This window comes from Candidatus Sodalis pierantonius str. SOPE, assembly GCF_000517405.1.
In the GTDB taxonomy this organism is placed as follows: domain Bacteria; phylum Pseudomonadota; class Gammaproteobacteria; order Enterobacterales; family Enterobacteriaceae; genus Sodalis_C; species Sodalis_C pierantonii.
Genome location: NZ_CP006568.1, coordinates 4,375,108 through 4,432,778 on the forward strand (window position 1 = coordinate 4,375,108; position 57,671 = coordinate 4,432,778).

Sequence of the window (57,671 nt, forward strand, 5' to 3'; positions counted from 1 at the left end):
ACAGCACGCGGCGACCCAATTGGCCCGCCTGGGCGACGCAAAACATGCCCGCCGCGCCGGCGCCGATGACCACCACTTCAAACTGTTCTGCCATTATCTCGCTCTGCTTATACTCTTAATGGGCGACCTGACCCGCGGGCGCCAAGACTGCGGCCCGATTGTAATGGGCCCGGCGGCATATTGCTATGGTAACAAAATGCTAGCTTGGATAAAAAAGCGTATCTTGCTGAATTTGAAAGTTTATAGGGGGTAGTACATGCTTGTCGGCGGCAAGTTTATTAAAAAAAGGTTATATTTTCCTTTTCCCCTGGCCCTCTTGTCGCAGATAATGCGGCCCGTTCATGTCCAAACAATGGCGTAACTCTCTATGCTACATCTATTCACCGGCCTGGAATTCCATACCAGTCTAATGTTGGTGCTCGCATTAATCTTTGTTCTGGTTTATGAGGCCATCAATGGCTTTCATGATACGGCCAATGCCGTAGCCACCGTTATCTACACCCGCGCGCTGCGCTCTCAGCTGGCGGTCGCCATGTCCGGGGTGTTTAATTTCCTCGGGGTCCTGATGGGCGGGTTGAGTGTGGCCTATGCTATCGTTCATTTCTTGCCGACCGATCTCTTGCTTAACGTCAGTTCTGCCCACGGTCTGGCAATGATGTTCTCCATGCTACTGGCGGCTATTTTGTGGAATCTCGGCACCTGGTATTTCGGCCTGCCGGCCTCCAGCTCGCACACCCTTATCGGCGCAATTATTGGCATCGGTCTGACCAACGCTCTGGTGAGCGATAGCTCGGTGGTGCAGGCGCTGAATATCCCCAAACTGATTGAGATCTTCCTTTCGCTCATTATCTCTCCACTGGTGGGGTTGGTGCTGGCGGGCGCGATGGTTTTCGTTCTGCGCCGCTACTGGAGCAGCACCAAAAAACGCCGCCGGATCCATCTGACCCCGGCGGAGCGGGAGAAAAAGGACGGTAAGCGTAAGCCGCCGTTCTGGACCCGTATCGCCTTGATCTTCTCCGCCGCCGGGGTGAGTTTTTCCCACGGCGCCAATGACGGCCAGAAAGGCATCGGGCTTATCATGCTGGTGCTGATAGGGGTTGCGCCGGCGGGTTTTGTGGTCAATGTGAACGCCAGCGGCTACGACATCAGCCGCACCCGCGATGCGGTTAATCATTTGCAGCAGTATTATACGCAGCACCCCAGCGCGTTCACCCACGTCGTCGGCCCCGCCGTTCCCCCCGCTGCCAGCGGCGCGCCAATGGCGAATGGTCAAATGCTGGATCCAAGCATCGCCCCCCAAACGCAGGAATTTCATTGCGACCTGTCGCGGGCGTTGTTCGCCATTAATCGCGCCTCGCTACTGCTGGGCAATCTGGACAGCTACGAAACGCTCAATGCGGATCAGCGCTTCCACGTACGGCGCCTGCTGATGTGCATCGCCGATACCACCGATAAAGTGGCGAAGCTGCCGGAAACTTCCGCCGCGGATAAACGTTTCCTGTCAAACCTGCGTCAGGATCTGCTGTATACCGTGGAATACGCGCCGATATGGATCATTATCGCCGTGGCGCTGGCGTTATCGTTGGGCACCATGGTTGGCTGGCGCCGGGTCGCTACGACCATTGGCGAGAAAATTGGTAAAAAAGGCATGACCTATGCCCAGGGGCTATCGGCGCAAATGACCGCGGCGGTGTCCATCGGCGTCGCCAGCTATACCGGCATGCCGGTGTCGACCACCCACGTGCTGTCGTCCGCGGTGACCGGCACCATGGTGGTGGATGGCGGCGGCGTGCAGGGCAAGACCGTGAAAAACATCCTATTGGCCTGGGTGCTGACGCTACCGGTGGCGATCATTCTGGCCGGCAGCCTCTACTGGCTGGCGTTAAAGCTGATTTAACCGCCGCCACATAGGGCAGGACGGCCAATCGGCCGTCTTTTTTTTGCCTGCGATTCAGTGCCAGATTGCCAGGGCGATGAGGCTGACCACAATGGGACCGCACAATGCGCTGGTCAACATAAACTGCCCCCGCACGCGCTCACAGCGGCGAATGAATTCCGGGTCGTGGTGATCCAGATAGTGCTGGGCGAAAATGTAGCGCACCAGACGCAACTGCTTGCTGGGCTGTCCATGAGCGGTAAAAAAACCACTGCCGTCGACATACTGATACAGCAGCGGATCGCAGCCGCGCAGCACTACCAGCAACGCACGCAACGAAGAATAATATCGAGTCATATTAATAATGCATACGACACATAAAGCCCAGAACAGCGCAACAGTGTTCATTATGATCCTCCCGGCAACATCCAAAACCGCCGCGAAGCCCGCCTACCGCGGGGTGGACAGCGGTTATAACCGATATAATGTAAGCTTACGACTGACAGACCATCTGAAGTTTGTTGCTATGCGCAGGGGAGCGGCGCAGATGAGAACTGTGAGATGGCATATTGTTCAGTGTAGAAAAATTTTGACAAAAGCCGCCAACCGAAGCGATAGAAATTATGCATTTTCGCAAAAAAAGTTTTACCGTGGCATCAGCTGAGGGCCGCCGGCCTCATCGGGGGGGAGATATCGCGACCCCTCTCGCAGTTGCGTGGGTTAGCCGCTTCGTTACCCGGTCGAGTGCGGCTATACTGAAAGAGGGACATAAAGACTGGAGATAGTGCGTCCGCTGTCGCCGGGGTCGCGAATTGCGACGAGAATAGACGAGTGACATTTTGCAAGGAGTCTGATTATGGCTTACAAACACATCCTAATAGCCGTCGACCTTTCACCGGAAAGTAACGTGCTGGTCGAAAAAGCCGTATCGATGGCTAGACCATATAATGCTAAAGTTTCCCTGATTCACGTTGACGTCAACTGCTCCGACCTGTACACCGGTCTTACCGATGTCAATCTCGGCGATATGCAAAAGCGCATCTCCGAAGAAACGCAGCACGCCATGACCCAGCTGTCGCAAAACGCCGGCTATCCGATTACCGAAACACTGAGCGGCAGCGGCGATTTGGGGCAGGTGCTGGTGGACGCCATCAATAAATACGACGTGGACCTGGTCCTGTGCGGACATCACCAGGATTTCTGGAGTAAATTGATGTCCTCGGCGCGCCAGCTTATTAACACGGTCCATGTGGACCTGTTAATCGTGCCGCTCAGCGATGACGGCGACGATGAAGAAGATATGGATGATATCGCCTGATAGGCGCGCAACGGCACCCCACGCCGGCCTCGTGACGCGCTGAAGGCAGAGGGTGGAATGCGTAATGCCGCGCGCGGCGCTACCTTAAGGCCGCGCGAAGCGCAGGCCCGCGAAGCTCCGGCTAAAGGCCGTGGTCTCGGTCAGCGTCTTGGCCGAAGGTCTTACTGTGTGCCAGCGCCTTAAAGGCGTCATGACCTTACCATTATGGACTATGGCCTTAGGTTGTGTGAGTCATGAGTTTGCCTATATAAATCATGGCCATAAATGGTATGCGTCATGGCCTTGCCTGTACGAATTATGGCCTTGCGGCTATACATCATGGCGTTGCGTAGTGTGAGCACTTCGCGCTGTTTCAGCGCTCCGCTCCGGGTCTGCGCATTGCCCTCGATGACGTCGACGTCATCTTCAGTGGACCGGGCATAAGTGGACACCGGGCACATTTTTTCTAAATTGCCACAGCCACACCCCAGACCGTTTGATCGATGCAGCGCTAGCCAGTTAATCATGCCCTCCCTCAAACGCCGTTCAAGCCAATTCGCTGCCCACTATGTTCGTCGTGGAAAAACCTGTTGCGGCCGTGGGGAGAGAGGGGAGAGTCGGCACGCGGACGCATGAGCCCGTACCGGATTCTGTGTAAATGCCTTTTCTCAGAAGTGACCGTCCAGGCGGTCACCGAACTCGATAATAAAGCGGCTCATTGCCATGCGCCAGTCCCTCAAAGGCATTGTCCATTTCTGTGAGGCCGCCTGTATCGCCAGCCACACCACCTTTTTCACTGCGTCGTCGGTCGGGAACACCTTGCGCTTTTTGATGGCATGCCGGATCACGCTGTTTAACGACTCGGTGGCGTTGGTCGTGTAGATCACCTTGCGGATGTCCGTTGGGTAGGCAAAGAACGTGGCCAGATTGGCCCAGTTTGCCTGCCAGCTTCGACTTATTTGCGGGTAGCGGATGTCCCAGGCACTGGAGAACGCTTCCAGCGCCTGCAAGCCGGCTTCTTCCGTAGGGGCCTGATAGATAGCTTTCAGGTCGCGGGTGACGGCCTTGTAGTCCTTTCAGGTGACGAACCGCAGGCTGTTGCGCACCATATGCACGATACACAGCTGGAGCCGCGCCTCCGGATACACCGCGTTAATAGCGTCAGGGAAACCTTTCAGCCCGTCTACGCAGGCGATAAGGATATCGTTCAGGCCGCGGTTTTTCAGCTCTGTCAGCACGTTCAGCCAGAACTTTGCGCCTTCATTTTCGGCCAGCCACATACCTAGCAACTCTTTCTGGCCTTCGATGTTGATGCCCAGCGCCAGGAACACAGATTTGTTGATGATGCGGCTGTCCTGCCGGACTTTTAGAACGATACAGTCAAGATAAACAATGGGATAGACTGCATCCAGAGGCCGGTTTTGCCATTCGACAACCTGCTCCATGACCGCATCGGTGACCTTTGAGACCAGCGCAGGCGAGACATCGGCGTCATACAGCTCTTTGAACGCGGCGGCGATCTCGCGGGTGGTCATCCCTTTGGCGTACAACGATAAAATCTGGTTATCCATCCCGGTAATCCGGGTCTAGTTCTTCTTCACCAGTTGCGGTTCAAAGGAACCGTCACGATCGCGCGGAGTACGCAGCGCCAGCGGGCCATCGCCAGTGGTAACGGTTTTTGTGGAATAGCCGTTGCGGGCGTTGATCCCCGGTTTAGGCTGATTTTTATCGTAGCCGAGGTGATGGGTCATTTCGGCATTGAGAGCTGCTTCGACGCTGATTTTTTTCAGCATCCGATCGAAGTGACTGAGATCTTCAGGGGTTTTGAGATTTTTGGCCAGTTCGTTAGCCAGAGCCTGCAACTGTTTTTCGTCCATAAATTAACCTGTTTTTGATGTTGGATTGAACATATCAAAATCAGGCAAATACACAAATTTCTAAACAGGCTCGGACGCATTGCTACTCTCTTTGACATTATCATTGCTGGATATGCCTGGCCCTTTGCTGTAGGGAACATTCGCCACAGGGATCGCTTACTAAAAGGAATTACTCTATGTTCATTCGACAACTTCACTATTTGATAGCGCTGGCGGAGCACCGCCATTTTGCCCAAGCCGCCGAGCATTGTTGTGTTTCACAGCTCTCTTTATCCACCGCGATTCGCCAGTTGGAACAGAAACTGGGTATCACAATCATTCAGCGCGCCCACCACTTCCAGGGGTTTACGCCTGAGGGCGGACGCGTGCTGGCTTGGGCAAAACAAACGCTCGCGTCTTTAGATGGCCTGAGGCAGAAAGCCGCGCTGGCACAAACGGTGGCGGGCGGCGTTCTGGCGATAGGCGCCATACCTTCGGCAATGCGCGTAGTATCCCTGTTAATCAACGAATACCGCCGCGAAATTCCGCGGCTGAGCCTGAAAGTGTTTGCGTTGAGCACCCGTGACATACTGGGCCGGCTAAAAAAGCATGAACTCCACGTCGGTATCGCTTATACGGAGCAGTGTCCGGCCGATCTCTATGAAGCCCTGCCGCTTTTCTCCGAGCGCTTTGTGCTTCTGCCGGCGTCGGCGTGACGCTGCCCGACAACAAGGTTTTGAGCTGGGCGGAGGTCGGTCAATTCCCTTTGTGCCTCTTCAATCACGAAATGCACAATCACCGGATCATCGAATACGCCTTCCAGCAGGCGGGCGTGAGTCCCACGGTCACGGTTGTCGTTGAAACCAACGCGCTCGACGTGCTTTATGAGATGGTAAGCCGCGGCCGGGTTTACAGCATTGCCCCTATTAGCGCGGTACCCGCCTGTTTTTTCACCCATGGCATAGGGATTCATCCCAGCATGCCGCAACCCGCGCCGGAGATAAGCCTGTTGCACTTGCGTCAGGAAAATTAGTCGGCGCTCCTTTGCAGCATTTGGGCTATGACCCCGCAATTTAATCTTCAGCATGCGCTCGACCAGGCGATAACCCGCCACGCCAGATAGGGGGTAGCTATCACGGGATGGTAGCAAACGATTAGACGATTTCGTCGCCATGGATCAGAGTAGATAGCGCGATAGCAACGCAATTCAAGCGCTTTCATTAGTCTAAGGATGGACTATGTCGAAGATTTTATGTGTGCTTTACCCCGATCCGGTGACCGGCTATCCCCCCGTCTACGCCCGTGACGCTATTCCGGCTATCCACGCCTATCCGAGCAGTCAGTCCACACCAACGCCATAGGGGCCGCTGGGTTTCATACCCGGGGCATTACCGGGGCATTAATAGGAAGTGTCTCTGGAGAATTGGGTCTGCGACGTTACTTGGAAAGCCACAGTCATGAGCTGGTCGTCACCAGCGATAAAGAGGGGGCGGACTCCGTTTTTGATCGCCACCTCCCCGACGCCGATGTCGTGATTTCACAACCGTTCTGGCCCGCTTATCTCACCGCCGAGCGCATTGCCAAAGCCCGCAAGCTCAAACTGGCCCTGACCGCCGGCATCGGCTCGGACCATGTCGATCTTAAGGCCGCGGCCAGCCGGGGTATTACCGTGGCCGAGGTCACCTTTTCAAACTCCATCAGTGTGGCGGAGCATGTGGTGATGACTATTCTGGCGCTGGTCCGAAACTATCTTCCCGCGCACCTGATGGCAAAAAACGGTGGTTGGAACATCGCCGACTGCGTGGCCCGCAGCTACGATATCGAAGGTATGCACTTTGGCACATTGGGTGCCGGGCGCATCGGCCAAGCGGTTCTCCGTCGGCTCAAACCTTTCGATATGACGTTACACTACTACGATCCCCACCGCTTGCCGGATGAACTGGAGAAACAACTCGGCCTGACTTACCATGAAACGCCCGCATCCCTGGTCAAGGTCTGCGACGTCGTCAACCTACAGACACCGCTCTATCCCTCTACTCAGGGTTTTGTCAATGACGCCTTTTTGGCCAAGTTCAAGCGAGGGGCTTATTTGGTGAATACCGCGCGGGGCGCACTATGCGATCGCGACGCCATCGCCCGGGCATTAACCTCGGGGCAACTGGCCGGCTACGGCGGCGATGTATGGTTTCCCCAACCGGCGCCGGTTGATCACTCCTGGCGCAGCATGCCGAATCACGGCATGACGCCACATATCTCCGGTACCTCGCTATCAGCACAAGCGCGTTACGCAGCGGGAACATTGGAGATTCTGCAAAACTTCTTTGACGGTAAACCTATCCGTAAGGCGTATTTGATTGTTGACGGCGGACGCCTGGTCGGGGCCGGTGCAAACGCCTATAAGCTTACTTAGACCCCTAAGCTTACCTGAAGCGACGGCGACCTAGTTTGACGCAGGTGGGTGTGCCTATTACAGGGGCGCTTAGATGTCCCTGAAGGGCAGCGTCGCGTATTGTTGGCCGTTAGCCCTTCACCGGGGGGTACCGTCCTGCGGCAGGTACAGATCAAAACGATGGTTCTTGGTGGTGATGGACGCCTGCGCGGCCACCCCCGCCAGCGGCGGCGCGTAATCAGGCCGTTTCACCACCACCCGGCGCACCGCCAGCGCGTTCAGGCTGGAGCCGTGATGCAGCGTCAGACGCTCCTCCAGCCAGGGACCCAATTCCGGATCGGCATACGCGCGGCACAGGCCGTCGTCCAACAGCGCCGCCGCCACCGGATGACGCTCAAACATTCGCACCCGGAAGCCCAGACAGGCAAGCACAAAAGCATCGCGCCCCAGTCCAGCGGTGGCGTCGACCACATCCGGCAACCATTGGCCTTTGACGCCCACCGCTTCGCCGCGCCCGCCACCGTAGCGACGCCGGTACGCCATGGCGCCGGTAACGAAGTCCACGGCAATCGCGCCCAGTTTCGGCTCGTCCCGCTTGCGCAGTTCCAGCCATTCAGACGTCATCACCAGCGCCATAACGGCCTAAGGATCGCTTATCAACCCCCAGCGCGCGGCCAGCGTCTGCAAACACAAGGGATCGACGCCGACCTCGCTTTGCAAAACAACCGAGCTCAAGCCCCCTATTCCCGGATGCCGTAATGACGCAGCATGGCATCCAGTTGCGGCTCGCGGCCGCGGAAACGGGCGAAGAGTACCATCGGCTCCTCGGAACCGCCGCGCGACAGTATGGTATCAAGGAAGGATTCGCCGGTGTCCCGGTTGAATATACCTTCCTCCTCGAAACGCGACCAGGCATCCGCCGCCAGGACATCCGCCCATAGGTAACTGTAATACCCCGCCGCATAGCCGCCGGCAAAGATGTGGCTGAAGGCATGGGGGAAACGTCCCCATGCCACCGTCGGTACTACCGCCACATGTTTTTTCACTTCCGCCAGGGTCTCCAGCACGCGCGCGCCCTGCTCCGGTTGGTATTGATAATGCATGCGGAAATCGAAGAGGCCGAATTCAAGCTGACGCAGAATAAACAGCGCCGCCTGATAATTTTTTGCTTCCAGCAGCTTGTTCAACAATTCATCGGGCAGCGGCTCACCGGTTTCATAATGGCCGGAGATAAACGCCAGTGCCTCGGGCTGCCAGCAATAATTTTCCATAAACTGGCTCGGCAACTCCACCGCATCCCAGGGTACGCCGCTGATACCGGCTACTCCCGGGGTATCGATACGGGTCAGCATATGGTGCAGCCCGTGACCGAATTCATGAAATAGCGTGGTGACCTCATTGTGGGTAAACAGCGCCGGTTTGCCGCTTATCGGGCGGTTGAAGTTACACGTGAGATAAGCCACCGGCTTTTGCAGCTCGCCGTCGGCTTTGCGCATCATGCCTACGCAATCGTCCATCCAGGCGCCGCCCCGTTTGTTGTCGCGGGCGTACAAATCGAGATAAAAACTGCCGCGCAGCTCTCCATGCTCATCAAACAGATCGAAGAAACGGACATCCGGGTGCCAGGTGTCCACATCGGTACGCTCTTTGGCCGTGATGCCGTAAATGCGTTTAACCACCTCAAACAGACCGCTGACGACCCGCGGCTCAGGAAAATAGGGGCGCAACTGCTCGTCGTTAATGGAGAACAGGTGCTGTTTTTGTTTTTCACCATAATAGGCGATATCCCACGGCTCTAGCCGATCGCGGCCGAAGTGGCTGTGCGCAAAGGCGCGCAGCTGCGCCAATTCCTGCTCGCCCTGGGGACGCGCGCGCCTGGCCAGATCGGTCAGAAAATCCAGCACCTGCTGGGGATCCTGCGCCATTTTGGTGGCCAGCGATTTATCGGCATAGTTCTCGAATCCCAGCAATTGCGCCAGCTCATGGCGCAGCGCCAGAATTTCACTCATCAGGGGGCCATTGTCCCATTTGCCGGCATCCGGCCCCTGATCGGAGGCTCGGGTGTTATAGGCGCGATAGAGTTCTTCCCGCAGCGCGGCGTTGTCGCAATAGGTCAGTACCGGCAGATAGCTGGGGATGTCCAGCGTTAGCAGCCAGCCTTCCTGCTCGCGGGCCTGCGCCTGGGCGCGAGCGACGGCAAGCGAGCTTTCGGGCATGCCGGCCAGCGCCTGTTCATCGATTATCAACTTGCTCCAGCCCATGGTCGCGTCCAGCACATTATTGCTGTAGGCCGAACCCAGCTCCGAAAGACGGGCGACGATCTGCCCGTAGCGCTGCTGTTTTTCCGCCGGCAGTCCGATACCGGACAATTCAAAATCGCGCAGCGCGTTATCCACCGCTTTTTTCTGCGCTACGCTCAGCTGTACATAATGCTGGCCGTCGCGCAGATTCCGATAGGTTTGATACAGACCCTTATGTTGCCCCACCCAAGTGCTGTATTCAGACAGCAGCGGCAGGCTTTGTTCATAGGCTTCGCGCAGTTCCTGACTGTTCTTCACCGCGTTCAAATGGCCCACCGGCGACCAAATCCGGCTCAAACGGTCATCCGCATCCGCCAGCGGCTGGCAGAGATTTTCCCACGTGAATGGGCCGGGCTGGGCCACGACTTCCTCAACGGTGTGGCGGCAGTGCTCAAGCGCGGCTTTCACCGCCGGCACGACGTGCTCAGGACGAATAGCGGCAAAAGGGGGCAATAAAAACGAGGTCAGTAACGGATTAGTCATAGCGCAGTCCTGATGTTCGTGAAGAGCCAATAGGATTAACATGAGGCTAACTATAGCGAAAATCAATGGTGAGCGAAGCGTATCGGCCGCCGCGCGGCGCGACTGGTCATTTTCCCTCCGCCGGGTACCGACCCCGGCGTGATTGAGCGGCGGTTTCCAGCATTTGTCGCGGATTAGCGATTAATTGCTTGATCTGATGCAGGTAAATGTTCAGTAATTAGGATATGAATAGTTATTATTAACACATAAATACGCATCTCGCGTTATCTGAGGACGGGTATCACCATGCTAACTGCCTTTAACCGAATGTTGGACAAGCCGGATCTGGGGAAATTGCTGCTACGGTTTACCTTTGGCGCCATGATGTTGCTTCACGGCATACACAAGCTGTTATTCGGCATTACTGGCATCATCGGGATGGTTCAGGCCCACGGGATGCCCGCCATCGTCGCCTATGGTGTATTCCTGGGGGAAATCATTGTGCCATTGATGTTTATTTTCGGCATTCTGGTGCGACCCGCCGTGCTGATTTTCGCCTTCACCATGCTGTTTGCATGGCTGATTACCGAACCCAGCATCATTTTCACCCTAACAAATGTGGGTGCCTGGGGGCTGGAAAATATCGCTGTTTATCTTTTTGCCGGACTGGCCATCGCACTGTTGGGCTGCGGCCGCTATAGCGTGATGCGAAATCCCGCCTGGCGATAAGGATCGGCGCTCGTGAACCTGGCGCCGTAAGGGCGTGGGGCGGACAGACCGCAAGGCGCGGGACGGGTCCGCCGGCGAGGCCGGATGGACGAGGGGGTGGCGCCAGATAGACGGCATGGCGCGTCAAGGGAAAGCGAGGCGCCGCTCCGATTTACCGCGCCGCGACTCCGCTCGCGGCAAAACAGAATAAATGTCGCCGGGACGCGGCTTCGCAGGCGTTAACGCTGCCCGGTAATTGACGTCCCGGTCAGGTAGACGAAGCCGGATGCAGCGCACCCAGCTCATGGAAATAACGCTCTCCCCGATCACGCTCGTCGTCGCTGCCAGCATCGGCGAACAGCGTGATAACGCGCTGCGCCGGCGTCATCTCCTGCGCCAGTCGATAGGCGCTGCGCCAATTGGCCACGGCGGAAGCGCCAATACGGATCCCGGTCAAACGATAAAATTCATACATCGTGCTCAGCGATTCCTGCCAATTAATGTGATCAAACGGCACAGTGTCCAGCCCCGCATGGGCGATAAAGGGTTGCCGAAAACCGAACCCCATGCCGCCCGCGCCGCCCGCGCCGCCGAATTTATCCCTATCATTGGGGGGATCATAGGTTCCAAACGGCAATTCGCTGGGGGTAGTCCCGCGCACCACAAGCGACGGGTTATCCTGAATAAGCGCTTTATAAACGCCGCTTAAGGTACCGCCGGTGCCCACCGCCGCCACCCAGCCGTCCGCTTGCTCATTTGCCAGCTGGCGGCGGATCTCCTGCCCGGTCTGGTATTGATGCACCGCCACATTCACCAGATTCAGGTGCTGTGATAGCAATGTCCAGCCGGGATCGCGCAACCCTATTGCCTGAGCGCGGCTGATAAGACCCAGCAGAAAATAACGGCTTTCCACGGTGCTTAGTTCAGCGCCGGCCTCGCGCAGGAAGCCCACTAGCGGCGGCGGCGAACTATCGGGAATGATCAAATGTATCGGTATGCCGCACAGCTGGCCCAGTTTCGCCAGGGCTTTGCCCATGTTGCCGCCGGAGGCGTCCAGCAGCTTTAGCGGTCCGCGGCTAAAATCATGAAGATTTATCGCCTCACAGAACATACCGAACGCCGCACGATCTTTTACCGAACCGAACGGATTGACGAATTCATATTTCGCCAAAATTTGAGCACCTCCCGCGGGGCTGGGAACCGGTTGCAAGGGCGTATTGCCCAACGCCTGATAAAAGGGGATTAATGTCGGGAACAGGCTCAGCGCGCGGGCGGGATCCGGCGCGCCTTTGAGAGAATTGAACAATTCAAAATTCATGTGCTTTCCTTGGTTGCGGGCTAGGGGAAAATGACTGAATCATTCTTATTATTAGAACTGGCAATTTAACAGTTGGCTAGGGTGGGTCAACGCCTGTAAAATTAATGACTTATTGCTTTATGGTCGTCGGTTTTGGCGGCGAGGCGGTCAGCAAAACAGTCAGGAGACAGCGTGTATGTTTGAACTTTTCAAAGCAATCGGCCTGGGCCTGATGGTGCCGCTGCCGCTGGTGAACCCGCTCACCACCGTGGCGCTGTTCCTTAGCCTCAGTAAAAACATGACCGTGGAGGAGCACAATCAGCAGGCGCGGCTGGCGTCGGTCTATGTATTCGTATTCGCCATTATGATGGTCGCCTTTTATGCCGGTACGCTGGTGATGAATACCTTCGGGATTTCCATTCCGGGGCTGCGGATTGCGGGTGGGCTTATCGTCTCCTTTGTCGGTTTTCGCATGTTGTTTCCCGCACAGACCGATGATGATTCCGGTATCGCCGAAAGTAAGGCGCGCGAAATGCATAAGCATAAAACCACCAATATCGCCTTTGTGCCGCTGGCGATGCCGAGTACGGCAGGGCCGGGTACTATCGCCATGATCATCAGTTGGGTGTCTACCGTTAACGAGGATGTCTATTTCGCCCCCTGGATCACCGCCCTGGCGCCGGTGCTGGTATTTCTGACCATCAGCGTGATTGTCTGGATCGCGCTGCACAGTTCAGGCGCCATTATGCATGTGGTCGGCGCCAGCGGTATCGAGGCGATTTCACGGCTGATGGGTTTTTTGCTGGTGTGTATGGGCGTTCAGTTTGTTATTAATGGCGTACTGGAGATCATTGCCGATTATCATGCCTGATGGCGGTAGCGGCGAACGGCGCAGGATCCTGCGCTCGATGAGCGCCCAACAGCTCAGAGCGACGTTGCTGCCCGCGGCATCAGCCATGGCGAGTGCCGCAACCGCCGCACCGCTCATGCATCTCCCCACCCGCCGGTGATTACGCATCAGACCGACATCGCGTCGCTAATTTCTGTTTCACTTCCGCCAGCAGCCAATAAAACAGGCCGGCCGCCAACAGCGAATTCAGCGACGGGATCCCCACATGAAAAGCGAAACCCACCATACTGCCACTCAGCCAGGCCACGATACCCGACCAGCCGATCACAGGCGTCGACGCCGCATCTGGCAGCGTGTGGCGCGCGCGCGTGGCATCCAGCAGCGTGCGGTGGGTGCGCAGCACGTAATAATCTACCAGCATGATGCCGGCGATCGGCGGGAACAGCACGCCGAGAAAAATGAGAAAGTCGATAAAATGACCAATGATGCCCAGAACCGAAAGCATCGTGCCGGTCAGCCCCAACAGCAGCGTCAGCCAGCGGTAGCGCCATTTGCGACGGCTCAGTCCGTCCAGCGCCGTCGCCAGACCAAGGCTTGCGGAGTACAGGTTGACGTCATTCACTTTGATGGCGGAAAGGATCACGGTAACTAAACCAATCCAGCCGGCGCTATGGGACATGATAGTGACCACATCCGCCGTTCCGAGCGCGTGGGCGACGATGATGGACATGCAATTTATAATTATCTCACCAACAACAATAGATGAAGTAATCATAAACAAAACGTGGTTCTTATTTTTACAATAGCGGCTGATATCGGGAGAAATTAACGCGCCGACAATGCATCCACCTGCCACCATGGTGGCCCCCTGACTTAATGACATCGCCGGGCCATTCGGCTGGCCATCAAAAAAATTAATCACATCGGGGCCACTGACAATATCGTATAAGATATACAGCACCACCAAGAAAAATAATGGGACGGAGATTTTCGCCGTCCAACTGAGTGCGGAAAAACCGTATAAAACTAACAGCGTGATGATCAATCCGGACACAACGGCGGCGGCAGGATAATTGAGCATGCCCTGAGAAGCATGCAGCAATCCATCGGCCAGCACCGAATTCTGCACACCAAACCAGCCTATTAGGCTTAGGGCAATAAATATGCCAATGATCACCGAGCCGATGCGCCCGAACCCGCACCAGCGGGCCAGCAGGCTGGTGCATAATCCCTCTTTCATCCCGACCAGCCCCATTCCCAGGCTGACGATTTCCAATATCAGGCTGCCGAGTACCGTCGCGAGCATAGCCTGCCCGAAAGTCATGCTGTGGCCTAACGTTGCGCCAACCATAAATTGCGATAAGGACGTCATCATCCCCATCCGCACCAGCGTGGCATTTAACAGACTCGCCCGGGAACTTGCCGGCACCCGATTATAGGCATGGTCATTTTTATTAATATCTGCTCCCTGCATTATACTCCTCCCTATTATTAAATACCGCCTAGTATCCTGAAGCGGTCTGGCATCACATGCACTAAATAATATGAATATTAAATGATTTGATATTTGAAGCGACGACGGGATCATAATGAAACACATTAATGAGTATTTCAACTCCTGAACACGACTCAGTTAGCCGCGACGTAATGATATTTATATTAAAATAGATAATACCATAATAAACGAACACGACATTTAACGATCGGCGTAACCAGGGCGTGTGCCTCCCCCCTATCAAGCCACCGGCGTCACGTTGTCGCAAGCGATTCTCACATTTGGCGCAAAAAGAGGGTAACGCGCAAGCCTTAAGCCGTTTTATCCCGTTGCTTCCCGCTTGGGGCTGGCGCCCGGCCATCGCTGCCTGATGCCTGATGACAAATGCTTAATGCCTGATAGCTGATGACAAATGACCGATTGCCACCCCAGCCACCGAGGGGCGAGGCGGGCACGCCTTTCTGGCATCAGAGTTCACAATAATGTGTGTCGTTTAATGTTATCATAATCCCTCCAAGATAAGGGAATACCGCCATTAACCCTCGCAAACCTCCCTTTTTCACGCATCTGCACGCCCTGTATTAGCGCGCTTTTGCGCCCCGCGCGGCGATGACGGCTGAAAACCTTCGCGCCCAGCGCGGGATCATGATGAGGGCGGGTGCGCCTTTCTGCGCTTCATGCTATAAGCGCCGAGGCGTAGGGAAGCTTCTAACCCCTTTCACACTCATCCTGATATAATCGTCCCTCTGGCCCGGTGTTTCGATGCTGTTCGTTCTTTGGTGATGTGCGCCGCGGGTCCTTGAAACATACCGGGGCCGGCAGGAGCGAACGACAGCATCGGCATTAATAAAAGACTCATTCAATCTTAAGTAGATATCAAACCTATGCTCAGCTATCGCCACAGCTTTCACGCCGGCAACCACGCCGACGTGCTCAAACATACCGTGCTCAGCCTCATCCTGAGCGCGATGAAGGAAAAGCCCTTCCTTTATCTTGACAGCCATGCCGGCGCGGGCCGGTATTTGCTTTCCAGCGAACAGGCCGAGCGCACCGGTGAATATCTGGAAGGCATCGCCCGGATCTGGCAACGTGACGATGCCCCGGCTTTGTTGGCCCCTTATCTGGAGGTGGTCCGTCATTTCAACCGCGCCGGCCAGTTGCGTTATTATCCTGGTTCGCCCCTGCTGGCCCGCCAACTGCTGCGCGGCGAAGATGAGTTACATTTGACCGAGCTGCACGTCAGTGACTATCCGCTGTTGCGCAGCGAGTTTCACAAAGATCCCCGGGCCTCGGTGCTGCGGGCTGACGGTTATCAACAATTGAAGTCCCAACTGCCGCCGGCCTCCCGTCGCGGCGTGGTGCTGATCGATCCGCCTTATGAGTTGAAAACCGACTATCAGGACGGGGTCAGCGCGATTCAGGAAGGCTATAAACGTTTCGCGACCGGCGTCTATGCGCTGTGGTATCCGGTGGTGCTGCGCCAGCAGGTAAAGCGCACCTTGTCGGCGCTGGAGCAAAGCGGTATCCGCCGTATTCTGCAAATTGAACTGGCGGTCCGTCCCGATAGCGACAGGCGCGGCATGATTGTCATCAATCCCCCCTGGAAACTGGAACAACAGATGAACGCGTTGCTGCCGTGGCTGCACCAGACGCTGGTGCCTTCTGGCCAGGGTCACGCTTTTGCGCGCTGGCTGATGCCGGAGTAAATAAGGCGGCCTATCAAAGGGATTGATGCAATCTTTGCGACAACGCGCGTTTGCACGTTACACTTGTGCCAACGATTTTGCTGAAGGAAACGCCCGAATGACCCGACATTACGATTACCTCACCATTGGCGGCGGCGGCAGCGGCATTGCGTCAATCAACCGCGCCGCCCAATACGGCCATAAATGCGCGCTGATTGAAGCCAAATACCTCGGCGGCACCTGTGTCAATGTGGGCTGTGTCCCGAAGAAAGTGATGTGGCACGCCGCGCAAATCGCCGAAGCGGTGAGGTTGTATGCCCCCGATTATGGGTTTAGCACGACTGTGGAAAAATTCGACTGGCGTACCCTGGTCGAGAGCCGCAGCGCCTATATCGATCGCATCCATCAATCCTACGACCGGGTGCTGGGCAATAATCACGTGGACGTCATCCACGGCTTTGCCCGTTTCGTCGATGCCCATACCGTGGAGGTCAACGGCGAACGCATCACCGCCGCTCACATTTTAATCGCCACCGGTGGCCGTCCCAGTAAAGTCGCCATCCCCGGGGCGGAATACGGCATTGATTCCGATATGTTTTTCGCGCTGGACGCCATGCCGGAGCGCGTAGCGGTGGTGGGCGCCGGCTATATCGCGGTGGAGATCGCCGGTGTGCTAAACGGGCTGGAGGCCCAGACCCATTTGTTTGTCCGCAAACACGCGCCGCTGCGTACCTTTGATCCGCTGATTGTCGAAACGTTGGTCGAGGTCATGCAGGCGGAAGGGCCGACGTTACATACCGGCTCGGTGCCGCGCTCGGTGACGAAAAACCAGGACGGCAGCCTGACTCTGACGCTGCACAATGACCAGCAATTCACCGTCGATGCCTTGATATGGGCCATTGGCCGCGAACCGGCCACGGATAATCTTAATCTGGCGGCGGCGGGGGTCGAAACCGACAGCACGGGCCATATCCAGGTGGATAAATACCAAAATACCAACGTGCCGGGTATTTACGCCGTCGGCGATAATACCGGCGCGGTGGAGCTTACGCCGGTGGCGGTTGCCGCCGGTCGCCGACTGTCGGAGCGGCTGTTTAACAATAAGCCGGAAGAGCATCTGGACTATACGCTCATACCGACGGTGGCATTCAGCCATCCCCCCATCGGCGCCATTGGCCTGACCGAGCCGGAAGCCATTGAAAAATATGGTGAGAAGGAGGTCAAGGTCTATAAGACCTCCTTCACTTCCATGTATACGGCGGTCACCCAGCATCGTCAACCATGTCGAATGAAGCTGGTTTGTGCCGGTCCGCAAGAGAAGATTGTGGGCCTGCACGGTATCGGTTTCGGCATGGATGAAATACTACAGGGTTTTGCGGTCGCCATTAAAATGGGCGCCACCAAACAGGACTTCGACAATACCGTAGCGATTCACCCGACCGCGGCGGAAGAACTGGTGACGATGCGTTAAACCTTTTATCGCTCCCGCACGGGCCAGCCTAGCTGGCCGTGTTCCGCCTTACCCCCTCTCTTCCTGCCAGATTGCTGTGGCGTGAAGGGGTCGACCCCCTACACTACGGCCGGGATAGTGGCCTTGCGCGAAAGACGTCGGCGGCATGCCGGCCCCTCAGTTGAGATCATTGGCTATAATTATTTTCACTACGACAATAACTTATGGGCTGACGTTGAGAGGGATTATGGCCGAAAAAAAACCGCATGCCGCCACCGCCCGTGAACCGGAAATTACCACGCCGCTGACCACGCTACATACCGGCCATGAGTCGATTGATAAGGTTGCACACCGCTTCGGACGGCTTATCGAAAAGATCAGCGCTTATCCGGTGGTGGCGCATATGATTCGCGCCGCGGAACGGTTTAGCGATCGGATGGGCAGCCAATTCGGCGCGGCAATCACCTATTTTTCGTTCCTTTCCCTGATCCCCATACTGATGGTGTCGTTTGCCGGTGTCGGTTTTTTCTGGCGTCCAATCCGGATATCCTCACCGATTTGAATAATAAAATCGCCGACAGCATCAGCGAGCAAACGCTGGCGAGCACGCTGAAGGACACGGTCCGAACCGCCGTGCAACAGCGCACGACGGTGGGGGTAACCGGTTTACTGGTGGCGCTTTATTCGGGTCTGAACTGGATGGGAAACCTGCGCGAAGCCATCCGCGCCCAGCTGCGTGACGAATGGGAGCGCAATCCCCAGGAGCAGGAGAAATTTTACCTGAAATACCTGCGCGACCTGGTTTCACTGATAGGGTTGGTGGTAGCGCTCATCGTCACGCTGTCGCTGACGTCTGTTTTCGCCGGAACACAGGATGCCATTATTCGGGCGATGGGGCTGGACACCGTCACCTGGCTGCGGCCGGTGATGGTAGTGACGGGCATGACGCTTTCGATGCTGGCTAATTTCCTGTTATTTCTGTGGATATTCTGGGTCATTCCGCGGCTCGCTGCTGGCGGGAATATGCCTTCCGGCCGGCTGAGGGGTGCCGCTGGAGTTTAGGACGTTCGCCGCCGAGGGAAAGAAGGCCCGGCGCGTCGAAATCACCCCGCATGCGGGCCAAACCGAGTTCTTGTGGTCAAGAATAGGGGCCGTCGAGCCGCCCGGACCATAGCGAATATGTCGACATTCACGACCATAACAATATAATGCGCTGCTTTTACGCACAATAAGCAGCTCATTACACCAACTTTTACATTTTAACAACCATAAACCAGCATTTATATCTGGTTGATAACTTTTCTTGCGGGTTTTTACAGAAATTAACTCTGTTGCAAACGCTTTCCTACGTGGTTTTCCCTGTCAGAACAGCAGGGCGAAAGATAATCTGCTACTGGCCGCCGGAAATGACTATTTGGTCAAAATTCAGCCATTGAAATGCCTTATTTCTCTGTCTAAGATGCCTATCTTTCCGTAGTTGACCAAATAAGAAACAATTATGCAAGTCTCAGCAGCACCGACTCTGGATTCCGACGCAGCAGCGCCCCCCGTCAATTCGCGGGGCAAAGTGATTGTTGCTTCGTTGATCGGCACCGCCATCGAATTCTTCGATTTCTATATCTACGCGACCGCCGCGACGCTACAATCGCTGGCCACCTTCGCCATCGCGTTTATCGCCCGGCCGATTGGCTCGGCGCTGTTCGGCCATTTTGGCGATCGCGCCGGCCGCAAAGTCACTCTGGTGGCCTCACTGCTCACCATGGGCATCTCCACGGTGGTGATCGGTCTCCTGCCGGGGTATGAAACCATTGGCGTGCTGGCCCCGCTGCTGCTGGCGCTGGCCCGTTTCGGCCAGGGTCTTGGCCTGGGAGGCGAATGGGGCGGCGCGGCGCTGCTGGCGACGGAAAACACGCGCTGTATGGCTCCTTCCCGCAGTTGGGCGCCCCTATTGGTTTCTTTTTCGCCAACGGCATGTTCCTACTGCTTTTCTGGCTGCTGACCGATGAACAGTTCATGAGCTGGGGCTGGCGTGTGCCGTTCCTGCTGTCGGCCGTATTGGTACTGATTGGGCTTTATGTGCGCGTCTCGCTGCACGAAACGCCGGTTTTCGTCAAAATCGCCAAGGCGCAGGTGCGCATGCCCATCGGCACCCTGCTGAAACAGCATCTGAAAGTAACCGTTATCGCTACGTTTATCATGGTCGCCACCTACACCTGTTCTATATCATGACGGTGTTTTCCATGACCCATGGAACGGCTCCCCTGCCGTGCGGTCTGGGTTTCTCGCGCAACGACTTTCTGTTGATGCTGATGATTGGCGTCATCGGTTTCGGCCTGATGGTTTCCCGTCGCCGGTCAATTGGCGGATAAATTCGGCCGCCGGCACACCATGATAACCATTACGGTATTGATTATGGCCGTTGCGCTGGTGTTCCCGTCGCTCTTGGGTTCCGGCAATATCTGGGTAGTCATGGTGTTTTTGTTGATAGGATTTATGGTGATGGGCCTCACGTTCGGCCCCATGGGCGCGCTATTGCCGGAGTTATTCCCTACCGAAGTTCGCTATACCGGCGCCTCTTTTTCCTATAATGTGGCCTCAATCATCGGCGCATCGGTCGCCCCGTATATTGCCGCCTGGCTCACCGCCAATTACGGGTTATTCTACGTGGGTATCTACCTGGCGACGATGGCCTGCCTGACATTACTGGCGCTGCTGGCGGCGCATGAAACACGGCACTGGGCGCTGTAAATTGCGCGGCTAAGCGGCCTGCCGGTAAAATAACGGTAATGACGGGCTGTCATCCCAGCGGATGCGGCCCGTTTTTTAATGCGGCGTAGAGAACACTAAGAGGGTGACCCATGACGTGGCAACAGATCAAATATGCGCTGCTGCTGGTGATTGTTATTCTGGTTGCGGCGCTCGGCGCCTGGCAATATTACGATACCTCCTCGCCAAAACATCCCGACGCGCTGTGGCGGATAGTGAGCGAAGAGTGCGTGCCGCACCAATTGCAGCGCGGGGATCCTTCGCCGTGCAGCGAAGTGAATACCGCCGCCGGCTATGTGTGGTGCTTAAGGATTTGGTGGGGCCGCTGCAGTTCTTACTGATGCCCACCGAAAAAATCAGCGGTATCGAAAGCCCGTGCTTGTTGTCCACCTCGACGCCCAATTTCTTTTATCTTGCCTGGCAGGCCAGACATTTTTTATCCGACAGGCGTGGTCAGGCGATCGGCGATCGTTTTCTGTCGCTGGCGATCAATTCCGCCTACGGGCGGACGCAAAATCAGCTGCATATTCATATCTCCTGCCTGCGGCCCGATATTCGCGAACGGCTGGATAACGATGCCGCCAGCATCAGCACCGATTGGCAGCCGCTGGCGCAGCCGGTGCTTGGCCATGAATATCTGGCCAAGCGCATTTCCGCGGCGGGGCTGGCGGCGCAAAGCCCGTTTTTGCGGCTGGCGCGCGAAGTGCCGGAGGCGTCGGAGGAAATGGGGGAATTCGGTATGGCGCTGACGCCGTTGCCCGATGGCTCGCTGGTACTTCTGGCCAGCCAGCGCAGCTTACTGCACCGAAATACCGGCTCAATTGAAGAGATCCAGGACCATAGCTGCATCATTCTCAAGGGTCATTGACCGATCCGGCGGCGGTATTGCCCCCGCCGCCGGTCATCGGTTACTTTTTGATATTCATGGCCCGCACTGATTATCATCGCCGCCGCTCGGTGAAATAAGTGCCAGAAGCGCCGCGGGCGATAAGCGGCCCCGGTTTCACACCGGCGGAAGGATTTTTAAACGTGCCGCGCACGTACAGCGGCGATCGCAGCGTAACGATGCGCGCGCCTTTACTGTCGGGATTGATCGACAAATCCAGTCGTTCGGTGCCAAAATTGGTGGTACCATCGACATGTATCACCGCATTTTCAGTGTCAAACAGGAACAGCCGCGGCTGCGCCAGGCCGTCATTCACATTGACGTCCGCCGCGGCGCAGTTGATTTTCACCTGATCGTCGCCAAACAGCTTGCCGACCACGTAATTGCCGACATTAAGACCGGCGATTTCCATTAAATTGCGGCTGATAATGCCATCGTTCATCAGCAGGCGCAGATTGCCGTTGCTGCTGCCCAACAGCGCCGCCACGGAGTTACCGGTGCCGTTGAATTGCGCATCGCCATTGAGCTGGCCCATACTGCTGCGCATCGCCTCGACGTTTGGAAATAGCGCCTTCAATTGCAGGCCGCGAGCATGAAGATCCGCGCGGCCGCGCATCGGCGTACGCTGCCCTTCAAGGCGAATGGTGGAGTTAAGCGTCCCGCGCGCCATGCCGAAGCGCAGCGGATCGAGCAACAGTTCGCCATTATCCAACTTCAGATGGGTATAGAGATCGCTTAACGGCAGCGCATCGCCATGCTCGATATCCTTACCGGTAAACTTGACGTCCGCATCCATCTTGGACCAGTTGGCGGTATCGAATTTATCATACGGCAGCACCTTATCAGACGGCTGTATCGACTTGGTTTTGGCCGCCTGTTTGCCGGATGCGGTACCGGAATCAGCGCCGATGAGCGGCCCCAAATCGGCAAAGCGCAGCCGATTGGACACCAGTTCGCCGGTTAACGACGGCCGCGGTTTGCCCTGGCGGTATTCCAGCGTGCCGTGGATATCGCTCTGGCCAATTTTGCCGTTGAACTTCTCATAACGATACCGACCCGCGTTTTTGCCTTTGAAGGAAGCAACCAGATGGCCGTCGGTGTTATAGGGCGGTGAATCCGGCAGTACCACCCCCGTCAAGCCTTGCAGATCTCCGAGATTCTCTCCGGCGAGCCGCAGGCGCAAATCCAGACCGCCGAAATTGAGCGGATCCTCCAGCGTACCGGTAAACGCTACGCGGGTTCTCCCCGATCGTACGTCCGCCTGTAGCGGGAACGGAGCGCCAGCATGCCGCCAATTTTGCCCGAGCCGCTAAGGGGTTCATTGTTGTAGGTTCCCTCCGCTTTCCAGCCGAAAATGTAATTGTCGGCAGTTTTCGCCGCCGCCTGTTTATCGTCGCCGCTGCCGGTCAGTTCGGCGAAGGCCACCGGTTTACCGAGCGGGTTTACCGTCAAATGGATATCCGCCTTGGCGATGGCGTTTTGATAATCGATCTTACCCCGATCGAAAACGATATCATCCACCTGGAAGGACCACGGCGAAACGGGTTTTTGGCTATCTTTATCGTCGCTGTTGGCCAGATTAAAGGTCCTGTTATTCTTACCGTTCGCCAATCGTTTTAACGACGCGTCCGGGCTAACCAGCGTGATTCGCGGCAGATACACTTCGCGGTGCAGCAGTGCTAAAGTGGCGATACTGGCTTCAATACGTTTCAGCCGGGCGGTGTAGTCGCCCGGTACGTCCTGGGGGTTGCCCAGCGAGATATCTTCCGCATGAATATGCGGCCACGGCACCCAACTGCGCCAGCCGCGCTCTTCGCGATGCCGGGACCATTGCACTCCCAAGTCGCCATTAATCGCAAAGGGGCGCTGAAGTTCAGTGGAGACTTTTTCATTGATGGTCGGTTTGAGGCGGTTCCAGTCAAAAGTGGCGATAAAAATCACGATCGCCACGATGAGCAGCAGCAGAAACAGCACGATCCCACCTATCACTTTCTTGGTCCGTGTCATGAATGTCGATATCCTCGTTAAGCTTCCCCGATGCATTAATCATAGTTGAGGATTACACGCCTGCCAGACTCAGCGGCGGGAAGGGGCGGTATTGCGCGCACAAAAGTAACGTGTCGCCAGTGGGTTACACCGGAGCGGCAACGGCGCGGTGTTTTGGGCTGGCCATGGCGCCGCTGAGGCTGAAGATGCGCTCGCGCGCGATAAAACGGGCCCGCCGGGTGAAGCGCGCGGCAGAAAACGCAACGGCGCCGGCGGGGATCTCGCGTTCATTAGGCGATTGCGCTAAGACGCCGTCTCACCCACCTGATGGACAATCGCCGGGAAAATGGCCGCAGTTACGATCCAGGTCATGATAAAGTAAAACAACGTTTCAGCGGCTATTGACTGCATCGGCCATTCTGTTGAGACTAGGTGCCTATATCAGCTTTCTCTTTTTCAATGGCGGGCAACCAAGCAATGACAACCAAAAACATCGCCGTTATCGGCGAATGCATGATCGAATTGTCGCAAAAGGGCAGCGACGTTAAGCGCGGATTCGGCGGCGATACCTTAAATACCTCTGTGTATCTCTCGCGTCTGGTTCCTGCGGCCCAGCTCAAGGTGCATTACATTACCGCGCTGGGCACCGACAGCTTCAGTGACGACATGCTGCAATCCTGGCAACAAGAAGGGGTGGATACCTCCCTCATCCAGCGCTTGGAAAACCGGCTGCCCGGCCTGTATTACATTGAAACCGATGCCCACGGCGCGCGAATCTTCTATTACTGGCGCAACGAGGCGGCCGCCCGTTATTGGCTGGAAAGCGCGTCATCGGATCAGATTTGCCAAACGCTGGCGGGCTTTGATTATCTCTATCTGAGCGGTATTAGTATCGCCATCCTATCGCCGCAGAGCCGCGAGCGGCTGCTGGCTTTGCTGCGGGCCTGCCGCGCCAACGGCGGCAAAGTCATTTTTGACAACAATTACCGCCCGCGCCTGTGGCAAAGCCGGGAAGAGACCCAGGCGGCCTATCGCGACATCCTCGCCTATACCGATATCGCCTTCCTGACCTTGGACGACGAGGATATGCTGTGGGGAAAACAACCGGTAGACGCGGTACTGGATCGCACCCGCGCGCTGGGTGTTGGTGAAATTGTCATCAAACGCGGCGCCGATGCCTGCCTGGTGTCGGAAGCCAGTAGGGAGTTACAGGAAGTGCCCGCGGTGAAATTGCCGAAAGAGAAGGTGGTCGACACTACCGCCGCCGGCGACTCTTTCAGCGCCGGCTATCTGGCGGCAGCGGCGGCGCCGCAGCCGAGAGCGGGCATCGTACCGCCAGTACGGTTATCCAGTACCGCGGCGCCATTATCCCACGCGACGTAATGCCGGCCCGCGCGGGCTAACGGTTTACGGATAGCCTGGTGCGCCGAAGGATGGCCCGTCAGGGCTAATACACCGCAGACGCGGGGCGCATCACTGATGCGCCGAATAACGGCCCGGTAGGACTTCTGCTCCGCCGGATCTGGAGCGCGACACGGCATTATTCGTTCCTGCCGGCGTCAGGAAGCCGGCGGAATATCGGTCACTTCCGGCTTGCTCTCGTCTATCGTCGCTGGCAGCGGGCCGGGGTCCATAATATGCTCGTAACTCTCCTGCAGCGCCTTCATGTTCACCTCCGGCTCGCCGTTTGGCTGCATCAGCACCAGCGTGGCGTTTTCGCCAGCTGAGCGCGCAATTCCTGATTAAGCATCTGTAGCGACAGCCCCCCGAGAAACGCGCGGCGCAGCTTCTGATACTGTTCCGGCGCGATATCCACCACCTCGTTTTGCTGTGAGCGCAGACGCTGGCTCATTGCTGGTACGGGCGTAAGTGGCGAACAAGGTACTCAGCTCAGCGGTTTTACGCGCCATCAGCGCGTAAAACTCCGATTGATTCAGGCCATTGTTGCGCACGTTGGCCAGCTCATGGGCGACGAAGGTCAGCGACGGCGTCAAATTGTCCGCCTGTGTATCAATGTGAATCGCGCACTGCGCGCGCAGATAATTCACATTGCAGTCAAAGCGCAGATTGGTTTGCTTCAGGTCACTTTCCTTTAGCGCCTGCTGCAAATGCATATGCAGCGCCTCGCGCGCTAAATCCCCGCACCAATAACGATTCAATGACTGTGAATCGCGGATAGGCTGCCACGGATTGTCCCAAACGAGTTTAAGACTGTCGTAATCGCCTTCGTCGCTGAACAGACTGACGGGCTGATGAGGCAGCGGCGACATTGTCGGCACGGTAGCCGGCGTATCGCGTTTGCCCTGCAGCGCGGAGAAGGTTTTGACAATCTGTTCGTTGAGGGCGCGACCATCAACGTTACCCACCACATACAGCGTCATGGCGTCGGGGGTATACCAGCGTTGATAGAAATGTTGCACCTGCTCGGCATCCACCGGCGATTTCGCCGCCGCATCCGGCCCGTGCGCCAGCAGTTGCGACCCTTTCAGGCGGTAATGCCACCAGCTGTTGCGCGGTTTATCCGGCACCGTAGCTACCGGATCCGCGGCCGCCAGCGCCTGCTGCACCGCCGCTGGGGTAATAGGGGTCTTCCCCTGTTGTGGTGGCTCAATCGACAGTTCTGCATTTTTACTTTACTTATTCTTTTGGCTGGAACTTGGACTTCTATATGGATGTCAAACGTATTTACGTTTAAAGGAATAACGTTCATGTCATGCTTAAAAAAATATGCATATGCCCCATTTATCTTACTGCTTCATGGTGTTGCAGCATCGGCCTCACCAAATATGATGTATAACACTGATAAGAAAGACTATTCACTGTCACCAGAGGTAACGCCAAAATTATCTTGGGAGAAAAGTGAGTCTCAAGTTGATAAAACTCAATATTGTCTTACCCCTAGCGATCCGGGATGCAGCAATATGTGGCAAAAGGAAAAAGAAAAGGAGAATGACGAGCGAATACAACATCACCAACAAAAAAAATTTTATAACTCCCTTAAATGATTGCTCAAAAATTCATATTTAGTTTCCCATAGTGGAACATTACGCCCAGCTTGAAACGTTCTTTGTTCCTGAAGCCCCGTGACTTGATCCTGAGCAGCCGTATTTTGCTGTTCAGGGACTCCGCATTCCCATTTGATACCCGGTTTTTCATTGCATTCAGAATGCCGTAAAGGCGTTTTGCCACCATGCGGGCAATGCTGGCCATGAGCGGTATGCCGGTGTCTTTAGCCATCGCCATCCATTCCTGCCACAGCTTACGGCTATGATTGTCATAGCGGCGGTGCCACAGATCGCGAGCAAGCTCTTTCATTACCCAGCACTGGCTCGTTTGGGGTAACACCAGCCGGGCAACTTCTAACCTCTCTGCCCGGCACCCGAGGCGATTTTGTTTGCTGTAAAACCATAGATAGCGTGAGCGGTGGGCGTCTTTCCTGTCTGATGACGGGATCTGTTTCATCTCAGCCTGACGGGTTTTATCAACGACGGCGCACAACATTTTTGCCACATGGAAATGATCGAAAGCGATTTTATCGACGGCATTGGGGAGATGGATGCGGGCTGCACTGATATAGGTCATGTTCATGTCCATAGACAGCGTTTTTATCTCATCAAGCTGGTGATCTCTCAGGCTGCGCAGATAACTGGCAAGGCTTTCTACACCGCGGTCGTCGGTCAGTTGCAAAGCGCGTCCCTGCCTGTCAGGAGCCTGTTTAGAAATTTGTGTATTTGCCTGATTTTGATATGTTCAATCCAACATCAAAAACAGGTTAATTTATGGACGAAAAACAGTTGCAGGCTCTGGCTAACGAACTGGCCAAAAATCTCAAAACCCCTGAAGATCTCAGTCACTTCGATCGGCTGCTGAAAAAAATCAGCGTCGAAGCAGCTCTCAATGCCGAAACGACCCATCACCTCGGCTACGATAAAAATCAGCCTAAACCGGGGACCAACGCCCGCAACGGCTATTCCACAAAAACCGTTACCACTGGCGATGGCCCGCTGGCGCTGCGTACTCCGCGCGATCGTGACGGTTCCTTTGAACCGCAACTGGTGAAGAAGAACCAGACCCGGATTACCGGGATGGATAACCAGATTTTATCGTTGTACGCCAAAGGGATGACCACCCGCGAGATCGCCACCGCGTTCAAAGAGCTGTATGACGCCGATGTCTCGCCGGCGCTGGTCTCAAAGGTCACCGATGCGGTCATGGAGCAGGTTGTTGAATGGCAAAACCGGCCTCTGGATGCAGTCTATCCCATTGTTTATCTTGACTGTATCGTTCTAAAAGTCCGGCAGGACAGCCGCATCATCAACAAATCTGTGTTCCTGGCGCTGGGCATCAACATCGAAGGCCAGAAAGAGTTGCTAGGTATGTGGCTGGCCGAAAATGAAGGCGCAAAGTTCTGGCTGAACGTGCTGACAGAGCTGAAAAACCGCGGCCTGAACGATATCCTTATCGCCTGCGTAGACGGGCTGAAAGGTTTCCCTGACGCTATTAACGCGGTGTATCCGGAGGCGCGGCTCCAGCTGTGTATCGTGCATATGGTGCGCAACAGCCTGCGGTTCGTCTCCTGGAAGGACTACAAGGCCGTCACCCGCGACCTGAAAGCTATCTATCAGGCCCCTACGGAAGAAGCCGGCTTGCAGGCGCTGGAAGCGTTCTTCAGTGCCTGGGACATCCGCTACCCACAAATAAGTCGAAGCTGGCAGGCAAACTGGGCCAATCTGGCCACGTTCTTTGCCTACCCAACGGACATCCGCAAGGTGATCTACACGACCAACGCCATCGAGTCGTTAAACAGCGTGATCCGGCATGCCATCAAAAAGCGCAAGGTGTTCCCGACCGACGACGCAGTGAAAAAGGTGGTGTGGCTGGCGATACAGGCAGCCTCACAGAAATGGACAATGCCTTTGAGGGACTGGCGCATGGCAATGAGCCGCTTTATTATCGAGTTCGGTGACCGCCTGGACGGTCACTTCTGAGAAAAGGCATTTACACAGAATCGTGTACAGGGTCACATCCGATCAGTTATTCCGATATTTTCCGATCACCCATTCCAGTGATATTCGTTCACGTGTTCGCTCATCTTCTGACTCGAGTTTAGTCTATTTTTCCTGTGCTGGCTACTCCTTGCTCTTTGCGTAGTGATTCGCCTTTAAGTTCCAGTCTATAGCTGGGGTGTACTAACCGATCGAGTAACGCGTCAGCTGTCGTGGGGTTTTCTATCAGTCCATACCATTTTTTCACCGGCAGTTGACTGATCAGGATGCTGCTGCTTTTGTCGTAGCGATCTTCCATCACCTCCAACAGCATCGTTGCCTGCATCGGACTTATTGATTCTAGGCCCACGTCGTCCAAGATCAGTAACTCTATTTTTTCTAACTGCTTAAGCTGTTTTAGATAGGTCCCGTCTACCTGACACTGGTGAAGATGGGCCAGCAACCGACCCACTCGCCAGTAACGCACGCTATATTGCTGCCGGCATGCCTGCTGCTCACCAAGCGCACAACTGAGCCAGATTTTGCCCGTACCTGTTGGCCCCGTGATGAGTATGCTTTTCTGATATTTCAGATATTGTCCCCCTAGCAGATCTCGCATCTGTTCCGGTGTCACTCCTCGGCTAGGGATATAGCGGATATCTTCCGGTTTTGCCTGCAAGCGCATTTGCGATTGCCGTCGCATACGGCATATGTTGTTATTTTTTCTATGTAAATTTTCCACTTCTACCATCAGCGACAACCGCTCCTCGAACCCCAGCTCCCCATAACTCCCCGAGAGTTCGCGTTGCGTCTCCAACGCCTGGACCATTGCCGACAACTTCAGCTCTCGCAGAGCCATTAACAGTGTATCCATATTTATTCTCCTTAGTGATAACTGTCCGGACCTCGGAGGTTTTCGTGAACCAGCATTGATACGCCGGCTCCGTCCTGGGTGACCTCACTTTCACGACCGTGTTTCAATACGTTGGCTATGAAAGAGTGGTTAATGCACCCTTTCTCCAACGCTAGCGCGCAGGCCTTCTCCAGTCGCGTCGTCTCATAGCGCCGTTGCAGATTGAGTAGCCCCAGCACGGAGCGGTAAGCCTGCTCCGGATGGGCTTTGCTCTTTTGGATGGACTCGACCACTTTCAGTGTGCACACACCCACCGACAGCGCCCAACTGCACAGCCTTTCCGGCGTCCACTGACTCTGCCCCTTATGGTTAGCCGGCATGTGCGCCGCCTGAATCGTGTGCCTATAGGCGTTATCGCTGCGAGGGTGCGTAGCCACGCAGACGCCCTTATGGTGGATTTGCACCAGCCGTTGGGTGGCGATGACGTCAACGCGCTCGCCAACCAGCGGATGCGGCACCGAGTACCAGTTTTTGCCGTAGTCTATGTGGTAATCAGGTCCCACTCGGGCAACGAGATACTCACTGTATTCCCATTGTATGGGCGGTAGAGGCCCAAGAGCCGGTTTGTCCAGCTGCTCGAAGCGTTCAAGGCGACTTTGTCCGCCGTAATGACGCATCGGGCGCAAATTCAACTCATGATTGAGTTCTCGTATCACCTGGTTGAGTTCGGCCAGCGAGTAGAACCTACGTTTACGCAACCGGACCAAAACCCAGCGTTCTACCAGCTGCACAGTTGATTCTGCCTTCGCCTTGTCTTTCGGTTTTCTCGGGCGCGCCGGTAGCACCACTGTCTCATAGTGATTTGCCAGCGCCTGGTAGCTCTGGTTTATGACCGGCTCATAGCGGTCAGGGGTGCTGACAGCGCTGCGCAGATTATCAGGTATCATCAGCTCCGGAACCCCACCCATGAAGTGCAGGCAGCGGCTATTGGCGTTGAGCCACGATGCCATGTCCTGGCCTTCTCAGGCTTCGATATACGCATAGCCTGACACGCCCATGGCAGCGACGAAGATAGCGACCTGGCGTACGCTACCTGTCGCAGGGTTGACGATAGGTACGGTGGGGCCACAGAAGTCGATGAAGAGCTTTTCGCCAGCCTTGTGCTCCATGCGCATGGAACGCCGCTGCTTCTTTTTCCAGTCACGGAACAGTGCACAAAACTGTGAGTAACCGAGGGCATCACCGCCCACGGCGGACTGATATTCCATCCAGAGCAGCTGCTTGGTCATGCCCTTGCGGCTTAACTCGGTATCGATATCAAGCCAGCTGGGTAAGGTATTGATAACTTTTCCGGATTTGCCGGGATAGAGCAGACGGTCGAGGTCGACGGGGGACAGTTCCGCCGGCAATGGCCAGACCAGATTAGCTACCGTGAATCGGCCGAGGATATCGTGCACGGTAGTACAGCCTATGCCGAGCGCTGCTGCGATAGTGCGATTCGAGCGACGCTGCTCGAATTTCATACGTAAGACATTAATATAGATGCACATTTCCGTTCTCGCTTTCTTCTTTTTACGTGCCATGCCATGCCCTCGGAAGCTAAAAGTCTCCAGAGTATGGCGGAACAGAAGATGAGCGATCGGACAGAATCGGAATCGCTGATCGGGCGACCGGAATCAGTGATCGGATGAAATCAGAATTAGTGATCGGGTGAAATCGGAATCAGTGATCGGATGTGACCGGAACCAGCAACGGGCGGATAAGGGTTGTTTTATCCGGGCCAAGCCTCGTTTGACTGCGCGCATCATGATGCCGTCAACGGCATTCCAACTGAGTTTGAGCTGCTTTCTGACAGCATCCACAGTGCTGACTTTCAGCCATGAAAGAACAAAGGCTTCGAACAACAAGGTGTTGCGGCTGCCTGACCCTGCCCAGGGAACAGGCAATGTCTGGCAACCGTGCTCGGGGCAGTCAACACGGGGAACATCAGCCTCAACCAGCGTGGTGAACTGACAGGTATCGAGGTGACGCCATTTACGACGCCGGTGATCATGTATGGAGCAGGATTTACCGCAGGTTGGGCAGGCCAGTTGTGTGTGCTCGGCAATGCCGACAATTACCGTCACTGATCCAGATTTTTCATCAAGAGAAAGGGATTGTACCTGCCACGGTGCGGACAGGTTAAGGATATGGGCATAGAGGGACTTTTCGTCCATGGCAGACTCCTCAAAAATCAAGACTGCCATCATAATGCCCTTAGCCACCACAACAGGAGAAGACCCGGTAATAGACAGGTGGCCGGCGGTATTCACCATCCACTTAAGCGCTTCTTTCAATAAATCCGGCCGACCGTTCGGCAAACTGAGGCTGTACAGCGTCGTATCATAGGAAACGCGCGCCGGCGGCTGCGGCCGTTGTTCATTCGCGCCCTGCTGCCATAAGGAAGTCAGCTGTGCGGTAGTAAAGTTTTCGCCGTGCGTCAGCGCCAGGCGGGCAATAAGGCGCGCAAAACCGGTCTGCTGGGAGTTTTCCGCCAATGAGCCGGTATTGACCATCAGCCGCAATTCAATACGATCGTTGGGTCGTTGCGGCGTGGTCAGGACCTGCCAGGCAAAGCCGTTGCCGAGTTTTCCCTGCTGCCAGGCGGCATCGGGTTGTAATGCTTCGGCCCGTGCCCACCCGCCTGACGTCACCAGTAATACACCACATATGAAAAGACGAATTCCGGTGCCCTGCATGTAAACCCCTACTCAATCAATACCAATGAAAAACGTAAGTCTCACTTTGACGGTTGACTGTGCTTTGCATCGTTTTTACTTTTCCGCCGAAAAAGTGTGGCGCAAAGTGTACCATGTTGTTTAGACAGCGGACCTTTGCAGATGTCACCCTGTAGCAGAAAATATTACCTTCGGCGGGCGCGGCAGGGCAAAAAATGGACGCCGGCGGCGGACCTGGCGTAAGCGACAGGGAATTAGGAGCAGGATCGATTGAAGAAGCGGTGTTCAAACGCCTGCTAAGTTAGCGGTTCGGCGAAGAGATACCCCTGGCCGAGATGAATGTGGTGCGCCAGCAGACAATCACGCTGAGCGGCGTTTTCACCCCTTCAGTGATAACCGGCAGGTCAAGCACGTCGGCGATGGCGCTCACTACCCGCAGCATGATGGCGTCCTCGGGCAAAGTGGCAATAAAACTGCGGTCGATTTTCACCATATCAATGGGCAGATGCCGCAGGCGATCAAGGCAATATAGGCTGGAATAACCCATGCCGAAATCGTCCAGCGCAATGACGATGCCGAGGTCGTGCAGCTCGCGCAGCACCTGGAACGAGGAGGCGAATTCGTTAATGCGGGCGGTCTCGGTGATTTCCAATACCAATTGCGAGCATCCGACCTGAAAACGCGCCAGGCTCTGTTTTAGCGACGACACCAGGTCGTTTTCCTGCAATTGTAGCGCGGACAGGTTCACCGCCAGCGGCACGGCGATACCGCGCCCCTGCCATTCGCCGAGTACCCGGCACGCCTCTTCCAGCACCCAATTGCCCAGCGGCACCATGACGCCCGCCGCCGCCTCCTGGCAAATGAAATCCTCCGGCAGGCTCCAACTGCCGTCGTCCTGACGCCAGCGTAGTAGGGCTTCGGCACTCAAAAGCCGCTGGTCGCGCATATCGACCTGCGGCTGGAAGAACAGCGCGCAACGGCCCTGCGCGATCCCCTCCAGAAGACAATGGGCAAACGTCAACCGCCGGGTCGCCGCGACCGCCAGTGCAGGCTCGAAAAACAGAATCTGGTTTCGACCCCGCGCCGCCGCAGAGGATGCGGCCAGCGCGGCGTGGTTCAGGACATTCTCGGCGTTTTTGTCCTCAAGCGCCCCAAAAGCGACGCCGATACCGGCGGCGGGGCGCAAGGCCAGATTGCCGATGGTCAGCAGCCCGTTAATAATGGATAACACGCGCTGCGCCAGCGCCATGGCCTGAAACGGCGGTTCCGTGGCCCAATGGCACAGCGCGAATTCATGCGGGTTCAACTGTGCCAGCAGGCTGGTGGCGCCACAATCCCGTCCTAGCCGGTTTGCCAGGCTGGTGTACAGCAGGTCACGCTGCGATTCGGTTAAAACGCCCGTCGCCTCCGGCAACGTTGTGACCGCAATCACCAACAGGCAATACGACCCGGTTTCAACATGCGTCGCCAGAGGGGCGTCCAGCATCGCGAGGAACCGCGCCCGGGTCGGCAAACCGGTTGCAGCGAGGGGTGTCGCCCGCTGCTCGAGATCCTGCCGGCCGCGGCTGATGACATGCTGATTGCGGTTGTAGCTGCGCACCAGCACCCCCAATTCATCGTCCCGGTGCATATTCGGCAGGGTAAGCTGGTGGGAAGCCATGTCCTCCGGCGCCAGGTTTTCCAGCTCGCGGGCAATCGCGCGCAGCGGATGGACCATCAGCCGATTGATGCACCAGGTGATGGCGACCGTCATGATAAGCGCCAACAGCAAATACGTGGTTATCATCGTAGCAATCGCGCTGACGATAAATTGATACAGACGATATGAGTCGGCCTGTAGTACCAAATAAGCCAGCGCCTGCGGATGAGAAGGTCGCGGCAGGGAATAAAGCGGCACCTGCACCTCAACCGGCAGGCGGAACAGGCGGCTTATCAGCGCCGGTACCGGCCGCTCGGGCGGAAAATCGCCGTGCAAAACCTGAACATTATTCGGCAGCACCACATCATCCGCGCGGCTCAGTATGCCGCCGCGTTTTAGGGTGACCAGAATCTGTTCCGCCTGAGGAATATCGGCTTTGAGCACCGCGCGGGACAGCGGCTGGCGGACCGACATGGCGATATTTTGCAATTGCTGGGTGTAGTCTTCACGGCGCTGCGAAACAAAATGGAAAATCTGGATCACGATGAATAGACAAATAGTCACCAATGCCACGCCGGACACCGTTGCCATTTGTTTGATCGTTAAGGAACGTCTGATCCGCAAACTTTTCTCCATTTCTTGCTGACGGAGGCAAACGCGGGCGCCGCCCTCGCTGGCCACTTACCCGAAAACGCCATCTGGGTAACGCGGCACGGCCCACCGTCCGGCCGCGTCGATTATCCTGCCTAATATAACCGATTTGGCAGCGCGTTTTATGCCTCAAAACAGGCGATTCAACCAAATCTTATGCGATAGCGACGCCCTAGTGAAATGGCTTTCATTATGCCTAACTTTGGTTTTCGCCGAAATGATCAATTTTTGTAAAGTAATCGTTAAGGCCATTGCGCTAACTTTACCTATACCCAGGGGCAATGACTTCACTATAAAGTGTTCACCCGGTCGTAGAAAATAGGCCGTTTTTTCAAAAAAGCGGGGGTTTTGACTATTATTAACACGCGGTTAATAGGCTTTTATTTAAAAAGCAGCAGCAAACGGCATTTGGTACAGGATTCCCCGGCGAAAATTATCCGGTATTTCCAATAATATGGTCTATGTTTAAAGTCGCGCGCGAGCAGGTCGCCAAAGGGTGGAATCTCGCAGGCGCGATGACGACTTATCGCTATTATCGCGGCGCGTGCGCCGATTAAGATTGGTAAATAAATGCGACTTGTATTAGCCTATCTTATAGATTTCGTCATTTTTTTTCATACACGCCCAAAGCTTATTTTGCCCTATAGCGCCGTTTCGCTTGCCTCCTAGCGACAACGCGCCGGTACGGTTCTGCAACACGCCATTCCTAAGGTGAGCCATGAATAATTATGATGACATTAAGCGATTCAAAGAAAAGCTGAATATGGAACCTATTGATTATAAAGAAATCGCTGAGAATAATCTTAATAGTTCCGCTTCCAGCTGGACAATCATCAAGCACATCGTTAATGCCGATAAGCCGTTCCATCCCCTAGAGCAAGGGCATTCGACCCTACCGTCGCCGGCGCCGATATCGCAACAAGAGTTTAGCGCCCGTCCGGCGGCGCCGAATGCGTCGCATACCCCAGCGCCGTTCGCCCAAGGGCGGCGTGGGCAAAACCACTGTAAGCGCCAATTTAGCCTATGCCCTGGCCCGCAGCGGCAGCAAAGTGCTGGTTATTGATTTCGATGTACAAAACGCCCTACGGCTGCATTTCGGCGTGCCGATTTCCGACACCCGCGGCTATCTCGTACAGGCCACCACGGTCATGGACTGGAGCCAATTTATTTTGAAGGCGGACGCCAATCTCTTTGTCCTGCCCTATGGCGAAGCGGATGAGGAGCAACGGCTGGCGTTTGAAAATGCCATCAGCCACGACCCGCACTTTCTGCAGCGCGGTCTGAATATGGTGTTGAATTATGGGTCTTCCCCTGTTGTGGTGGCTAAGGGCATTATGATGGCAGTCTTGATTTTTGAGGAGTCTGCCATGGACGAAAAGTCCCTCTATGCCCATATCCTTAACCTGTCCGCACCGTGGCAGGTACAATCCCTTTCTCTTGATGAAAAATCTGGATCAGTGACGGTAATTGTCGGCATTGCCGAGCACACACAACTGGCCTGCCCAACCTGCGGTAAATCCTGCTCCATACATGATCACCGGCGTCGTAAATGGCGTCACCTCGATACCTGTCAGTTCACCACGCTGGTTGAGGCTGATGTCCCCCGCGTTGACTGCCCTGAGCACGGTTGCCAGACACTGCCTGGTTCCCTGGGCAGGGTCAGGCAGCCGCTACACCTTGTTGTTCGAAGCCTTTGTTCTTTCATGGCTGAAAGTCAGCACCGTGGATGCTGTCAGAAAGCAGCTCAAACTCAGTTGGAATGCCGTTGACGGCATCATGATGCGCGCAGTCAAACGAGGCTTGGCCCGGATAAAACAACCCTCATCCGCGCGTCACCTCTGCGTGGATGAAGTCGGGTTCAAAAAAGGACACCAGTACGTCACCGTTATCTCTGACAGGCAGGGACGCACTTTGCAACTGACCGACGACCGCGGTGTAGAAAGCCTTGCCAGTTATCTGCGCAGCCTGAAAGATCACCAGCTTGATGAGATAAAAACGCTGTCTATGGACATGAACATGGCCTATATCAGTGCAGCCCGCATCCATCTCCCCAATGCCGTCGATAAAATCGCTTTCGATCACTTCCATGTGGCAAAAATGTTGTGCGCCGTCGTTGATAAAACCCGTCAGGCTGAGATGAAACAGATCCCTTCGTCAGACAGGAAAGACGCCCACCGCTCACTCTATCTATGGTTTTACAGCAAACAAAATCGCCTCGGGTGCCGGGCAGAGAGGTTAGAAGTTGCCCGGCTGGTGTTACCCCAAACGAGCCAGTGCTGGGTAATGAAAGAGCTTGCTCGCGATCTGTGGCACCGCCGCTATGACAATCATAGCCGTAAGCTGTGGCAGGAATGGATGGCGATAGCTAAAGACACCGGCATACCGCTCATGGCCAGCATTGCCCGCATGGTGGCAAAACGCCTTTACGGCATTTTGAATGCAATGAAAAACCGGGTATCAAATGGGAATGCGGAGTCCCTGAACAGCAAAATACGGCTGCTCAGGATCAAGTCACGGGGCTTCAGGAACAAAGAACGTTTCAAGCTAGGCGTAATGTTCCACTATAGGAAACTAAATATGAATTTTTGAGCAATCATTTAAGGGAGTTATAAAATTTTTTTTGCTGGTGATGTTGTATTCGCTCGTCATTCTCCTTTTCTTTTTCCTTTTGCCACATATTGCTGCATCCCGGATCGCTAGGGGTAAGACAATATTGAGTTTTATCAACTTGAGACTCACTTTTCTCCCAAGATAATTTTGGCGTTACCTCTGGTGACAGTGAATAGTCTTTCTTATCAGTGTCATACATCATATTTGGTGAGGCCGATGCTGCAACACCATGAAGCAGTAAGATAAATGGGGCATATGCATATTTTTTTAAGCATGACATGAACGTTATTCCTTTAAACGTAAATACGTTTGACATCCATATAGAAGTCCAAGTTCCAGCCAAAAGAATAAGTAAAGTAAAAATGCAGAACTGTCGATTGAGCCACCACAACAGGGGAAGACCTGCTTTGTTGAATAAATCCGAAATTTGTGACGACTTCCTCCCTATCAGGGCGATTGTTACATGATGCGGACGCTGTTTGGCATTCCTAACAGTGTGATCCGGTTAAGTGCTTTAACCATTGCCATTGCCTCACCTACCTGCGCGTCATAGTCATGCAGACTCAGATGACCACCCAGAAGTGTTTTAAACCGGAACATGGCCGTTTCAGCCAGTGAACGCCGGTGATAACCTACTTTCTTTTTCCAGGTATCGTTATTGCCGCTCAGATGCTGATTTGCCACCGCATGGTTACGCTCATAGTATCGAGCTGGCCAATATTGCGCACCACTTCGCGGTGGGATAAGCGGCTTTATTTTTTTCCTCAGCAGAGCATCATGACAGTAACGCGTATCGTAAGCACTGTCAGCCGACGCTTCCCTGATTTTCCGGTGGGTTTGGTTAATCAGCCCGGGCAGCGCCTGCGCATCTGTCGTACCGCTTAGCGATAAATCGGCACAGATAATTTCATGTGTCACGCTATCTACTGCCAGATGAAGCTTGCGCCATACTCTGCGCCTCTCAGCCCCATGCTGCCTGACTTTCCATGCGCCTTCGCCGAAGACTTTCAGGCCGGTGCCATCGATGACCAGGTGTGAGATTTCGCCGCGGGTTGGCGTTTTTATGCTGATGTCGACGGTTTTTGCTCGCCGGCTGACCAGAGAGTAATCTGGGCAGCGCAGCGACAGCCCCATCAGTTTAAAAATCGAGTCAACGAAACCCTGTAACGCCCGGAGCGAAAGGTTAAACACGCGTTTTATCATCAGAACCGTGGTAATGGCCATATCGGTGTAGTGAAGCGGCCGGCCACGATGTTCAGGTGGTGTACTCTCAGTCCATGCAGCAATGGCTGACTCATCAAGCCATACTGTCAGGTCCCCCCGCTGCCTGAGCGCATTGTTGTATGCGGGCCAGTTGGTGATTTTAAACTTTTGCTTTGCCATGGGGACCTGATGCTGAAACGAATGTAGTGATCAGAGCCGCCAGTCACCTAAAAGTTCGATTTATTCAACAAAGCCGTACACCACCTGAACATCGTGGCCGGCCGCTTCACTACACCGATATGGCCATTACCACGGTTCTGATGATAAAACGCGTGTTTAACCTTTCGCTCCGGGCGTTACAGGGTTTCGTTGACTCGATTTTTAAACTGATGGGGCTGTCGCTGCGCTGCCCAGATTACTCTCTGGTCAGCCGGCGAGCAAAAACCGTCGACATCAGCATAAAAACGCCAACCCGCGGCGAAATCTCACACCTGGTCATCGATGGCACAGGCCTGAAAGTCTTCGGCGAAGGCGAATGGAAAGTCAGGCAGCATGGGGCTGAGAGGCGCAGAGTATGGCGCAAGCTTCATCTGGCAGTAAATAGCGCGACACATGAAATTATCTGTGCCGATTTATCGCTAAGCGGTACGACAGATGCGCAGGCGCTGCCCGGGCTGATTAACCAAACCCACCGGAAAATCAGGGAAGCGTCGGCTGACAGTGCTTACGATACGCGTTACTGTCATGATGCTCTGCTGAGGAAAAAAATAAAGCCGCTTATCCCACCGCGAAGTGGTGCGCAATATTGGCCAGCTCGATACCATGAGCGTAACCATGCGGTGGCAAATCAGCATCTGAGCGGCAATAACGATACCTGGAAAAAGAAAGTAGGTTATCACCGGTGTTCACTGGCTGAAACGGCCATGTTCCGGTTTAAAACACTTCTGGGTGGTCATCTAAGTCTGCATGACTATGACGCGCAGGTAGGTGAGGCTATGGCAATGGTCAAAGCACTTAACCGGATCACACTGTTAGGAATGCCAAACAGCGTCCGCATCATGTAACAATCGCCCTGATAGGGAGGAAGTCGTCACAAATTTCGGATTTATTCAACAAAGCGGGGAAGACCCTGAATTATCCAGGTTTGGTGGTCATCGCCGATTTTCCGCCGGGGCCGGTACCGGCGCTGAAGGCCGTACAAAGCTTCGCCGATCTGCATATCGTCATGATGCTGGCGGACACCGCTTCGCTGTCGCTGCTGCCGCAGATCGAAAATCATAAATTTCTTGGCGCGCCGCTTAACCAGCGCCTGGGGGAATACTACGTCGTTAATCAGAGTGATATGCGCCGAAATCTCAGCCGGGACGTCTCGCATTTTTTTGAGCAGCGGCTAGGGGACAAATTGCTGGGCACGCATTCATCGCGATGAATGCGTGCCGGAAGCCAACGCGTCCCAGCGTTCTATTATCGAATTCAGCCCGGTGTCCGCGGCGGCCTTCGATATCGAACTGATCAGTAAAAAAGTCGCCGCTATAGTCGGGGTCAAAGTGGGCGATGGAAAATTCTACGCCATGCCCAATCCGGGCATTTGACATTATCGCAGGTCAGAATATGAATAAACCGCTGTTTTATCTGCTGTTACTTTTAATGCTCCCCACCGCCACAATCGTAGTGATTACGCCGATGGACAGCGATAAACAGTATTTTTTCGGTCTGGTCAGCCTGGGACTGATGCTCGTGCTCGGCATCAGTAAAAGCCCTTATGTGAATGTCGTGCTGGTGGTAATGTCATGCCTGATGTCAACGCGCTATATCTACTGGCGCGCCAGCGAAACGCTGCACTTTTACACCACATTTGAAGCCTGTTTGGGCATCGGGCTTTTTATCGCCGAGCTTTACGCCTGGGTCATTCTGGTTTTGGGTTATTTACAGACCACCTGGCCGCTAAAACGCCGCATTGAACCCATGCCGGATGATCTCTCCCTGTGGCCGACGGTAGATATTTATGTTTCCACCTACAACGAGAGTCTGGATGTGGTGCGCGATACCGTATTGGCGGCGCAATGCATTGATTACCCGCGCGATAAAATGCGTATCTATATTCTCGATGATGGCAAGCGTAGCGAATTTGCGGTGTTTGCCGCCGACGCCGGCGTAGGCTATATCACCCGCGACGATAATAAACACGCAAAAGCGGGCAACCTTAACCATGCCCTGACCCTGACCCGGGGCGAACTGATTTGCGTGTTTGACTGCGACCACGTCGCGACGCGCGGTTTCCTGCAAGCCACCGTCGGCAGTTTTCTCATTGACCCGCGGCTGGCGCTGCTGCAAACGCCGCACTATTTTTATTCTCCCGACCCGTTCGAGCGCAATCTCTCGGCGGCGCGGCATAACCCGAATGAGGGCGCGCTGTTTTACGGACCGGTGCAGCAGGGCTACGATAACTGGAACGCGACCTTCTTCTGTGGCTCCTGCGCGGTAATTCGCCGGACGGCGCTGGAGGAAACCCACGGCTTTGCGGTGGAGACCGTCACCGAAGATGCCCATACCGAGCTCAAACTACAGCGTAAGGGCTGGAATTCGGCCTTCTTGGCGATCCCGCTGGCGGCCGGCCTGGCCACCGAACGACTGGGGCTGCATGTCATCCAGCGTATCCGCTGGGCGCGCGGCATGACACAAATCTTGCGCATGGATAACCCGCTATTCGGCCGCGGACTGAAGTGGCAACAGCGATTGTGCTATCTCAACGCCATGCTGCATTTTCAATACGGCCTGCCGCGGGTGGTATTTTTAACCGTGTCGCTGGCGTATCTCCTTTTCAACCAGAATATTATCGCCTCGTCGGCCAGTACGATTTTCGCCTATGTGCTACCACATCTGTTTATGGCCATCTGGCTGAATTCACGCATGAACGGCCGTTACCGTTACACCTTCTGGGGTGAGATTTACGAAACGGTGATGGCGTTTCATTTGATCATCCCGACCCTGTTGACCCTCATCTCCCCCAAGCATGGCAAATTTAACGTGACGGATAAGGGTGGCTTGTTGGATGAGGGGTTTTTCGACGCCCACATCGTGCGCCCGCATATCATCGTGGCCTGTTTGCTGGTGCTGGGCATTATCGCGGGGATAGCGCGGGCGGTCATGTATGACTATTTCAACGTCGACCCGCGCGTCATCGTGTTCAACGTCGTGTGGGCGAAGCTCAGCGTTATTATTTTGCTGGCGGCCATCGCGGTGGCCAAAGAAACGCGCCAGGTGCGCAAAACCATCCGCGTCGAAGTGACGATTCCGGCCATCATTCATTACGCCAGCGGCATCTCCGTGGTCAGCGAAACGCGGGATCTCTCCATGGGCGGCGTGAAATTGGTGACGCCGGACGATCGCTATCTTCACGACACGCTTGAAGAGGTGGAGCTACGGCTGCAATCAGGAAGCGTCTGCATTCCGGTCAGCGTGATCCACACCGGCCCGGACGTGATTCGGCTCATGTTTAAAGATATGCCTCTGGATAAGCGGCGCGAGCTGGTACGGGTGGTGATGGCGCGCGCCGATGCCTGGCTGGCGCCCCCCTACCCGCGCGATCGTCCTTTGCGCTCATTTGCCAGCATTGTGCGCTGCGTATTCGAGTTGTTCTATAACACTTGGAAAGAACGCGGTCAGAAGAAAAAGCACGCCCGGTCCGCCGGGCCAGGTGAGACGGCATAAGGACAGGCGGAATCAAACATATGTCATTTCAGGATGATGGTTTCTCTGGCGGCGGTCAGTTGCAATCGGGGATTATCTTCACCCTGGCGCAAAATCAGGTAGTCACCAACGCCCATCTCTCTTTGGCGCTGAAAGTGTCGCCGGCGCTGGCGGCGCGGGATACCCGCCTGCGCTTGATGCTCAACGGCCAAGATCTGGGCGATATCCGCCTAAATCAAACGGCGAGCGGCAATAACGTCTATCGGCTGGACGTCCCGTCGGCGATGGTGGTGGGGAAAAACAATCTAAGCTTCAGCGTCAGCGATGATAATACGCTTACCTGCGAGCGGGATCTGACCGACAAATATTGGGTAACCCTCCTGCCCGACACCCATATGCAGTTAAGCAGCAAAATCCTTGATACCGGTAGGGATTTATCTCATTTTCCCCGTCCGCTCTTTGATCCGCAATCGATGAAAGGCTCCTCGCTGGCCTTCCTGTTTTCCCGGACGCTAAAACCGGATGCGGTGGAAGCCGCCAGTATATTGGCCTCCTATTTTGGCCTGCATTCCAGCTACCGCAGCGTCGATTTCGCCGTATTGCTCGACGCGCTGCCGGCGCAAAACGGCATCCTGTTCGGCGAACCGGAGGACAAAATCGGCACGCTGACCCTGCCGCAGGTAACGGGCCCGACGCTGCAGGTCATCAATAATCCGCAAAATCCGGTGTATAAACTGCTGCTGGTGGTGGGACGCAACGGCGCCGAGCTGCGCCAGGCCGCGTGGCAGTTGATTTCGACGCCGCTGCCGGCAAAACAGGATGTCATCCAGGTGCAGGAGCAAGCCATACCTGAACGCCAGCCTTATGACGCGCCGCGCTGGATAGACACCAGTCGCCCGGTCTATCTGAAGGAACTGACGCAGGACATCCAATCACTGACCGCCAGCGGGCTGTATCACGACGGCATCCGCATTGGCTTTCGCGCCGCGCCGGATCTGTTTATGTGGGACGGCGACCACATTCCGGTCTACGTTGGTTACCGCTTTCCCGCCGACAGCGGAATCGATGAAGATCACTCCAAACTGGATGTCACCCTCAACGGCACCTTCCTTTACAGCCTGCCGGTGAACAAGCGCGGCCTGCTGAAAGGGTTGTGGCGTAAGCTGGGCGGCGATTCCCGTCAGGAACGCTATACCTTGCAACTGGCGCCCTATCTTATTTATGGCGATAACCAGATGCAATTCTATTTCTCTTTGCGGCCGAAGCCGAATGCCCCCTGTAGCCTGCTCACCAGCAATACCATTAAAAGCCGCATCGATCCGGACTCGTATATTGATTTGAGCCGCACCTATCATTTCGGCCTGCTGTCGAATATTTCCTATTATGTGGGCGCCTCGTTTCCTTTTACCCGTATGGCCGACTTTTCCCAGACGGTGATGCTGCTGCCGGCCAAACCGCAGGCGGCGGAAATCGCCACGCTGATGGCGATGGCGGCCCGCGCCGGCAATGCCACCGGCATTCGCGGCGATGTGGCGGTGATTAATAACGAGAATGGCGTACGCAGCTTTAGCGTCGGCGCGCTGTTCCCGCGCGGTGAAATGCCCTGGTACATGCGGGTGCTGTGGTACGCCAATCAGCACATCATCCTGCTCGCGCTGTGCGGGCTGTTATGTGCCCTGCTGGTCGGCAGCGGTGTTTATCTTCTGCTGGCTCGCCATGCCGCCAAACGGCTGGCCAACAGCGCCAACCCTCATCAGGATCAGTAAATGAGGCATTGCGGCGTGGGTTCTATGGGTATCGGTTATGAAACGGGTCGCTAAACCAATCTTTGCCGCCTGGTGCGCCGCCGACAACAGTCCGGCGATTAACGCCCTGTTGCAGCAGGCCGCCTATTGGCACGATAAAAGCCATGACGATCTGGCGCGGGAATCGCTGCAAAAAGTATTGGCGGTGGACGAGAATAATGCCGATGCCCTTTACCTGCTGGCGCTCTATGCGCTGCAAGACGGCAATCAGGCGCAGGCGGCGAGATGGCGCGCCCGCTTAACGGCAGTTTCCCCCAACGATACGCGCCTGGGGAGCCTGGACAGCGCCAACGCCGTACAGGCCATCCCCCCTGAGCAGTTGGACAACGCCCGCCGGTTGGCGGCCAGCGGCAGTGCCGCGCAGGCGGTGGCAAGCTACCGCGTGCTGTTCCGGGATGCCGCGCCGCCGGACAGTCTGGCGGTGGAATACTATGACACCCTGGCCGGCATTCCCTCCGCCCGGCCGCAGGCCGCCGACAAGGCGGACTATGACCGCTATATCCAGCGCCATCCCGGCGATAGCGCCCTATGGCAGCATTTCCAGCAAAACGATCTCAGCGGCGCGGAGCAGACCTATCGAACTATCCTCAGCCGCGACGCACAGAACAAGGATGCCAGGCTGGGTCTGTATTACACGCTGCGCCAGGAAAATAAGCCCCGCAACGCTCAACAGTTGCTGCAAACCCTGCCCGCCGATGAACGCCCGCGCGAAATGGCCGGCAATAGCGTGGATCCGCTGCGCAGGCAGGCACAGCAGGCGTTACAGGCGGGTAATACGCAGCAGGAGCTGGCGCGACTGAATGAGGCGCTACAAAAACAGCCGACCAATGTCTGGGTGCGGCTGGATATGGTGCGTATTCTGCAACAACAGGGTGACAGCGCCCGCGCGCAGGGGCTGATGAGCGCGATTGCCCAGCGTGGCGCGCCGGTGGACAATCTGTATGCCGCGGCGCTGTTTGCCAGCGAAACCGGGCGTATGGCCACCGCCGCCCAATGGCTGGCCTGGATCCCGGAGGGCCGCCGCAACCGCGCCGTGCGCGATCTGGCCGACCGGGTGCGCTTTCATCAACAGATGGCCGACGCCGACGATTTTATTACCCAGGGAAATCGTACCGCGGCGCTCAATACATTGCGCGTGCTGGCGCAAACGCCCCCTTCGGCGCCGGCCGACGTCGGCAATCTGGCGCAGCGTCTGCAAACGCTGGGGGATAACACCACTGCGGTCTCGCTGGTACGTACCAACCTGCGCCAGCCGATCCACGGCGGCATCGGCGATTACGCCGCGCAAATCGGCGTATTGAACCAGACGGGGCTGACCGATGAAGCCGCCGCCTTCCTCAATAACCCCGCGATTGTCGCCGCCAGTACACCGGCTGAGCTAAGCCGCCTGCGTCAAGGCGCGGTGATTAATCAAGCGGATACGCTGCGCGAACGCGGTCAATATGCCGCCGCTTACGATAAATTGATCGTCGCGCTGCAAAACGACCCGCAGGATACCGGGCTGATGCTGGCGATGGCGCGCCTTTATCAGAGCGGTAAGATGAATGCCCAGGCGGCGAAGATCTACAATTATGTCCTGACGCGCGAACCGCAAAATACCGACGCGCGGGAAGGCGCGGTCAATACGGCTCTGGCCCAGGGCGACATCGCGCGCGCCCGGCAATTGCTCGACGGCATGCAAGGGCCCCGATCGGTGGACCGCTTGATCCTGGAAGCGCGCGTGGCCGAGGCGCAAGGGGATCACGACCAGGCCATGGCGCTGCTGCGCTCCGCCAAAGGCCGGATCATCGGCATGGCCGACACCGACAACGGCGCGGTGTCGCTGGTCGGCGGTCTGCAAAGCGCCGATAATCCTTTTGGCGACGATAGCCGCGCGGCGACGCCGACCGCTACGCCGGAGACCCGGACGCTGACCCAAATCAACGATCTGATGAACCAGGTCCGAGAGAAAACCGCCACTTGGGCGGAGGGCGAAGTGGCGGTGCGCAGCCGCGACGGCGAAAACGGCCTGAGCAATCTGACCGAAGTCAAAGCCCCGCTGACGATTTCCGGCTCGCCGGTCGATAACGCCCGGCTTAGCCTAACGGTGACACCCGTTTCTCTGGATGCGGGCAGCTCTTCCGGCTCCGCCAATAATCGTTTCGGCACCGGCGCGCTACAGCAGGGCCAGCGGGTCGCCAACGCCACCGCGGGCGCGACAACCTCTACCACCACGACATCCACCACCACCGGATCCAATGGCGCCACCAGCACCACGACCAATACGTCCACCAGCGATAGCATCAACAGCGGCGATTACGTCGCCGATTCTTCCAGCGCGCAGAAAGCGACGGGGACCGAGGTCAATCTGGCGTTAAAGGGCGAACGCTACAAAGTCGACGTGGGGTCGACGCCGCTCGGAACCGATAACGATATGGCCTCCTGGGTGGGCGGCGTCGAATGGTCGCCCCGGCTGTCGAACTTCAGCCAGTTGACCTTCCGCGCCGAACGGCGGGCGGTCACGGACAGTCTGCTGGCCTACGTCGGCGCGCGCGACGCAATTAGCGGGAAACATTGGGGCCAGGTAACGCGCAACGGCGGCAGCGTGCAGTACGCCTATGACGATGGCGACATTGGCCTGTATGCCGGTTTGGGCGCTTATAGCTATCTGGGCGACAACGTCAAAAGCAACACCGGTATCAACGCCTCGTCGGGGGTCTATTTCCGTCCCTATCGCGCCGACGGCCGCGAACTGCGCAGCGGAGTAAACCTGACCTGGATGGCGTTTGATCGCAATCTGAGCTATTTCAACTATGGGCAGGGCGGCTACTTCAGCCCGCAAAACTACATCAGCCTCTCGCTGCCAGTTGACTACATCCAGACCTTCGACGACTGGAATCTGACGTTGGGCGGCGTTATCGGCTATCAATCCTATAATCAGGATAAGAGCGACTATTATCCCAACGACCCCGACATGCAGGCGGAAATGGCGTCCCTGGTGGCCAATGGCTATGCCGATGACGCCTATTACAGCGGCAGTAGCGAATATGGCGTCGGCTATAACGTCCATACTAAAGGGGTCTATAAAATCAACCCGCAAATGAGCGTCGGCGGGCAGTTAAGTTATGACACTTTTGGTGATTATTCCGAAGGTTCGGCGCAGTTGTTTTTAAAATATCTTTTAGATGGCCAATAATGAAGCAGGAAGATCTGCAGACATCCACGACGCTGGACTACTACCGCCAGCGGCAAACTCAGCCCGGCTGACAGGATCTGGTGGGTCTGCTTATAGCGGGCATCAGCGATAACGCCGGCGATGAGGACAAGCGTCAGTTTCTGAATCTGGTGGGGGAGCAGTTGGCCTGCCGTTTCCCGCAGCCTGCCGCCGCCACGGTGGGCGAGTTGGAGGACGGACTGAATCGGCTTTGGTCTTGCTTTCACTGGGGCTATGTCCGCCTGACGCCTGACGCCACCGCGCCACGCCCGCCGGGCAAAGCGAACCGGTCTGGCGGCCGTTCTGGAAGGCGCCTATGCGCGCTGGCTGTTAGATCAGGGCGGGCAGCGGCACGTCGCGCGGCACTGGCAGCAGGACAGCGCCGGTGGCGAAATGACCTTTCGCTATGAAAACAGTCGCTAAGGATGTGATAGTGTGATGAAACGTTTCGGTCAATTAACCTGTCTGCTCGGTCTAACGCTAACGCTGTTGGCCGGCGGCGCCCGTGCTGAATCCGCCGGCTGGGCGCAATATAAACACCGCTTTTTGCTGCCGGAGGGCCGGATTATCGATACCGGCAATCATAACGTCAGCCATTCGGAAGGACAGGGCTTCGGCATGCTGTTGGCGGTTTACAATAACGACCGGCCGACATTCGATTTGCTCTAGCAGTGGACCCGGGCGCATTTGTACCAGCAGAATAGCGGCCTAAAGGCCTGGCGCTTTGATCCCGCCAGCACCCCGCCGGTGGCGGATCGCAATAACGCTACCGACGGCGATACGCTGATTGCCTGGGCACTGCTGCAAGCAGGGCAAAAATGGCGACAGCCCGACTACCTACAGGCCTCTAAGGCGCTACAGCAGGCGATTGTGCAGCGCACCGTGGTGGAGTTCGCCGGCCTCAAAGTGTTGCTGCCCGGCGTGGAGGGCTTTAAGCAGGCCGACGCGCTGACCCTTAACCCCTCCTACTTTATTTTTCCCGCCTGGCAGGCGTTTTATCAAGAGAGTCATCTGCCGATTTGGAATGAACTCAGCAGCGACGCCCGGCAATTATTGAGCAAAATGAGTTTCGGCGCGTCCCGGCTGCCCACCGACTGGGTGCGTCTGGACGCGAACGGCGGCGTAGCGCCCGGCGATCGCTGGCCGGCGCGGTTCAGTTTCGACGCGGTGCGTATTCCGCTTTACCTCCATTGGGCGCAGCCGGACAGCCAGGCCTTGGGGCCTTATATCGCCTATTGGCGTCAGTACGACAGACTTAGTACGCCGGCCTGGGTTGACGTGCAAAGCGGCGAAAAAGCCGACTACATGCTACCGCCGGGCATGCTGGCCATACGAGACGCCATATTGGCCAACGGCGCTCAGGTAACCGACCGTTTGCAGAACAATGAGAATTATTATTCCGCCAGCCTGCATCTCCTCACCTACTGGTCGCTACAGCGCCAATAACGGCGCTCGGCACCGTTTAAGGCCGCTCAACGGGTCAGGGAAGGCCGTAAGCAGGCACAGAGAGGCCGCTGCGCAAAAAGGACGCCGTCGATGCTTGACAATCGCGGCCAGGCACGGTGCCGGCAATGCCTCGCCCCCTGGCCGAGTATGCGAGGTTAACGACGCGAACGCACAATCTGATAACGCCGGGTTAAATACCCCACCGGCGCGCTCCATACATGCACCAGCCGGGTGAAAGGGAAAACCAGAAATAGCGTCATACCCAACACCAAGTGCACGCGATATACCCACTCCACGCCGTCCAGATGGTCAGATGCATGACCGTGAAACGTCACAATCGCCTGCGCCCAGTCAACCAGTTTCATCATATCGTGACCGTCCATATGACGCCTTGAAAACTGAATGGTCAAAAGCCCCAGCAGGCATGTGGGGTGGCAAGCATTTCTGGACTATCAAGGGGAACGATGGGTTAGCTGAAAGTCCTTTACTGGCGCGGCTTACAGCAATTTTATCGATTCTGGACTCGTCGCAAAAAAATGAGCGGAAAATGATTTTTTTTGCACTATATTTTGGACTGGATTGATTGTAGTTTGGATAAGTTTGAAAGCCGTTTAAAAATTTTTCATTAACAATTTAATTGCTAAATGTAAATAAGGAATGTATGTTTTTTTAAACGGCCCTTTTGCGTTCGAGCCTGTTTAGAAATTTGTGTATTTGCCTGATTTTGATATGTTCAATTCAACATCAAAAACAGGTTAATTTATGGACGAAAAACAGTTGCAGGCTCTGGCTAACGAACTGGCCAAAAATCTCAAAACCCCTGAAGATCTCAGTCACTTCGATCGGCTGCTGAAAAAAATTAGCGTCTAAGCAGCTCTCAATGCCGAAATGACCCATCACCTCGGCTACGATAAAAATCAGCCTAAACCGGGGACCAACGCCCGCAACGGCTATTCCACAAAAACCGTTACCACTGGCGATGGCCCGCTGGCGCTGCGTACTCCGCGCGATCGTGACGGTTCCTTTGAACCGCAACTGGTGAAGAAGAACCAGACCCGGATTACCGGGATGGATAACCAGATTTTATCGTTGTACGCCAAAGGGATGACCACCCGCGAGATCGCCGCCGCGTTCAAAGAGCTGTATGACGCCGATGTCTCGCCGGCGCTGGTCTCAAAGGTCACCGATGCGGTCATGGAGCAGGTTGTCGAATGGCAAAACCGGCCTCTGGATGCAGTCTATCCCATTGTTTATCTTGACTGTATCGTTCTAAAAGTCCGGCAGGACAGCCGCATCATCAACAAATCTGTGTTCCTGGCGCTGGGCATCAACATCGAAGGCCAGAAAGAGTTGCTAGGTATGTGGCTGGCCGAAAATGAAGGCGCAAAGTTCTGGCTGAACGTGCTGACAGAGCTGAAAAACCGCGGCCTGAACGATATCCTTATCGCCTGCGTAGACGGGCTGAAAGGTTTCCCTGACGCTATTAACGCGGTGTATCCGGAGGCGCGGCTCCAGCTGTGTATCGTACATATGGTGCGCAACAGCCTGCGGTTCGTCTCCTGGAAGGACTACAAGGCCGTCACCCGCGACCTGAAAGCTATCTATCAGGCCCCTACGGAAGAAGTCGGCTTGCAGGCGCTGGAAGCGTTCTCCAGTGCCTGGGACATCCGCTACCCGCAAATAAGTCGAAGCTGGCAGGCAAACTGGGCCAATCTGGCCACGTTCTTTGCCTACCCAACGGACATCCGCAAGGTGATCTACACGACCAACGCCATCGAGTCGTTAAACAGCGTGATCCGGCATGCCATCAAAAAGCGCAAGGTGTTCCCGACCGACGACGCAGTGAAAAAGGTGGTGTGGCTGGCGATACAGGCGGCCTCACAGAAATGGACAATGCCTTTGAGGGACTGGCGCATGGCAATGAACCGCTTTATTATCGAGTTCGGTGACCGCCTGGACGGTCACTTCTGAGAAAAAGCATTTACACAGAATCGTGTACAGGGTCTTGCGTTCGCTTGTTAGGCTATCTTCTGATGCTACTTCACCCTCCTCACGAGCCCCCTTTTTGATTTGGTCATAGAACCGCATAAGACGCTCTTTCTCTGTATCGGAGAGCATAGAAAAAGTAGCCATAAGCTCTGCCTTGGACAAAGCCCCCATAATACCGCTGACACCAACCTGAAGAATGGCCTCTACCAACACTTCCTTTTGTTCCTTACTTAGACTTTTTAACACAAGATCAGCTTGTGATTCGTAATGATTAAAGGTCTCTTGTACATATGCCTCCGATTGGTTTTCAGTGCCTACCTGGTCGGATTCTGCCTTGCCGATTAACAACCAGCTAGGGGCCACATCAAGGGCATCAGCTAGAAGTATTATATCACTTGCAGATGGCTCTCTTTCTTGGTTTTCCCATGCCTGTAGTGTAGATAGGGACACATTTATACGCTGCGCAATAATATTTCGGGATATCCCTAACTGACTTCTGCGTCCCTTGCATCTAGTACCTATACCTGAAATCAAACTTTTTTCACCTTCTTTACAGCTAACAGGAAAACTACTTGGTTTTTTTTCATCTTTTTCACCTTTATTCAACTCATTGAAAGACCTTAAAAAAACCAATCATTTGCAAAATAAACTCAAAAACAAACATGAAAAGCCTATTTTCAGGTTTACATACCTTTTTTTAGGTTGTATCTTACTCGCGAGGTTAGTTTTAAAGGTTAATTAATGAGCACATACAAACTCAAAAAAATAGCCAAACTGATTGGCATCGAGCGGACATAGTTGCAGCTGTTCACAAAAAAGGTTGGTCACTAAGGCAATTATCACTTTCTCAGGGTAAAAGCACTGGATACTTGAAAAATGCCTTAGATAGACCATGGCCAAAAGGTGAAGCAATCATTGCAGAAATCATCGATGTCCCCGCGAGCGAGATTTGGCCAACGAGATAGCATAACCCGACTCTATAAATTAGTTAATGGGTAGTGTGTATGCAGAATAAAAGTTTAAAAACGGGCTTTGTTGAATAAATCGAACTTTTAGGTGACTAGCGGCTCTGATCACTACATTCGTTTCAACATCAGGTCCCCATGGCAAAGCAAAAGTTTAAAATCACCAACTGGCCCGCATACAACAATGCGCTCAGGCAGCGGGGGGGGGACATGGTAGTATGGCTTGATGAGTCAGCTATTGCTGCATGGACTGAGAGTGCACCAACTGAACATCGTGGCCGGCCGCTTCACTACACCGATATGGCCATTACCACGGTTCTGATGATAAAGCGAGTGTTTAACCTTTCGCTCCGGGCGTTACAGGGTTTCGTTGACGCGATTTTTAAACTGATTGGCTGTCGCTGCGCTGCCCAGTTTACTCTCTGGTCAGCCGGCGAGCAAAAACCGTCGACATCAGCATAAAAACGCCAACCCGCGGCGAAATCTCACACCTGGTCATCGATGGCACCGGCCTGAAAGTCATTCGGCGAAGGCGAATGAAAAGTCAGGCAGCATGGGGCTGAGAGGCGCAGGCGCTGCCCGGGCTGATTAACCAAATCCCACCGGAAAATCAGGGAAGCGTCGGCTGACAGTGCTTACGATACGCGTTACTGTCATGATGCTCTGCTGAGGAAAAAAATAAAGCCGCTTATCCCACCGCGAAGTGGTGCGCAATATTGGCCAGCTCGATACCATGAGCGTAACCATGCGGTGGCAAATCAGCATCTGAGCGGCAATAACGTTACCTGGAAAAAGAAAGTAGGTTATCACTGGCTGAAACGGCCATGTTCCGGTTTAAAACACTTCTGGGTGGTCATCTGAGTCTGCATGACTATGACGCGCAGGTAGGTGAGGCTATGGCAATGGTCAAAACGCTTAATCGGATCACGCTGTTGTTAGGAATGACAAACAGCGTCCGCATCATGTAACAATCGCCCTGATAGGGAGGAAGTCGTCACAAATTTCGGATTTATTCAACAAAGCGTTAAAAACGCATTATTCAGCTCAAGAAATCATTAAACAGCGGCACTATAAGTCCCTGATTACGCAATCCTCGGCTCAGCCGGTTGATGAGTCGGTCAAAGGCAGCACCGCCATCAAGTCGCGCGATGAGCTAGCGATCATGCGTCAATGTCCGGCCCTGCTTGACCGCAAGGTGCAGGCTCTGAACGATCAGCAGAAACAGATTGCCGATGCGCGCATGATGCTGGCACAGGAAGTGATCCGGTTACAGCAGGCCGGCATGGCCCGCATTGCGGCGGTGACCTTTATCGTCGAGGAGTCAAAGGCCGGCACATTGCCCGAGGCCCTGCAGCACGCCGCCGCGCTGGCCAACGCTAAAAAGGGGCGCACCCGGCAAGGGGTAGGCAAAAGCAGTCTGCAGGAATGGGTGAGTCTCTATCTCAGCGCTGAGCGGCCCCAGGAGCGTCTGGCGATACTCGCTCCCGGTCAGCCGAAGCGGCAGCGCCCCGAGGACATGACGTGATTCTACGCCCTGTTCTGGCCGCATTATGCCCGGCCCTGTGGCCCGACGGTGCTAGAAGCCTACCGTGCGTTTCAGGCGGACTGGCAGGGCAAATACCATGACCAACCTGCCATGCTGGCGGCCTTGCCGACCTACGACAAGGTCAATCGCATGGTCAGGCGGGTGGCACCTCACCGACGGGTCAAGGGGCGGGTCACCGGCTCGGCGCTTAAGGCGTATCAGGTGTACCAGCAGCGGGATTGGGCACAGATGCCGGTGAACGGCTGCTGGATAGCCGACGGCAAGTCGCTGAACATGAAGGTGGCCCATCCGATACACGGGCGGCCCTTTACCCCGGAGCTGACGTTGGTGCTGGACGGACGCACCCGCTATCTGGTGGGCTGGAGCCTGTCACTGGCGGAGAACGCCATCGCGGTGGCCGATGCATGGCGTTATGCCATCCAGCATCACGGCAAGCCATTGTTTGCCTACTCCGATAACGGCGGTGGTGAGACCAACAAGATGCTGGATGCAGATACCACCGGGATTTTTCCCCGGCTGGGCGTTGAGCATATTACCGGTATCCCCGGCAATTCGCAGGCGCGGGGGGATTATTGAGCGCCTTAACGGTGTGCTGCCACGCCGTCTGGCACTGCGCTTTCAGACCTATAACGGATTGAGCGCTGACCCCAACGGAACGCGGGTACAGGGGCAAAAATTGCTGAGTCTGTCGAATGCCTTGCGTCAGGGTAAGAGAGTTGAATCCTGTTCAGCAGAAAACGCTGGCGATATTGCCCAGTTGGCGGCAGCTGATAGACGCCATCTTGGCGTACAACGATAAAATCTGGTTATCCATCCCGGTAATCCGGGTCTGGTTCTTCTTCACCAGTTGCGGTTCAAAGGAACCGTCACGATCGCGCGGAGTACGCAGCGCCAGCGGGCCATCGCCAGTGGTAACGGTTTTTGTGGAATAGCCGTTGCGGGCGTTGGTCCCCGGTTTAGGCTGATTTTTATCGTAGCCGAGGTGATGGGTCATTTCGGCGTTGAGAGCTGCTTCGACGCTGATTTTTTTCAGCAGCCGATCGAAGTGACTGAGATCTTCAGGGGTTTTGAGATTTTTGGCCAGTTCGTTAGCCAGAGCCTGCAACTGTTTTTCGTCCATAAATTAACCTGTTTTTGATGTTGGATTGAACATATCAAAATCAGGCAAATACACAAATTTCTAAACAGGCTCGTAAACGCTGAAAGGCGGCCTATTTTATTCTCATTATCTCCGCCTGCGGCGTTCTGCATTAAACTTAGTCTAAGAAAGAGTATTGTCCCCTCTATTGACCCGATTGCCTCTATTTATCCGATCGCCTTATTTCCCCGATTGCTAGCGGCGAGAGTTATTCCCCGCTGGCTAATGCGAGCCGTTCTCTTAGCGATAATCGCTCTATTCACCTTCTTCCGCCGTCGTCAACAACGCGGCTATTACCCCGTCAGGGAAAACAGCGCAACGGGGTTACCGGCGCAGCTAGGCCAGAAAGGCGAGCGCCGTTGCATTTTTTTGCCACGGTATGGCAATGGCGAAGTTATTTTTCATACCCGCGCCGCATATCTTTTTATTGTTACCGCCCTGCCGCCGCGATAGCGGGCATACTCAGCTCCGTTCATAAAGGAGAGCCCAATGGCCCTGGCGACAATTTACACCCGCGGGCTAATCGGCATCCAGGCGCCCTCTATCACGGTGGAGGCACACGTGGGAAAGGGGTTGCCCGCCTTCACCCTGGTGGGTCTGCCGGAAAGTACCGTGCGCGCGTCACGGGATCGGGTGCGCAGCGCCATTCTTAACAGCGGCTATCAATTCCCCGCCCGGCGTATCACCGTCAGCCTGGCGCCGGCAGATCTGCCGAAAGAGGGGGCGCGCTACGACTTGCCGGTCGCGCTGTCAATCCTCGCGGCGACGCAACAGATCCCCGGCGTGCGGCTGAAATCTTATGAGTTTCTTGGCGAACTGTCGCTGGCCGGGGAGCTGCGGGGGGTTTATGGCGCTATCCCGGCCGCCCACGGCGCGGCGGGCGACGGTCGGCAGATTATCCTACCGCAGGCCAACCGCGAAGAAATCGCGCTGCTGCCGGGTAGCCAGGCGTGCCTCGCCGGGTGTCTACAGCAGGTGTGCCGCTTTTTGCAGGGCAACGGCTCTTTGATCATCGCCGAACCCACGACGGATACCCTACTAGCGCCGTCAGCCGTCAGCGATTTGGCGGAAGTTATCGGCCAGCAGCAGGCCCGACGCGCGCTGGAAATCGCCGCGGCCGACGGCCACAATTTATTGCTGATAGGGCCGCCGGGTACCGGGAAAACCATGCTGGCGAGCCGATTACCGGGGCTGCTGCCGCCGTTAACGGATAACGAGGCGATGGAAACCGCCGCCATTACCAGTCTGGTCAGCGTCAGCGTCAGCACCGCTAGACGCCATTGGCGGCAGCGTCCTTTTCGCGCCCCGGCGAGATCTCGCTGGCCCATAACGGCGTACTGTTTCTTGACGAGCTGCCGGAGTTTCAGCGGCGGGTGCTCGATTTGCTGCGCGAGTCGCTGGAAACGGGTGAAATCCACATCGCGCGGGTTCGGGCCAGCGTTTGCCTGCCGGCGCGTTTTCAACTGGTGGCGGCCATGAACCCCAGTCCTTCCGGCGATCGCAGCGGCGTACATGCCCGCTGCGGGCCGGCTGAGATCCTGCGCTATCTGAATCGCCTGTCGGGGCCGTTTCTGGATCGCTTCGATCTGTCGGTGGAGGTTCCGCTGCCGCGCGCCGCCCGGCGAAGACAGCGCGACCGTGCGTGCACGGGTCATGGCGGCACGCGCCATTCAGTTAGCGCGCGCAGAGCCTTAACGCCTGGCTAAGCAATACGCAGCTTGCGCAATGGTGCCCTTTATCGGAGGTCGATGGCCGGTTTCTGGAAAATGCATTAACGTCGCTGGGATTGTCGGTACGCGCCTGGCATCGGTTATTAAAAGTAGCGCGTACACTGGCTGATCTGGCGGGTGAAGCCCAAATTAGCCGGAATCACCTGGCGGAAACCCTCAGCTATCGCTGTATCGATCGGCTGCTGCATGAGCTGTGGCAACAGCGGGAATAAGCGTTAGAACAAAGGGGCCGCAGCCCCTTCTTTATCAATCTTCAGTGTCGGTGTAGTCTTCCACCACATCCATCTGTGGTTTACCGCCGGAAAGGGTATGAAAACGCTTGGGGCGGCGAGTATACTCTATGTATTTGAACCAGACCTTCTCATGTTCGTTGGAGGGGGAAAGTTCACCGTGGCACACCGCAACAAACTGCCGCTCTTTATCGGTTACAGGTTCCCGTTTGCCGCTGTCCAAATCATTGTAGGCATGGCCGCAACGCTCCAATAACTGCGCTTCCCGAATGGTGAAATAACCATGCCGGGAGAAGCCGCGAGGATAATTTTTGTTATCAAAATAACGATTAGAAGTAAAAAAGCTGTCCGCCATCTTACGCGCTCCCATCTCTACATAAGCCATGCTGTTTATGGCGCGGAGTATTAGTTAGGGTTGACTTTCTGTAAAACGAAACATTTTAATCATTACGACAAAATTTTTTTGGAGAGCGCAGTGGACACGGAATTACTGAAAACATTCTTGGAGGTAAGCCATACCCGACATTTCGGGCGAGCGGCGGAAGCGCTTTATCTGACACAATCAGCGGTCAGCTTTCGCATCCGCCAGTTGGAAACCCAGCTGGGCGTAAGCCTGTTTACCCGCCATAGGAATAATATTCGCCTGACCGCGGCGGGGGAACGCCTGTTGCCCTATGCCGAAAATCTGATGATCACCTGGCAGGTCGCCAAGCAGGAAGTGACGCGTTCCTTGCAGCACAATCCGCTGTCCATTGGCGCCAGCGCATCGCTGTGGGAAGCGTGGCTGGGAGATTGGCTGCAAAATCTTTATAAACAGTGGCCGGACCTCCAGCTGGAGGCGCGCATTGCGCTGCGCCAGGGGCTGATTAAAGAGCTGCACGAACGCCAGCTGGATTTATTGATTACCACCGAAGCGCCAAAAATGGAGGAGTTGACCAGCCAGCAGCTTGGCAGCTTTTCCCTGACGCTGTTCGCCGATGCCAGCGGCGGCGAACCGGTTAACGATAAGCGACCTTATATACAGCTTGAATGGGGAGCCGATTTTCATACGCACGAAAATCGGTTGCAGCTTAATCAGCAGGCGCTGCTCGTCACCACCACCTCGGCGCAATTAACGCGACAGCTATTACAGGTCACCGCCGCCTGCGCCTTTTTGCCCACCCATTGGGCGCAGCGATTTCCGGATTTGCGGCCCGTTAGCGATGTGCCAACCATTATACGCCCGCTGTACGCGGTATGGCTGCAAAACAGCGATCAGCGTCCGATGATTCGGCAATTGCTGAAAACCGCCGTGCTATGACGACCCGCGTCGCGCTGGCCCGGCCGGCGTGGCGCCGCTCAGCGGTGCGGCACGAATCGCCACTGCGTTACCGTTTCCACGGCGCGCCAGCCAGAACGCGTTTAAGCCTTTTTGTAGACCGATAAAGCCGAATAGCAGAATCCCTATGACGATCTTGGTCCACCAGGAGCTGAGCGTCCCGTCAAAGGTGATATAGGTTTGAATCAATCCTTGAATCATCACGCCAAACAGCGTCCCCAGCAAGGTACCGACACCGCCGGTCAGTAGCGTTCCGCCGATAACCACCGCCGCGATAGCGTCTAGCTCCACGCCGCTCGCCGCCAGAGCATAACCCGCCGAGGTGTAAAGAGAAAAGACGATGCCCGACAGCACCGCTAGGAAACTCGGCAGCATATATATTCGCACCGTCGTGCTTTTTACCGGCACCCCCATCAGGGCGGCGGAGTAACCGTTACCGCCCATGGCGTAGACGTTATGGCCAAAGCGTGTGCGATGCGCCAGCACTACCCCCACCGCCACTACCAGCAACATGATAAGCGCTAACAAGGTGAGCCTGCCGCCGCCGGGCATAGTTAGCCAGCAGGTCATACCACGGGTGAACGATAGGGACCGACTTCCGCGACAAAATAAAACTCATGCCGCGCAGGAAAAACATACTGGCCAGGGTGATGATAAACG

Annotated in this window: 32 protein-coding genes and 23 pseudogenes (2 of these 55 only partly in view); 33 read left to right on the top strand and 22 right to left on the bottom strand. The window is 55.6% G+C overall.

The window, feature by feature from the left end:
• Positions 1 to 94, bottom strand: partial view of an FAD-binding protein gene (locus SOPEG_RS28095; RefSeq protein WP_417903461.1) — the 5' portion only. The gene continues 38 nt to the left of window position 1, outside the view; 94 of the gene's 132 nt are visible here — the first part of the coding sequence; the start codon lies at positions 92 to 94; its stop codon lies off the left edge, out of view.
• 273 nt (positions 95 to 367) lie between these two features.
• On the opposite strand from SOPEG_RS28095, the gene pitA reads away from it, so the two are divergent.
• Positions 368 to 1,897 carry an inorganic phosphate transporter PitA gene (pitA, locus tag SOPEG_RS21675; RefSeq protein ID WP_025246914.1) on the top strand — a complete coding sequence of 510 codons (1,530 nt, stop codon included), beginning with the start codon at positions 368 to 370 and terminating at the stop codon, positions 1,895 to 1,897.
• Positions 1,898 to 1,951: 54 nt separating this feature from the next.
• Here the strand turns inward: pitA and uspB are convergent, their stop codons facing one another.
• Positions 1,952 to 2,287, bottom strand: a complete 336-nt coding sequence (gene uspB / locus SOPEG_RS21680; RefSeq protein ID WP_025246915.1) for a universal stress protein UspB — start codon at positions 2,285 to 2,287, stop codon at positions 1,952 to 1,954.
• Between the two features lie 445 nt (positions 2,288 to 2,732).
• Here uspB and uspA point away from each other — a divergent pair, with 445 nt between their 5' ends.
• Positions 2,733 to 3,194, top strand: a complete 462-nt coding sequence (uspA, locus tag SOPEG_RS21685; protein WP_025246916.1) for a universal stress protein UspA — start codon at positions 2,733 to 2,735, stop codon at positions 3,192 to 3,194.
• 647 nt (positions 3,195 to 3,841) lie between these two features.
• Here the strand turns inward: uspA and SOPEG_RS25690 are convergent.
• A pseudogene (locus SOPEG_RS25690) lies at positions 3,842 to 5,050 on the bottom strand (IS256 family transposase).
• A 176-nt stretch (positions 5,051 to 5,226) separates the two neighbouring features.
• On the opposite strand from SOPEG_RS25690, the gene SOPEG_RS30320 reads away from it, so the two are divergent.
• The 4 genes from SOPEG_RS30320 (at position 5,227) to SOPEG_RS21710 (ending at position 7,439) form a co-directional block, all read left to right on the top strand.
• A complete protein-coding gene (locus SOPEG_RS30320) occupies positions 5,227 to 5,745 on the top strand; it encodes a LysR family transcriptional regulator (protein ID WP_071882283.1) in 519 nt (172 codons plus the stop codon).
• Entirely contained in the window at positions 5,742 to 6,062 is a 321-nt protein-coding gene (locus SOPEG_RS30325; RefSeq protein ID WP_071882284.1) for a LysR family transcriptional regulator substrate-binding protein, read from the top strand. Before SOPEG_RS30320 ends, SOPEG_RS30325 begins: the two co-directional genes overlap by 4 nt.
• 205 nt (positions 6,063 to 6,267) lie before the next feature.
• Positions 6,268 to 6,390, top strand: coding sequence for a hypothetical protein (locus tag SOPEG_RS30425; RefSeq protein ID WP_257720365.1), 123 nt, complete (start codon positions 6,268 to 6,270; stop codon positions 6,388 to 6,390).
• Between the two features lie 80 nt (positions 6,391 to 6,470).
• Positions 6,471 to 7,439: an NAD-dependent formate dehydrogenase gene (locus SOPEG_RS21710; RefSeq protein ID WP_200867846.1), complete on the top strand. Its 969-nt coding sequence runs from the start codon at positions 6,471 to 6,473 to the stop codon at positions 7,437 to 7,439.
• A 117-nt stretch (positions 7,440 to 7,556) separates the two neighbouring features.
• On the opposite strand, the pseudogene SOPEG_RS21715 reads toward SOPEG_RS21710, so the two are convergent.
• Both SOPEG_RS21715 and prlC read right to left on the bottom strand, forming a co-directional pair.
• Positions 7,557 to 8,153 (bottom strand): annotated as a pseudogene (locus SOPEG_RS21715) (class I SAM-dependent methyltransferase).
• Between the two features lie 5 nt (positions 8,154 to 8,158).
• On the bottom strand, positions 8,159 to 10,201 hold the full coding sequence (prlC, locus tag SOPEG_RS21720; protein WP_025246919.1) for an oligopeptidase A: 2,043 nt from the start codon (positions 10,199 to 10,201) through the stop codon (positions 8,159 to 8,161).
• A 285-nt stretch (positions 10,202 to 10,486) separates the two neighbouring features.
• Here prlC and SOPEG_RS21725 point away from each other — a divergent pair, with 285 nt between their 5' ends.
• Positions 10,487 to 10,909 carry a DoxX family protein gene (locus SOPEG_RS21725; protein WP_025246920.1) on the top strand — a complete coding sequence of 141 codons (423 nt, stop codon included), beginning with the start codon at positions 10,487 to 10,489 and terminating at the stop codon, positions 10,907 to 10,909.
• A gap of 247 nt (positions 10,910 to 11,156) precedes the next feature.
• On the opposite strand, the gene SOPEG_RS21730 is transcribed toward SOPEG_RS21725, so the two are convergent.
• Complete coding sequence (locus tag SOPEG_RS21730) at positions 11,157 to 12,113, bottom strand: pyridoxal-phosphate dependent enzyme (RefSeq protein WP_236851584.1); 957 nt, start codon at positions 12,111 to 12,113, stop codon at positions 11,157 to 11,159.
• Between the two features lie 268 nt (positions 12,114 to 12,381).
• Here SOPEG_RS21730 and SOPEG_RS21735 point away from each other — a divergent pair, with 268 nt between their 5' ends.
• Positions 12,382 to 13,056: a MarC family NAAT transporter gene (locus SOPEG_RS21735; protein ID WP_025246922.1), complete on the top strand. Its 675-nt coding sequence runs from the start codon at positions 12,382 to 12,384 to the stop codon at positions 13,054 to 13,056.
• A 139-nt stretch (positions 13,057 to 13,195) separates the two neighbouring features.
• Here SOPEG_RS21735 and SOPEG_RS21740 read toward each other — a convergent pair whose 3' ends face one another.
• Positions 13,196 to 14,509 (bottom strand): purine-cytosine permease family protein, encoded by a 1,314-nt coding sequence (locus tag SOPEG_RS21740; protein WP_051419968.1) that lies wholly within the window; start codon positions 14,507 to 14,509, stop codon positions 13,196 to 13,198.
• A gap of 905 nt (positions 14,510 to 15,414) precedes the next feature.
• Here SOPEG_RS21740 and SOPEG_RS21745 point away from each other — a divergent pair.
• From SOPEG_RS21745 to SOPEG_RS21765, 5 genes and pseudogenes are all read left to right on the top strand, one after another.
• Positions 15,415 to 16,236, top strand: coding sequence for a 23S rRNA (adenine(2030)-N(6))-methyltransferase RlmJ (locus SOPEG_RS21745; RefSeq protein WP_025246925.1), 822 nt, complete (start codon positions 15,415 to 15,417; stop codon positions 16,234 to 16,236).
• A 97-nt stretch (positions 16,237 to 16,333) separates the two neighbouring features.
• Positions 16,334 to 17,686, top strand: coding sequence for a glutathione-disulfide reductase (gene gorA, locus SOPEG_RS21750; protein WP_025246926.1), 1,353 nt, complete (start codon positions 16,334 to 16,336; stop codon positions 17,684 to 17,686).
• 226 nt (positions 17,687 to 17,912) lie between these two features.
• Positions 17,913 to 18,670: pseudogene (gene yhjD, locus SOPEG_RS26855) on the top strand (inner membrane protein YhjD); the annotation flags it as partial.
• 493 nt (positions 18,671 to 19,163) lie between these two features.
• A pseudogene (locus SOPEG_RS21760) lies at positions 19,164 to 20,413 on the top strand (MFS transporter).
• A 110-nt stretch (positions 20,414 to 20,523) separates the two neighbouring features.
• Positions 20,524 to 21,299: pseudogene (locus SOPEG_RS21765) on the top strand (CDP-diacylglycerol diphosphatase).
• Between the two features lie 54 nt (positions 21,300 to 21,353).
• Here the strand turns inward: SOPEG_RS21765 and SOPEG_RS21770 are convergent.
• A pseudogene (locus SOPEG_RS21770) lies at positions 21,354 to 23,324 on the bottom strand (AsmA family protein).
• Between the two features lie 456 nt (positions 23,325 to 23,780).
• On the opposite strand from SOPEG_RS21770, the pseudogene kdgK reads away from it, so the two are divergent.
• Positions 23,781 to 24,706, top strand: a pseudogene (kdgK, locus tag SOPEG_RS21775) (2-dehydro-3-deoxygluconokinase).
• A 156-nt stretch (positions 24,707 to 24,862) separates the two neighbouring features.
• Here the strand turns inward: kdgK and SOPEG_RS21780 are convergent.
• A pseudogene (locus SOPEG_RS21780) lies at positions 24,863 to 25,897 on the bottom strand (insulinase family protein); the annotation flags it as partial.
• A gap of 114 nt (positions 25,898 to 26,011) precedes the next feature.
• On the opposite strand from SOPEG_RS21780, the gene SOPEG_RS28100 reads away from it, so the two are divergent.
• Entirely contained in the window at positions 26,012 to 26,308 is a 297-nt protein-coding gene (locus SOPEG_RS28100) for a hypothetical protein (RefSeq protein WP_148297093.1), read from the top strand.
• A 4-nt stretch (positions 26,309 to 26,312) separates the two neighbouring features.
• On the opposite strand, the pseudogene SOPEG_RS21785 reads toward SOPEG_RS28100, so the two are convergent.
• A pseudogene (locus SOPEG_RS21785) lies at positions 26,313 to 27,008 on the bottom strand (transposase); the annotation flags it as partial.
• Positions 27,009 to 27,082: 74 nt separating this feature from the next.
• Between SOPEG_RS21785 and SOPEG_RS21790 the strand changes: the two are divergent.
• Complete coding sequence (locus SOPEG_RS21790) at positions 27,083 to 28,291, top strand: IS256-like element ISSoEn2 family transposase (RefSeq protein WP_025246930.1); 1,209 nt, start codon at positions 27,083 to 27,085, stop codon at positions 28,289 to 28,291.
• Positions 28,292 to 28,409: 118 nt separating this feature from the next.
• Here SOPEG_RS21790 and istB read toward each other — a convergent pair whose 3' ends face one another.
• The 5 genes and pseudogenes from istB to hmsP form a co-directional block, all read right to left on the bottom strand.
• The gene (gene istB, locus SOPEG_RS21795) at positions 28,410 to 29,162 is read right to left on the bottom strand and encodes an IS21-like element ISSoEn3 family helper ATPase IstB (RefSeq protein WP_025246931.1); all 753 of its coding nucleotides are present in this window, start codon (positions 29,160 to 29,162) and stop codon (positions 28,410 to 28,412) included.
• Positions 29,163 to 29,173: 11 nt separating this feature from the next.
• Positions 29,174 to 30,724 (bottom strand): annotated as a pseudogene (istA, locus tag SOPEG_RS21800) (IS21 family transposase).
• 168 nt (positions 30,725 to 30,892) lie between these two features.
• Positions 30,893 to 31,357, bottom strand: a pseudogene (locus SOPEG_RS21805) (helix-turn-helix domain-containing protein); the annotation flags it as partial.
• 66 nt (positions 31,358 to 31,423) lie between these two features.
• A pseudogene (locus SOPEG_RS26865) lies at positions 31,424 to 31,879 on the bottom strand (insulinase family protein); the annotation flags it as partial.
• 275 nt (positions 31,880 to 32,154) lie between these two features.
• Positions 32,155 to 34,121, bottom strand: a pseudogene (gene hmsP / locus SOPEG_RS21810) (biofilm formation regulator HmsP).
• Between the two features lie 745 nt (positions 34,122 to 34,866).
• On the opposite strand from hmsP, the gene bcsO reads away from it, so the two are divergent.
• The 3 genes and pseudogenes from bcsO to SOPEG_RS25715 all read left to right on the top strand — a co-directional run bounded on the left by bcsO (position 34,867) and on the right by SOPEG_RS25715 (position 36,737).
• On the top strand, positions 34,867 to 35,211 hold the full coding sequence (gene bcsO / locus SOPEG_RS25710) for a cellulose biosynthesis protein BcsO (protein WP_071882285.1): 345 nt from the start codon (positions 34,867 to 34,869) through the stop codon (positions 35,209 to 35,211).
• A pseudogene (locus tag SOPEG_RS21815) lies at positions 35,099 to 35,419 on the top strand (cellulose synthase operon protein YhjQ/BcsQ); the annotation flags it as partial. The gene bcsO and the pseudogene SOPEG_RS21815, both read left to right, overlap by 113 nt.
• Before the next feature lie 96 nt (positions 35,420 to 35,515).
• Positions 35,516 to 36,737: pseudogene (locus SOPEG_RS25715) on the top strand (ISL3 family transposase).
• A 4-nt stretch (positions 36,738 to 36,741) separates the two neighbouring features.
• Here the strand turns inward: SOPEG_RS25715 and SOPEG_RS28105 are convergent.
• Positions 36,742 to 37,074, bottom strand: a complete 333-nt coding sequence (locus SOPEG_RS28105) for a hypothetical protein (protein WP_148297166.1) — start codon at positions 37,072 to 37,074, stop codon at positions 36,742 to 36,744.
• Between the two features lie 143 nt (positions 37,075 to 37,217).
• Positions 37,218 to 38,141, bottom strand: a complete 924-nt coding sequence (locus SOPEG_RS21830) for an IS5 family transposase (RefSeq protein ID WP_025243983.1) — start codon at positions 38,139 to 38,141, stop codon at positions 37,218 to 37,220.
• Positions 38,142 to 38,224: 83 nt separating this feature from the next.
• On the opposite strand from SOPEG_RS21830, the pseudogene SOPEG_RS21835 reads away from it, so the two are divergent.
• The 7 genes and pseudogenes from SOPEG_RS21835 to SOPEG_RS21865 form a co-directional block, all read left to right on the top strand.
• Positions 38,225 to 39,025 (top strand): annotated as a pseudogene (locus SOPEG_RS21835) (IS5-like element ISSoEn1 family transposase); the annotation flags it as partial.
• Positions 39,026 to 39,090: 65 nt separating this feature from the next.
• A pseudogene (locus SOPEG_RS21840) lies at positions 39,091 to 39,553 on the top strand (cellulose synthase operon protein YhjQ/BcsQ); the annotation flags it as partial.
• A 19-nt stretch (positions 39,554 to 39,572) separates the two neighbouring features.
• Positions 39,573 to 41,672: a UDP-forming cellulose synthase catalytic subunit gene (gene bcsA, locus SOPEG_RS26870; RefSeq protein ID WP_051419973.1), complete on the top strand. Its 2,100-nt coding sequence runs from the start codon at positions 39,573 to 39,575 to the stop codon at positions 41,670 to 41,672.
• Positions 41,673 to 41,692: 20 nt separating this feature from the next.
• Entirely contained in the window at positions 41,693 to 43,417 is a 1,725-nt protein-coding gene (locus SOPEG_RS26875; RefSeq protein ID WP_051419974.1) for a cellulose biosynthesis cyclic di-GMP-binding regulatory protein BcsB, read from the top strand.
• Between the two features lie 37 nt (positions 43,418 to 43,454).
• Complete coding sequence (locus SOPEG_RS21855) at positions 43,455 to 46,631, top strand: cellulose biosynthesis protein BcsC (protein ID WP_025246934.1); 3,177 nt, start codon at positions 43,455 to 43,457, stop codon at positions 46,629 to 46,631.
• An 80-nt stretch (positions 46,632 to 46,711) separates the two neighbouring features.
• Positions 46,712 to 47,059 carry a cellulose biosynthesis protein BcsD gene (bcsD, locus tag SOPEG_RS31085; protein ID WP_051419975.1) on the top strand — a complete coding sequence of 116 codons (348 nt, stop codon included), beginning with the start codon at positions 46,712 to 46,714 and terminating at the stop codon, positions 47,057 to 47,059.
• A gap of 28 nt (positions 47,060 to 47,087) precedes the next feature.
• Positions 47,088 to 48,095: pseudogene (locus SOPEG_RS21865) on the top strand (glycosyl hydrolase family 8).
• 155 nt (positions 48,096 to 48,250) lie between these two features.
• Here SOPEG_RS21865 and narI read toward each other — a convergent pair.
• Positions 48,251 to 48,520 (bottom strand): annotated as a pseudogene (narI, locus tag SOPEG_RS21870) (respiratory nitrate reductase subunit gamma); the annotation flags it as partial.
• Between the two features lie 337 nt (positions 48,521 to 48,857).
• On the opposite strand from narI, the pseudogene SOPEG_RS23615 reads away from it, so the two are divergent.
• Positions 48,858 to 50,066, top strand: a pseudogene (locus tag SOPEG_RS23615) (IS256-like element ISSoEn2 family transposase).
• Here the strand turns inward: SOPEG_RS23615 and SOPEG_RS25725 are convergent.
• Positions 49,974 to 50,690 (bottom strand): helix-turn-helix domain-containing protein, encoded by a 717-nt coding sequence (locus SOPEG_RS25725; RefSeq protein WP_158382509.1) that lies wholly within the window; start codon positions 50,688 to 50,690, stop codon positions 49,974 to 49,976. The pseudogene SOPEG_RS23615 and the gene SOPEG_RS25725 overlap by 93 nt on opposite strands.
• A 143-nt stretch (positions 50,691 to 50,833) precedes the next feature.
• Here SOPEG_RS25725 and SOPEG_RS25730 point away from each other — a divergent pair, with 143 nt between their 5' ends.
• From SOPEG_RS25730 to SOPEG_RS23625, 4 genes and pseudogenes are all read left to right on the top strand, one after another.
• Positions 50,834 to 51,049 carry a helix-turn-helix domain-containing protein gene (locus SOPEG_RS25730; RefSeq protein ID WP_071882287.1) on the top strand — a complete coding sequence of 72 codons (216 nt, stop codon included), beginning with the start codon at positions 50,834 to 50,836 and terminating at the stop codon, positions 51,047 to 51,049.
• 138 nt (positions 51,050 to 51,187) lie between these two features.
• A pseudogene (locus SOPEG_RS25735) lies at positions 51,188 to 52,017 on the top strand (transposase).
• A 194-nt stretch (positions 52,018 to 52,211) separates the two neighbouring features.
• Positions 52,212 to 52,574, top strand: coding sequence for a hypothetical protein (locus SOPEG_RS23620; protein WP_025246936.1), 363 nt, complete (start codon positions 52,212 to 52,214; stop codon positions 52,572 to 52,574).
• A gap of 48 nt (positions 52,575 to 52,622) precedes the next feature.
• Positions 52,623 to 53,171, top strand: coding sequence for an integrase catalytic domain-containing protein (locus SOPEG_RS23625; protein ID WP_025246937.1), 549 nt, complete (start codon positions 52,623 to 52,625; stop codon positions 53,169 to 53,171).
• 151 nt (positions 53,172 to 53,322) lie between these two features.
• Here SOPEG_RS23625 and SOPEG_RS21895 read toward each other — a convergent pair whose 3' ends face one another.
• Complete coding sequence (locus SOPEG_RS21895) at positions 53,323 to 53,715, bottom strand: transposase (protein WP_025246938.1); 393 nt, start codon at positions 53,713 to 53,715, stop codon at positions 53,323 to 53,325.
• A gap of 507 nt (positions 53,716 to 54,222) precedes the next feature.
• Between SOPEG_RS21895 and SOPEG_RS21905 the strand changes: the two are divergent.
• A pseudogene (locus tag SOPEG_RS21905) lies at positions 54,223 to 55,675 on the top strand (YifB family Mg chelatase-like AAA ATPase).
• A 34-nt stretch (positions 55,676 to 55,709) separates the two neighbouring features.
• On the opposite strand, the gene SOPEG_RS21910 reads toward SOPEG_RS21905, so the two are convergent.
• Positions 55,710 to 56,048, bottom strand: a complete 339-nt coding sequence (locus tag SOPEG_RS21910) for a MaoP family protein (RefSeq protein WP_025246940.1) — start codon at positions 56,046 to 56,048, stop codon at positions 55,710 to 55,712.
• Between the two features lie 120 nt (positions 56,049 to 56,168).
• On the opposite strand from SOPEG_RS21910, the gene hdfR reads away from it, so the two are divergent.
• A complete protein-coding gene (gene hdfR / locus SOPEG_RS21915; protein ID WP_025246941.1) occupies positions 56,169 to 56,993 on the top strand; it encodes an HTH-type transcriptional regulator HdfR in 825 nt (274 codons plus the stop codon).
• On the opposite strand, the pseudogene yjfF reads toward hdfR, so the two are convergent.
• Positions 56,988 to 57,671, bottom strand: a pseudogene (yjfF, locus tag SOPEG_RS21920) (galactofuranose ABC transporter, permease protein YjfF) (it continues 346 nt past the right edge of the window). The gene hdfR and the pseudogene yjfF overlap by 6 nt on opposite strands.

Excerpts from the sequence above, each read along its gene's own strand:
- SOPEG_RS21895 (WP_025246938.1), bottom strand. The coding sequence starts at position 53,715 with ATGGACGAAAAACAGTTGCAGGCTCTGGCTAACGAACTGGCCAAAAAT.
- bcsO (WP_071882285.1), top strand. The coding sequence starts at position 34,867 with ATGAATAATTATGATGACATTAAGCGATTCAAAGAAAAGCTGAATATG.
- SOPEG_RS21910 (WP_025246940.1), bottom strand. The coding sequence starts at position 56,048 with ATGGCGGACAGCTTTTTTACTTCTAATCGTTATTTTGATAACAAAAAT.
- uspA (WP_025246916.1), top strand. The coding sequence starts at position 2,733 with ATGGCTTACAAACACATCCTAATAGCCGTCGACCTTTCACCGGAAAGT.
- SOPEG_RS23620 (WP_025246936.1), top strand. The coding sequence starts at position 52,212 with ATGCGTCAATGTCCGGCCCTGCTTGACCGCAAGGTGCAGGCTCTGAAC.
- prlC (WP_025246919.1), bottom strand. The coding sequence starts at position 10,201 with ATGACTAATCCGTTACTGACCTCGTTTTTATTGCCCCCTTTTGCCGCT.
- SOPEG_RS28100 (WP_148297093.1), top strand. The coding sequence starts at position 26,012 with ATGTCATGCTTAAAAAAATATGCATATGCCCCATTTATCTTACTGCTT.
- istB (WP_025246931.1), bottom strand. The coding sequence starts at position 29,162 with ATGGATACACTGTTAATGGCTCTGCGAGAGCTGAAGTTGTCGGCAATG.
- SOPEG_RS21790 (WP_025246930.1), top strand. The coding sequence starts at position 27,083 with ATGGACGAAAAACAGTTGCAGGCTCTGGCTAACGAACTGGCCAAAAAT.
- pitA (WP_025246914.1), top strand. The coding sequence starts at position 368 with ATGCTACATCTATTCACCGGCCTGGAATTCCATACCAGTCTAATGTTG.
- SOPEG_RS21855 (WP_025246934.1), top strand. The coding sequence starts at position 43,455 with ATGAAACGGGTCGCTAAACCAATCTTTGCCGCCTGGTGCGCCGCCGAC.
- SOPEG_RS30320 (WP_071882283.1), top strand. The coding sequence starts at position 5,227 with ATGTTCATTCGACAACTTCACTATTTGATAGCGCTGGCGGAGCACCGC.
- SOPEG_RS21735 (WP_025246922.1), top strand. The coding sequence starts at position 12,382 with ATGTTTGAACTTTTCAAAGCAATCGGCCTGGGCCTGATGGTGCCGCTG.
- SOPEG_RS21830 (WP_025243983.1), bottom strand. The coding sequence starts at position 38,141 with ATGGCAAAGCAAAAGTTTAAAATCACCAACTGGCCCGCATACAACAAT.
- gorA (WP_025246926.1), top strand. The coding sequence starts at position 16,334 with ATGACCCGACATTACGATTACCTCACCATTGGCGGCGGCGGCAGCGGC.
- SOPEG_RS21740 (WP_051419968.1), bottom strand. The coding sequence starts at position 14,509 with ATGCAGGGAGCAGATATTAATAAAAATGACCATGCCTATAATCGGGTG.
- bcsA (WP_051419973.1), top strand. The coding sequence starts at position 39,573 with ATGAATAAACCGCTGTTTTATCTGCTGTTACTTTTAATGCTCCCCACC.
- SOPEG_RS30425 (WP_257720365.1), top strand. The coding sequence starts at position 6,268 with ATGTCGAAGATTTTATGTGTGCTTTACCCCGATCCGGTGACCGGCTAT.
- SOPEG_RS21745 (WP_025246925.1), top strand. The coding sequence starts at position 15,415 with ATGCTCAGCTATCGCCACAGCTTTCACGCCGGCAACCACGCCGACGTG.
- SOPEG_RS26875 (WP_051419974.1), top strand. The coding sequence starts at position 41,693 with ATGTCATTTCAGGATGATGGTTTCTCTGGCGGCGGTCAGTTGCAATCG.
- SOPEG_RS28105 (WP_148297166.1), bottom strand. The coding sequence starts at position 37,074 with ATGTCAAACGTATTTACGTTTAAAGGAATAACGTTCATGTCATGCTTA.
- SOPEG_RS21725 (WP_025246920.1), top strand. The coding sequence starts at position 10,487 with ATGCTAACTGCCTTTAACCGAATGTTGGACAAGCCGGATCTGGGGAAA.